50 protein-coding genes and 1 tRNA gene (2 of these 51 only partly in view) are annotated in these 56,664 nt (G+C 70.6%); 37 read left to right on the forward strand and 14 right to left on the reverse strand.

Translation table 11 applies throughout. The features are described 5' to 3' along the window. The 5 genes from AC3ENQ_RS06925 to AC3ENQ_RS06945 all read left to right on the forward strand — a co-directional run. A protein-coding gene (locus AC3ENQ_RS06925) for an ABC transporter ATP-binding protein (RefSeq protein ID WP_431803005.1) crosses the window boundary here: on the forward strand, positions 1 to 1,347 show its 3' portion. 708 nt of this gene lie to the left of the window's left edge; only the last 1,347 of its 2,055 coding nucleotides appear in the window; the start codon falls outside the window, past its left edge; its stop codon occupies positions 1,345 to 1,347. After that, on the forward strand, positions 1,344 to 2,144 hold the full coding sequence (locus tag AC3ENQ_RS06930; RefSeq protein ID WP_431803007.1) for a sulfite exporter TauE/SafE family protein: 801 nt from the start codon (positions 1,344 to 1,346) through the stop codon (positions 2,142 to 2,144). The genes AC3ENQ_RS06925 and AC3ENQ_RS06930 overlap by 4 nt, the downstream gene beginning before the upstream one ends. A gap of 71 nt (positions 2,145 to 2,215) precedes the next feature. Beyond that, the gene (locus AC3ENQ_RS06935; protein ID WP_431803009.1) at positions 2,216 to 2,665 is read left to right on the forward strand and encodes a MaoC family dehydratase N-terminal domain-containing protein; all 450 of its coding nucleotides are present in this window, start codon (positions 2,216 to 2,218) and stop codon (positions 2,663 to 2,665) included. After that, entirely contained in the window at positions 2,662 to 3,096 is a 435-nt protein-coding gene (locus tag AC3ENQ_RS06940) for a MaoC/PaaZ C-terminal domain-containing protein (protein WP_431803011.1), read from the forward strand. Before AC3ENQ_RS06935 ends, AC3ENQ_RS06940 begins: the two co-directional genes overlap by 4 nt. Positions 3,097 to 3,098: 2 nt before the next feature. Then, on the forward strand, positions 3,099 to 4,244 hold the full coding sequence (locus AC3ENQ_RS06945; protein ID WP_431803013.1) for a UDP-N-acetylmuramate dehydrogenase: 1,146 nt from the start codon (positions 3,099 to 3,101) through the stop codon (positions 4,242 to 4,244). A gap of 18 nt (positions 4,245 to 4,262) precedes the next feature. Here AC3ENQ_RS06945 and AC3ENQ_RS06950 read toward each other — a convergent pair whose 3' ends face one another. From AC3ENQ_RS06950 to aceB, 3 genes are all read right to left on the reverse strand, one after another. Next, positions 4,263 to 5,486 (reverse strand): pyridoxal phosphate-dependent aminotransferase, encoded by a 1,224-nt coding sequence (locus AC3ENQ_RS06950; RefSeq protein ID WP_431803015.1) that lies wholly within the window; start codon positions 5,484 to 5,486, stop codon positions 4,263 to 4,265. Between the two features lie 36 nt (positions 5,487 to 5,522). Beyond that, positions 5,523 to 7,295 carry an alkaline phosphatase family protein gene (locus AC3ENQ_RS06955; RefSeq protein WP_431803017.1) on the reverse strand — a complete coding sequence of 591 codons (1,773 nt, stop codon included), beginning with the start codon at positions 7,293 to 7,295 and terminating at the stop codon, positions 5,523 to 5,525. Positions 7,296 to 7,475: 180 nt separating this feature from the next. Beyond that, positions 7,476 to 9,119 carry a malate synthase A gene (aceB, locus tag AC3ENQ_RS06960; RefSeq protein WP_431803019.1) on the reverse strand — a complete coding sequence of 548 codons (1,644 nt, stop codon included), beginning with the start codon at positions 9,117 to 9,119 and terminating at the stop codon, positions 7,476 to 7,478. Between the two features lie 222 nt (positions 9,120 to 9,341). Between aceB and pnuC the strand changes: the two genes are divergently transcribed. The 8 genes from pnuC (at position 9,342) to AC3ENQ_RS07000 (ending at position 18,874) form a co-directional block, all read left to right on the forward strand. Continuing rightward, positions 9,342 to 9,947, forward strand: coding sequence for a nicotinamide riboside transporter PnuC (gene pnuC / locus AC3ENQ_RS06965; protein ID WP_431803020.1), 606 nt, complete (start codon positions 9,342 to 9,344; stop codon positions 9,945 to 9,947). Continuing rightward, positions 9,940 to 11,061: an AAA family ATPase gene (locus AC3ENQ_RS06970; RefSeq protein WP_431803022.1), complete on the forward strand. Its 1,122-nt coding sequence runs from the start codon at positions 9,940 to 9,942 to the stop codon at positions 11,059 to 11,061. Before pnuC ends, AC3ENQ_RS06970 begins: the two co-directional genes overlap by 8 nt. Before the next feature lie 9 nt (positions 11,062 to 11,070). Continuing rightward, positions 11,071 to 12,639: an AAA family ATPase gene (locus AC3ENQ_RS06975; RefSeq protein ID WP_431803023.1), complete on the forward strand. Its 1,569-nt coding sequence runs from the start codon at positions 11,071 to 11,073 to the stop codon at positions 12,637 to 12,639. Positions 12,640 to 12,649: 10 nt separating this feature from the next. Continuing rightward, positions 12,650 to 13,351: a potassium transporter Kef gene (locus tag AC3ENQ_RS06980; RefSeq protein ID WP_431803025.1), complete on the forward strand. Its 702-nt coding sequence runs from the start codon at positions 12,650 to 12,652 to the stop codon at positions 13,349 to 13,351. Further along, the gene (locus tag AC3ENQ_RS06985; RefSeq protein WP_431803026.1) at positions 13,348 to 15,252 is read left to right on the forward strand and encodes a VWA domain-containing protein; all 1,905 of its coding nucleotides are present in this window, start codon (positions 13,348 to 13,350) and stop codon (positions 15,250 to 15,252) included. The genes AC3ENQ_RS06980 and AC3ENQ_RS06985 overlap by 4 nt, the downstream gene beginning before the upstream one ends. Further along, on the forward strand, positions 15,245 to 15,880 hold the full coding sequence (locus AC3ENQ_RS06990; RefSeq protein WP_431803028.1) for a phosphohydrolase: 636 nt from the start codon (positions 15,245 to 15,247) through the stop codon (positions 15,878 to 15,880). Before AC3ENQ_RS06985 ends, AC3ENQ_RS06990 begins: the two co-directional genes overlap by 8 nt. Before the next feature lie 5 nt (positions 15,881 to 15,885). Beyond that, positions 15,886 to 17,247 carry an AMP-binding protein gene (locus tag AC3ENQ_RS06995; RefSeq protein ID WP_431803030.1) on the forward strand — a complete coding sequence of 454 codons (1,362 nt, stop codon included), beginning with the start codon at positions 15,886 to 15,888 and terminating at the stop codon, positions 17,245 to 17,247. A gap of 256 nt (positions 17,248 to 17,503) precedes the next feature. Next, positions 17,504 to 18,874, forward strand: coding sequence for a helix-turn-helix domain-containing protein (locus tag AC3ENQ_RS07000; RefSeq protein WP_431803333.1), 1,371 nt, complete (start codon positions 17,504 to 17,506; stop codon positions 18,872 to 18,874). 19 nt (positions 18,875 to 18,893) lie between these two features. Here AC3ENQ_RS07000 and AC3ENQ_RS07005 read toward each other — a convergent pair whose 3' ends face one another. Then, positions 18,894 to 20,504: a helix-turn-helix domain-containing protein gene (locus tag AC3ENQ_RS07005; protein ID WP_431803032.1), complete on the reverse strand. Its 1,611-nt coding sequence runs from the start codon at positions 20,502 to 20,504 to the stop codon at positions 18,894 to 18,896. Positions 20,505 to 20,620: 116 nt separating this feature from the next. On the opposite strand from AC3ENQ_RS07005, the gene gabT reads away from it, so the two are divergent. The 12 genes from gabT (at position 20,621) to rplA (ending at position 32,456) form a co-directional block, all read left to right on the forward strand. After that, positions 20,621 to 21,982: a 4-aminobutyrate--2-oxoglutarate transaminase gene (gene gabT, locus AC3ENQ_RS07010; protein WP_431803034.1), complete on the forward strand. Its 1,362-nt coding sequence runs from the start codon at positions 20,621 to 20,623 to the stop codon at positions 21,980 to 21,982. A 67-nt stretch (positions 21,983 to 22,049) separates the two neighbouring features. Continuing rightward, the gene (locus AC3ENQ_RS07015; RefSeq protein ID WP_431803035.1) at positions 22,050 to 23,495 is read left to right on the forward strand and encodes a flavin monoamine oxidase family protein; all 1,446 of its coding nucleotides are present in this window, start codon (positions 22,050 to 22,052) and stop codon (positions 23,493 to 23,495) included. Next, complete coding sequence (locus AC3ENQ_RS07020; protein ID WP_431803037.1) at positions 23,492 to 24,403, forward strand: universal stress protein; 912 nt, start codon at positions 23,492 to 23,494, stop codon at positions 24,401 to 24,403. Before AC3ENQ_RS07015 ends, AC3ENQ_RS07020 begins: the two co-directional genes overlap by 4 nt. Then, complete coding sequence (locus AC3ENQ_RS07025) at positions 24,400 to 25,968, forward strand: APC family permease (protein ID WP_431803039.1); 1,569 nt, start codon at positions 24,400 to 24,402, stop codon at positions 25,966 to 25,968. Before AC3ENQ_RS07020 ends, AC3ENQ_RS07025 begins: the two co-directional genes overlap by 4 nt. 59 nt (positions 25,969 to 26,027) lie before the next feature. Then, positions 26,028 to 27,422 (forward strand): NAD-dependent succinate-semialdehyde dehydrogenase, encoded by a 1,395-nt coding sequence (locus AC3ENQ_RS07030; RefSeq protein WP_431803335.1) that lies wholly within the window; start codon positions 26,028 to 26,030, stop codon positions 27,420 to 27,422. A gap of 43 nt (positions 27,423 to 27,465) precedes the next feature. Next, positions 27,466 to 28,830, forward strand: a complete 1,365-nt coding sequence (locus tag AC3ENQ_RS07035; RefSeq protein ID WP_431803041.1) for an NAD-dependent succinate-semialdehyde dehydrogenase — start codon at positions 27,466 to 27,468, stop codon at positions 28,828 to 28,830. A gap of 69 nt (positions 28,831 to 28,899) precedes the next feature. Next, a complete protein-coding gene (locus AC3ENQ_RS07040) occupies positions 28,900 to 29,337 on the forward strand; it encodes a pyridoxamine 5'-phosphate oxidase family protein (protein ID WP_431803043.1) in 438 nt (145 codons plus the stop codon). A 161-nt stretch (positions 29,338 to 29,498) separates the two neighbouring features. Continuing rightward, positions 29,499 to 29,571 (forward strand) — tRNA-Trp (locus AC3ENQ_RS07045). Positions 29,572 to 29,642: 71 nt separating this feature from the next. Beyond that, positions 29,643 to 29,906 (forward strand): preprotein translocase subunit SecE, encoded by a 264-nt coding sequence (secE, locus tag AC3ENQ_RS07050; RefSeq protein ID WP_431803045.1) that lies wholly within the window; start codon positions 29,643 to 29,645, stop codon positions 29,904 to 29,906. A 57-nt stretch (positions 29,907 to 29,963) separates the two neighbouring features. Further along, a complete protein-coding gene (nusG, locus tag AC3ENQ_RS07055) occupies positions 29,964 to 31,055 on the forward strand; it encodes a transcription termination/antitermination protein NusG (RefSeq protein ID WP_431803047.1) in 1,092 nt (363 codons plus the stop codon). A gap of 266 nt (positions 31,056 to 31,321) precedes the next feature. Then, the gene (gene rplK, locus AC3ENQ_RS07060) at positions 31,322 to 31,753 is read left to right on the forward strand and encodes a 50S ribosomal protein L11 (protein WP_431803049.1); all 432 of its coding nucleotides are present in this window, start codon (positions 31,322 to 31,324) and stop codon (positions 31,751 to 31,753) included. Between the two features lie 13 nt (positions 31,754 to 31,766). Beyond that, positions 31,767 to 32,456 carry a 50S ribosomal protein L1 gene (rplA, locus tag AC3ENQ_RS07065; RefSeq protein ID WP_431803051.1) on the forward strand — a complete coding sequence of 230 codons (690 nt, stop codon included), beginning with the start codon at positions 31,767 to 31,769 and terminating at the stop codon, positions 32,454 to 32,456. 64 nt (positions 32,457 to 32,520) lie between these two features. On the opposite strand, the gene AC3ENQ_RS07070 is transcribed toward rplA, so the two are convergent. After that, the gene (locus AC3ENQ_RS07070; protein ID WP_431803052.1) at positions 32,521 to 32,796 is read right to left on the reverse strand and encodes an acylphosphatase; all 276 of its coding nucleotides are present in this window, start codon (positions 32,794 to 32,796) and stop codon (positions 32,521 to 32,523) included. Between the two features lie 45 nt (positions 32,797 to 32,841). Here AC3ENQ_RS07070 and AC3ENQ_RS07075 point away from each other — a divergent pair, with 45 nt between their 5' ends. Continuing rightward, a complete protein-coding gene (locus tag AC3ENQ_RS07075; protein ID WP_431803053.1) occupies positions 32,842 to 33,183 on the forward strand; it encodes an iron chaperone in 342 nt (113 codons plus the stop codon). A gap of 30 nt (positions 33,184 to 33,213) precedes the next feature. On the opposite strand, the gene AC3ENQ_RS07080 is transcribed toward AC3ENQ_RS07075, so the two are convergent. Further along, positions 33,214 to 33,882 (reverse strand): LysE/ArgO family amino acid transporter, encoded by a 669-nt coding sequence (locus tag AC3ENQ_RS07080; RefSeq protein WP_431803055.1) that lies wholly within the window; start codon positions 33,880 to 33,882, stop codon positions 33,214 to 33,216. Positions 33,883 to 33,936: 54 nt separating this feature from the next. Between AC3ENQ_RS07080 and AC3ENQ_RS07085 the strand changes: the two genes are divergently transcribed. Continuing rightward, positions 33,937 to 34,836 carry a LysR family transcriptional regulator ArgP gene (locus AC3ENQ_RS07085; protein WP_431803057.1) on the forward strand — a complete coding sequence of 300 codons (900 nt, stop codon included), beginning with the start codon at positions 33,937 to 33,939 and terminating at the stop codon, positions 34,834 to 34,836. Positions 34,837 to 34,860: 24 nt separating this feature from the next. Here the strand turns inward: AC3ENQ_RS07085 and AC3ENQ_RS07090 are convergent, their stop codons facing one another. From AC3ENQ_RS07090 to AC3ENQ_RS07110, 5 genes are all read right to left on the reverse strand, one after another. Further along, positions 34,861 to 35,892, reverse strand: coding sequence for an NADP-dependent oxidoreductase (locus AC3ENQ_RS07090; protein ID WP_431803058.1), 1,032 nt, complete (start codon positions 35,890 to 35,892; stop codon positions 34,861 to 34,863). Positions 35,893 to 36,051: 159 nt separating this feature from the next. Beyond that, complete coding sequence (locus AC3ENQ_RS07095; RefSeq protein WP_431803060.1) at positions 36,052 to 36,513, reverse strand: MarR family winged helix-turn-helix transcriptional regulator; 462 nt, start codon at positions 36,511 to 36,513, stop codon at positions 36,052 to 36,054. Positions 36,514 to 36,522: 9 nt separating this feature from the next. Beyond that, positions 36,523 to 38,295, reverse strand: coding sequence for an MDR family MFS transporter (locus tag AC3ENQ_RS07100; protein WP_431803062.1), 1,773 nt, complete (start codon positions 38,293 to 38,295; stop codon positions 36,523 to 36,525). A 223-nt stretch (positions 38,296 to 38,518) separates the two neighbouring features. Beyond that, positions 38,519 to 39,235 carry a YqaJ viral recombinase family protein gene (locus tag AC3ENQ_RS07105; RefSeq protein ID WP_431803064.1) on the reverse strand — a complete coding sequence of 239 codons (717 nt, stop codon included), beginning with the start codon at positions 39,233 to 39,235 and terminating at the stop codon, positions 38,519 to 38,521. A gap of 27 nt (positions 39,236 to 39,262) precedes the next feature. Next, positions 39,263 to 39,931, reverse strand: coding sequence for a hypothetical protein (locus AC3ENQ_RS07110; RefSeq protein ID WP_431803066.1), 669 nt, complete (start codon positions 39,929 to 39,931; stop codon positions 39,263 to 39,265). Between the two features lie 439 nt (positions 39,932 to 40,370). On the opposite strand from AC3ENQ_RS07110, the gene rplJ reads away from it, so the two are divergent. Continuing rightward, complete coding sequence (rplJ, locus tag AC3ENQ_RS07115) at positions 40,371 to 40,859, forward strand: 50S ribosomal protein L10 (protein WP_431803068.1); 489 nt, start codon at positions 40,371 to 40,373, stop codon at positions 40,857 to 40,859. Between the two features lie 63 nt (positions 40,860 to 40,922). Beyond that, positions 40,923 to 41,306 (forward strand): 50S ribosomal protein L7/L12, encoded by a 384-nt coding sequence (rplL, locus tag AC3ENQ_RS07120; protein WP_431803070.1) that lies wholly within the window; start codon positions 40,923 to 40,925, stop codon positions 41,304 to 41,306. Positions 41,307 to 41,379: 73 nt separating this feature from the next. On the opposite strand, the gene AC3ENQ_RS07125 is transcribed toward rplL, so the two are convergent. Continuing rightward, complete coding sequence (locus AC3ENQ_RS07125) at positions 41,380 to 42,384, reverse strand: LacI family DNA-binding transcriptional regulator (protein WP_431803072.1); 1,005 nt, start codon at positions 42,382 to 42,384, stop codon at positions 41,380 to 41,382. A gap of 258 nt (positions 42,385 to 42,642) precedes the next feature. On the opposite strand from AC3ENQ_RS07125, the gene AC3ENQ_RS07130 reads away from it, so the two are divergent. The 4 genes from AC3ENQ_RS07130 (at position 42,643) to AC3ENQ_RS07145 (ending at position 49,321) form a co-directional block, all read left to right on the forward strand. After that, positions 42,643 to 43,971, forward strand: coding sequence for an ABC transporter substrate-binding protein (locus AC3ENQ_RS07130; RefSeq protein ID WP_431803073.1), 1,329 nt, complete (start codon positions 42,643 to 42,645; stop codon positions 43,969 to 43,971). 97 nt (positions 43,972 to 44,068) lie between these two features. After that, positions 44,069 to 45,418, forward strand: a complete 1,350-nt coding sequence (locus tag AC3ENQ_RS07135; protein ID WP_431803075.1) for a carbohydrate ABC transporter permease — start codon at positions 44,069 to 44,071, stop codon at positions 45,416 to 45,418. Beyond that, on the forward strand, positions 45,415 to 46,401 hold the full coding sequence (locus AC3ENQ_RS07140; protein ID WP_431803077.1) for a carbohydrate ABC transporter permease: 987 nt from the start codon (positions 45,415 to 45,417) through the stop codon (positions 46,399 to 46,401). The genes AC3ENQ_RS07135 and AC3ENQ_RS07140 overlap by 4 nt, the downstream gene beginning before the upstream one ends. Positions 46,402 to 46,456: 55 nt before the next feature. Continuing rightward, a complete protein-coding gene (locus tag AC3ENQ_RS07145) occupies positions 46,457 to 49,321 on the forward strand; it encodes an HAD-IC family P-type ATPase (protein ID WP_431803079.1) in 2,865 nt (954 codons plus the stop codon). A 24-nt stretch (positions 49,322 to 49,345) separates the two neighbouring features. Here the strand turns inward: AC3ENQ_RS07145 and AC3ENQ_RS07150 are convergent, their stop codons facing one another. Next, positions 49,346 to 50,026, reverse strand: coding sequence for a DUF305 domain-containing protein (locus AC3ENQ_RS07150; protein WP_431803081.1), 681 nt, complete (start codon positions 50,024 to 50,026; stop codon positions 49,346 to 49,348). Then, complete coding sequence (locus AC3ENQ_RS07155; protein WP_431803083.1) at positions 50,023 to 50,736, reverse strand: thioredoxin-like domain-containing protein; 714 nt, start codon at positions 50,734 to 50,736, stop codon at positions 50,023 to 50,025. Before AC3ENQ_RS07155 ends, AC3ENQ_RS07150 begins: the two co-directional genes overlap by 4 nt. 149 nt (positions 50,737 to 50,885) lie before the next feature. Here AC3ENQ_RS07155 and AC3ENQ_RS07160 point away from each other — a divergent pair, with 149 nt between their 5' ends. The 4 genes from AC3ENQ_RS07160 to AC3ENQ_RS07175 all read left to right on the forward strand — a co-directional run. Continuing rightward, positions 50,886 to 52,199, forward strand: a complete 1,314-nt coding sequence (locus tag AC3ENQ_RS07160) for a multidrug effflux MFS transporter (protein WP_431803085.1) — start codon at positions 50,886 to 50,888, stop codon at positions 52,197 to 52,199. Positions 52,200 to 52,230: 31 nt separating this feature from the next. Further along, positions 52,231 to 52,881, forward strand: coding sequence for a phosphatase PAP2 family protein (locus tag AC3ENQ_RS07165; protein ID WP_431803087.1), 651 nt, complete (start codon positions 52,231 to 52,233; stop codon positions 52,879 to 52,881). Then, entirely contained in the window at positions 52,878 to 54,815 is a 1,938-nt protein-coding gene (locus tag AC3ENQ_RS07170) for a helicase HerA-like domain-containing protein (protein ID WP_431803089.1), read from the forward strand. Before AC3ENQ_RS07165 ends, AC3ENQ_RS07170 begins: the two co-directional genes overlap by 4 nt. Before the next feature lie 255 nt (positions 54,816 to 55,070). Continuing rightward, on the forward strand, positions 55,071 to 56,664 hold the 5' portion of the coding sequence (locus AC3ENQ_RS07175) for an SDR family oxidoreductase (RefSeq protein ID WP_431803091.1). The gene runs 74 nt beyond the window's last position; only the first 1,594 of its 1,668 coding nucleotides appear in the window; its start codon is at positions 55,071 to 55,073; the stop codon falls past the right edge of the window.

Genomic DNA, 56,664 nt, shown 5'->3' on the forward strand with positions numbered 1-56,664 from the left:
ATGATGTTCTCGATCTCGTGGCAGCTCGCGATCGTCGCGCTCATCGCGCTCCCGCTCATGGCGGTCGTGTTCGGTGTCATCGGCCCGAAGTCGCAGAAGGCGTTCACGATCCAGTGGCGGAAGGTCGGACGCCTCAACGCACGTGTCGAGGAGTCGTTCTCCGGCCACGCCCTGGTCCGGGTGTACGGGCGCGAGAAGGATGCGCGCGAGAAGTTCCAGGACGAGAACGAAGAGCTCTACCAGGCATCCTTCCGCGCGCAGTTCCTCTCCGGCCTCATGATGCCCGCGATGATGTTCATCGGTTCGCTCAGCTACGTCGGCATCGCCGTGCTCGGCGGGCTCATGGTCGCCTCGGGCCAACTGCGCCTGGGCGATGTGCAGGCGTTCATCCAGTACTCGCAGCAGTTCACGCAGCCGCTGTCGGAGCTCGGCGGCATGGCTGCCGTCGTCCAGTCGGGCACCGCCTCGGCCGAGCGCGTGTTCGAGCTCCTCGACGAAGACGAGCAGGAGCCGGATGCCGACGACGCCCCCGTTCTCGTCGACGGACCGGGCGTGATCGAGTTCGAGCACGTCGCGTTCAGCTACGCGCCCGACAAGCCGCTCATCCGCGACCTGTCGTTCCGGGTCGAGCCCGGTCAGACCGTCGCCATCGTGGGTCCCACGGGCGCCGGCAAGACGACGCTCGTGAACCTCCTCATGCGCTTCTACGAGCTGGACGGCGGGCGCATCCTCCTCGACGGGCAGGACATCGCGGCACTCACACGCGATGATGTGCGCTCACGCACCGGCATGGTGCTGCAGGACCCGTGGCTGTTCGCCGGATCGATCCGCGACAACATCCGCTACGGCAACGAGGCGGCCACCGACGACGAGATCGTCGCCGCCGCCGTCGCGACCCGCGTCGACCGCTTCGTGCACTCGCTGCCCGACGGCTACGACACGATCCTCGAGGAGGACGCCGCCAACGTCTCCGCCGGCGAGCGGCAGCTCATCACGATCGCCCGCGCGTTCGTCGCCCAGCCGAGCGTTCTCATCCTCGACGAGGCCACCAGCTCGGTCGACACCCGCACCGAGCTTCTCCTCCAGCACGCGATGGCGGCCCTGCGCGAAGGGCGCACGTCGTTCGTCATCGCGCACCGGCTCTCGACGATCCGCGACGCCGACCTCATCCTCGTCATGGAGCACGGCGACATCGTCGAGAAGGGCACGCACGACGAGCTCATCGCCGCCGAGGGCGCCTACTGGCGTCTGTACCGCGCGCAGTTCGAGCAGGCGGCCACCGCCGAGGAACCCGCACCCACCGAGCGCGACGCAGCCGCCTCGGACGAGAAGGAGGCCCGCGCGTGAGCGCTCCCGCCGTTCCCCGTCGCCGCGACGCGCGGTTCATCGTCTCCTGCATCGCGATCGGACTCGCCGCGGGGCTCCTCTCGGGCCTCTTCGGCGTCGGCGGCGGCACGGTCATCGTGCCGATGCTCGTGCTCCTCCTGCACTTCGACCAGCGACTCGCGGCCGGCACGTCCCTCGCGGCGATCGTCCCGACCGCGACGGTCGGCGTCATCTCCTACGCGGTCCACGGATCGGTCGCGTGGGTCGCGGCGATCATCCTCGCGGCGTTCGCCGTCATCGGCGCGCAGATCGGCACCTGGCTGCTGGCCCGACTGCCGCAGAACGCCGTGCGCTGGGGCTTCGTCGTCTTCCTCGTGTTCGTCATCGTCATGCTCTTCGTCGTCGTGCCCTCGCGCGACGCGGAACTCGTCCTCACATGGGGGGCGGGAGCGGCGCTCGCGCTGCTGGGGCTCATCACAGGGGTCCTCTCCGGCCTGCTCGGCGTCGGCGGCGGTGTCGTCGTCGTCCCGGCGCTCATGATCTTCTTCGGAACCAGCGATCTTGTGGCGAAGGGCACGTCGCTCCTGATGATGATCCCGACGGCGATCTCCGGCACGATCGGCAACCTCAAGCGCGGCAACGTCGACCTGCTCGCCGCCGTCGTGATCGGCCTCGCCGCCTGCACGACGACCGCGCTCGGTGCATGGTTCGCGACCCTGCTCGATCCTGCTGTGGCCAACATCCTGTTCGCCGTGTTCCTCACCTACATCGGCGTGCAGATGGCGCTCAAGGCGATCCGCACCCGCGGCAAGCGCTGACGCGCGGCAAGCGCTGAGGCGCGGCGACGGGCATCGGGGTCGCGCGGGAGGATCCTCGTTAGGATCGAGGGGTGTCCGTGAACCCTGAGTTGGTCGGCCGGCCGTTCCCGCCGACCGCGTCGTATCTCGTCGGGCGCGAGAAGGTGCGCGAGTTCGCGCGCGCCGTCTTCGCGACCGATCCGCAGCACTCCGACCCCGCCGCCGCACAGGCGCTCGGCTACGCCGACGTCGTCGCCCCGCCCACCTTCCCGATCGTGATCCAGGACCTGACGATGCAGCAGCTGCTCGCGACGCCCGACTCGGGCATCGCGCTCGAGCGCACCGTGCACGCCGAGCAGCGCTTCCGCTACTCGCGACCGATCGTCGCGGGCGACGAGCTCGTCGCGCAGCTGCAGATCACGAACATCCGCCCGTTCGGCAAGGGCGCGATGGTCACGAGCGAGTCGGAGATCACCGATGCCGCAGGCGCGCACGTCGTGACCGCCACCTCCGTCCTCCTCGTGGGAGGTGAGGTCGCGTGAGCGCCGCCCCGCAGATCCCCGCCGCCGCCGATCTCACGGTCGGTGACGTCGTCGCCGAGCGCACCGTGCACCTCACGCGCGATTCCCTCGTCCGGTACGCCGGGGCGTCCGGGGACTTCAACCCGATCCACTACCGCGACGACGTCGCCGCCGAGGTCGGGCTCCCCGGAGTCCTCGCGCACGGCATGCTGACCATGGGCCTCGCGGTCGAGACGATCGTCCCGTGGGTCGGTGATGTCGGCCGGATCCTCGAGTACGGCGTCCGCTTCACGCGCCCCGTCGTCGTCGACGCCGACACGGGCGCTGACCTCGCGATCGTCGCGAAGATCGCCGCCGTCGAGGACGGCGTCGCCCGCATCGATCTGACCGTCACGGCGGGAGACACCTCCGTCCTCGGCAAGGTCCAGGTGCGCGTGCACCTGGACGGCTGACCATGCCCGAGATCGACCCCGTCCCGCTCGCGCGACTCACGACCCTCCGCGCCGGCGGTACTCCCGAGCGCATGATCGAGGCGACGACCCGCGACGAGCTGGTCACGGCGCTGCAGGATGCCTGGGCCGCCGGCGACCCGTGGCTCGTCGTAGGCGGCGGCTCCAACCTCCTCGTCGGCGACGAGCCGCTGGAGGGCACGGTCGTCCTCGTCCGGACGCGCGGCATCGAGCGGCTCCCCACCGCCGCCGACGCCGCCCCCGGCACCGTCCGGCTGCGAGTCGAAGCGGGGCACGACTGGGACGACCTCGTCGCTCACACGGTCGACGCGGGACTCGCCGGCATCGAGGCGATGAGCGGCATCCCGGGTACGGCGGGCGCAGCCCCCATCCAGAACGTCGGCGCCTACGGGCAGGAGATCGTCGAGACGCTCGTCGAGGTGGAGCTCCTCGACGAGGCGACCGGCGAGGTCGAGACCGTCCCCGCCGCCGACCTCGAACTCGGCTTCCGCACGTCGGTCCTCAAGCAGCACTACGGGCACGGCGCGCGTCGCTCGGGCGTCATCGTCTCGATCACCCTCGAGCTCACCGAGGTCGGCGATGGGGCCTTCCCCGTGCGCGGCGCGCAGCTGCGGCAGGCGCTCGGGATGGCCCCCGACGACACCGCGACCCTCCGCGGCATCCGCGAGACCGTCCTCGCGACGCGGGCGCGAAAGGGCATGGTCCTCGACGACGCCGACCCCGACACGCACAGCGCCGGATCGTTCTTCCAGAACGCGATCGTGTCGGCATCCTTCGCCCGCACCCTCCCGTCCGAGTGCCCGCGGTGGCCGCTCGCGCCGGTCGTCGCGCCCGTGACGGTGATCCCGCTCGCGGCGTTCGACGGCGTCGTGGCGCCGCCGGTGTCTGTGCAGCCCGACGTGAAGGTGAGCGCCGCGTGGCTCATCGAGCACGCGGGCCTCGGCAAGGGGTTCCACCTGCCGCGCTCGCGCGCCGCGCTGTCGACGAAGCACGCCCTCGCCGTCACGAACCGCGGCGGGGCGACGGCGGCCGAGCTCGCCGAGCTCGCCCGCTACATCCAGCAGCGCGTGCAGTCGGAGTTCGGGCTCATCCTGCAGCCCGAACCCGTCCTCATCGGCGTCGAACTGTAGCGGCGGCGACGTGCGGCGTCAGGAGAACAGACGCTGCAGGCGCTGGATGCCTTCGACCAGCGCGTCCTCGCCGAGGGCGTAGGACAGACGCAGGTATCCCGACGGACCGAACGCCTCGCCGGGGACGACGGCCACCTCGGCCTCGTCGAGGATCAGGTCGGCGAGTTCGAGCGACGTCTCGATACGCTTCCCGTGCCACTCGCGTCCGAGCAGGCCTGTGACGTCGGGGTAGACGTAGAACGCGCCCTGCGGCACGGGCACCTGCACCCCGGGGATCTTCTGCAGCTCGGCGACGATCAGCTTGCGGCGCCGGTCGAACGCGACGCGCATCTCCTCGGCCTCGGTCTGCGGGCCGGTGAGGGCGGCGAGTGCCGCGCGCTGGGCGATGTTGTTGACGTTGGAGCTCAGGTGCGACTGCAGGTTCGCGGCGAGCTTGATCGCGTCAGCCGGGCCGACCATCCAGCCGACGCGCCAGCCCGTCATCGCGTAGGTCTTGGCGACGCCGTTGACGAGGATCGTCTGGCCGGCGAGCTCGGGGACCGCCTCGACGATCGACACGGCGCGGACCCCGTCGTAGACGAGGTTCTGGTAGATCTCGTCGGTGATGACCCAGATGCCGTGCGCGAGCGCCCACTCGCCGATCGCCGTGGTCTCCTCGGGGGTGTACACGGAGCCCGTGGGGTTCGAGGGCGACACGAAGACGAGCACCGTGGTCTTCTCGCTGCGCGCCGCCTCGAGCTGGTCGACCGTGACCTTGTAGTCCTGGTCGGCGCCGGCGAACACCTCGACGGGCACGCCGTCGGCGAGGGCGATCGCCTCGGGGTACGTCGTCCAGTACGGCGCGGGAAGGAGCACCTCGTCGCCGGGGTTCACGACCGTCTGGAACGCTTGGTAGACCGCCTGCTTGCCGCCGTTGGTGACGACGACCTGGCCCGCGGTGACCTCGAGCCCCGAGTCGCGCAGGGTCTTCGCCGCGACCGCCTCGCGCAGCACGGGCAGGCCCGCGGCGGGCGTGTAGCGGTAGTTCGCGGGGTCGCGGAGGGCCTCGGCGGCAGCCTCGACGATGAACGCGGGCGTCGCGAAGTCGGGCTCGCCCGCGGCGTAGGAGATCACGGGGCGACCGGCCGCCTGAAGAGCCTTCGCCTTGGCATCGACCTTGAGCGTCGCCGACTCGGCGATGGCGGAGAGCTTGCGGGAGAGGGGAGCGCGCTCGGCGGGGGCCGAGCCAGTCGTTTCGGTCACGCTCTCAGCGTAGTCTCGCGGCGGTCGCGCTGCCGCTCAGGATGCCGCAGCCGCGGCATCCGTCGTGCCGAACAGGCCCTGGCCGTGCTTCTGCAGCGCGTCGTACGCCTCGCCGTAGGTCGCGGGCACGGGCGTGCCGGGGTCTTCGCGCTCCAGCAGCAGCCCGAGCAGCCCGCGCGCGGGCGAGGTGAGCGGTCGGGCGCGGTGCGCGTCGACCGTGTCCTCCGAGACGGCTTCGGGGTTCGGCGGGGACCACAGTGCGGTCGGGGTCGGCCACGCGTCGGGCTGGCGTGGCCGCGGAGCGGTGAGGGCGTTGTGGATCGTGGGGGCTCCGTCGTCGCGGGCCGTGAGCGGCGCGAGGCCGTGCTGGCGCGACAGCGTCGCGACGAGCGAGCCGTGGTGCATCTCGTCGCGGACGATCGTTCCCGGCGCGGCGTGGGCGCTGACGACGATCGCGGGGACGCGCAGGCCCAGCCGGTCGAACGTGAAACCCATCTCCCCGGGCCCCGCATCGTCGGGCGGTGTCGCGGCGGGAGGGGCGACGTGGTCGAACAGGCCGCCGTGCTCGTCGAACGTGACGACGAGCGCGGTGTTCAGGGCGTGCGAACCCGAGGCCGTCGCGCTCGTGCGGACCGCATCGTAGACGTCCTGCAGCAGCTTGTCGCCCGCGCGCACGTCGGATACCGCGCTGTCGTCCACCCGGATCGTCGTCCCGTCGTCGAGGGTCAGAGTGCCCTCGCGCAGCTCGCCCCACGGCGGATGCATGTCGTTGTGGTTGAAGATCATCCGCGGCTCGATGAAGGCGTAGGCCGGGAGGTTTCCCGCTGCGGCATCCGCGTAGAACTGCGTCATGTCGCGGAAGTTCGTCTTCCAGTACTTCTCCAGCGCCGGCGCATGGATGAACCCGGTCAGCGAGACGAGTTGCGTCGGATCGTAATACACCCGCCACGACAGGTCGGCTTCTTCGAGTCGGTCGAAGACGGTGGGGGATGCCGGAGCGTTCAGCCACTTCTCGTACGAGCCGTCGGCGTGATTGACGACGAACCCGTGCGACGTCGACGCGTGGAAGAACGACCGGTTGCAGTAGGTCTGGGAGGGGGCGGCCGCGAACCAGTGGTCGTAGACGGCGAACTCACGGGCGAGTGTCGAGAGGACGGGCATCATGTCGGGGGAGAACCCGCCCATCGCCTTGCGGTACTCATCGGGCGCGGGTTCGCGCCGCGTCGAGTTGCGGAAGTTGATGATGTAGTCGTGCACGAACCCGCCGTTGTCGGGCTGCTGTCCCTGCGGCGGGGCGTTGACGGGCGGGGCGACGGTGCCGAACAGCTGCGTGTTGACGTGCGGGTAGGTCTCGCCCGGGTCGGGCTGCGGCTGCTGCATGATCGAGTCGGTCGGCCCGGTGTACACATGCGCGGGAATGCGCTCGCCGTTCGGTGCGACGTTGGCGTAATCGCCCTGCAGGAGGCCGTCGAACTCATCGCGCGTCTTCTCGTCCGCGGTGTAGAGCCGCCCCAGCATGTTGTCGAAGCTGCGGTTTTCGAACATGAGCACGACGAGGTGGTCGAAGGCCGCGTCGGCGCGCTGCGGGAGCGGTGTGAAGGTGGGCGAGACGGACGCCGCGCGGTGCTGCGACGCCGCGATGCCCCACCCGGCCCCGCCCGCGACTGCGAGACCGGCGACCCCCGCGAGGCCGATGCCCGTCCGCCGCAGGAAGTCGCGCCGGCTCGTCCCCTCGTCGGGCTTCGTGCCCTCGTCGGCCTTCGTGCCCGCTGGCGTCGTGTCGCCGGGCTCCCCGTCATCCGCGGTCATCGTCGCAATCTAGGGGCGCGATCGCCGCGTGAGGCGCACAACGGGCACGATCCGCGCCCTCCGGGGCGCGAGGCGACGGAAGCTGCCCGCAACGCGCTGCGAGCCGACACGACGAAGGGGGTCGGATGCCAGGCATCCGACCCCCTTCGTCAGCGGCGCGACGAGCGCGCGCTGCGGGACTCAGCCCTCCAGGTACTCCGCGTACGCCGACAGGGTCAGGAACGTCGGGAAGTCCTCGCCGAGCGCGACGTCCTCGAAGATCTTCGCGGCGTCGTCGAACCGGTCGCCCTCGAAGCGCGTGACCTCCTCGAGCACCTGCGTGATGAGCTTCTCGATGTAGGCGCGGGTGATCTTCGTGCCGTCGGCCGTGGAACGGTCCTGGTGGATCCACTGCCAGATCTGCGAGCGCGAGATCTCGGCGGTCGCGGCGTCCTCCATGAGGTTGTCGATCGCGACGGCGCCCAGGCCCCGCAGCCACGCCTCGATGTAGCGGATCGCCACCGACACGTTCGCGTAGACGCCGTCCGCCGTGATCGGCAGTCCGATGTGCACGTCGATCAGCTGGGACGCCTCCACGTGCACCTCGGGACGCTGACGGTCGACCTGGTTCGGCTTGTCGCCGAGCACCGCGTCGAACTCCGCGCGGGCGACGGGGATCAGGTCGGGGTGGGCCACCCACGTGCCGTCGAAGCCGTCGCCCGCCTCGCGCTTCTTGTCGGCCGACACCTTCTCGAACGCCTGCTGGGTCACCTCGGGGTCGCGGCGGTTCGGGATGAACGCGCTCATGCCGCCGATGGCGAAGGCGCCGCGCTTGTGGCACGTCTGCACGAGCAGCTCGGTGTAGGCCCGCATGAACGGCACCGTCATCGTCACCTGGCTGCGGTCGGGCAGCACGAACCGGGCGCCGCGGCCACGGTAGTTCTTGATCACCGAGAAGATGTAGTCCCAGCGGCCCGCGTTCAGGCCCGCGACGTGGTCGCGCAGCTCGAAGAGGATCTCCTCCATCTCGAACGCGGCCGGCAGCGTCTCGATCAGCACGGTCGCACGGATCGTGCCGTGCGGGATGCCGACGTACTGCTCGCTGAACGTGAACACGTCATCCCACAGCCGCGCCTCTTCGGACGACTCGATCTTCGGCAGGTAGAAGTACGGGCCGACGCCGTTCTCGATGAGCTGCTTCGCGTTGTGGAAGAAGTAGAGGCCGAAGTCGACGAGCGAGCCCGACGCGGCGAGCTGACGGCCCGCGCGGTCGGTGAACTGCACGTGCTTCTCGGTGAGGTGCCAGCCGCGGGGGCGCATCACGATCGTGGGCGTCTCCTGCGCCGTGACCTCGTACACCTTGCCCTCGGGCGACGTGTAGCTCAGCTGCCCGCGGATCGCGTCGAACAGCGACAGCTGACCCTCGATCACGTTCTTCCAGGTGGGGCTCGTGGCGTCCTCCTGGTCGGCGAGCCACACCTTCGCGCCCGAGTTCAGGGCGTTGATCGTCATCTTCGGATCGGTGGGCCCGGTGATCTCGACGCGGCGGTCCTCGAGGCCGGGGCCGGCGCCGGCGACCTGCCACTCGGCATCCTCGCGGATGTGCGCCGTGTCGGAGCGGAACTGCGGGTCGTGGCCGTTGCCGATCTCGAAGCGGCGACGCATGCGGTCGGCGAGGCGGTCGTGGCGACGGCCGGCGAAGCGGGCGTGCAGCTCTGCGAGGAACGCGATCGCGTCGGGCGTGAGGATCTCGTCGTACCGCTCGCGCATAGGGCCGGTGACGACGATAGCCGCCGTCGGGATGGGCCCGGTCGTCGGGCGGGAGGTCGTGGCGGTGGTGGTCATGGCCCTGGCTTTCTGTGCGAGTCGGTCGCGGATGCCTCGGAGAGGTGATCCGTACGGCGGGTGCCGTGAGACCACTCTGGGTGAAGAATCGGCGGCAGACTGACCAAATCGCGTGTGAAGTTCTCTCGATCTTCACGGATTGTGATCCGACGCCGGACATGACGCGACGCGAATCCGCGCCGGGTTCGCCGTGCCCGGCCCCGGCCTGCCTAGGCTGAACCGGTGATCGACTGGATTCTTCAGGAGTGGATGCAGATCCTCGGTTTCGCGACGGGCGCCGCATGCGTGTTCCTCGCCGCGCGGCGGAACGTGTGGACCTACCCCCTCGGCATCGCGAACAACCTCGTCTTCCTCGCGGTGTTCGTGCCGGCGGGTCTCTACGCGGCGGCGGGGCTGCAGGTCGTCTATCTCGTCCTCGGCATCCACGGCTGGATCCACTGGACGCGCGGTGTCGAGCAGGACCGCGAGTACATCGCCCGCACACCGCGCCGGGCGGTCTTCCCCCTCATCGCCGCGGGCCTCGCGGGCGCCGCCGTGCTGACGTGGGTCCTCAGCACCTTCACCGATTCGCAGGTCGCCCTCGCCGACGCGGCGACGACCTCGGCGAGCCTCGTCGCGCAGTACATGCTCAACCGCAAGTGGATCGAGAACTGGTTCGTGTGGATCGGCGTCGACATCGCGTTCGTTGCCCTATCGATCGCGACCGGGCTCTGGATCGTCGCGGCCCTCTACGCCCTGTTCATCGTGCTGTGCGTGTACGGATACCGCGGCTGGCGCGCCACGGCGCGGGCGACGGCGGTCGAGGCGGAGACGCCGGCGCATGCCTGAGCGCCGTTTCGCGCACGGCCTCGTCGTCGGCAAGTTCTATCCGCTGCACGTCGGTCACTCCCACCTCATCCGGAGCGCCGTCCGCGCGTGCGACCGGGTGACGGTCGAGGTCATCGCGTCGTCCGTCGAGACCATCCCGCTCGAGCGGCGTGCCGCGTGGCTGCGCGAAGAGCACCCGACGGTGCGCGTGGTGACGGCGCTCGACGACACCCCCGTCGACTTCGATTCGCCCGACGCGTGGGAGGCGCACACCGCCTTCATCGCGGGGCTCCTCCCGGAGCCGGCCGACGCCGTCTTCACCTCCGACCCGTACGGCGACGAGCTCGCCCGCCGTCTCGGTGCGGCGTGGGTGCAGGTGGATGCCGGTCGCGCGGTCAACCCCGTCTCCGGTACGCGCATCCGCGGCGACCTCGCCGCTCACTGGCATGAACTCGCCCCGGCTGTGCGCGCCGACCTCGCGACCCGCGTCGTGGTGCTCGGCGCCGAGTCGACCGGGTCGACGACGCTCGCCGAAGACCTCGCGGCGGCTCTCGGCACGCTGTGGGTGCCCGAGTACGGGCGCGAGCTCACCCTGACACGAGAGGGCGGGCTGGATGCCCCGTGGCGCAGCGACGAGTTCGAGCTGTGCGTCGACCGCCAGATCGTCCTCGAGGACGACGCGCTCCGCCGCATCCCGGTGCCGGTGCTCGTGTGCGACACCGACGTCCTCGCGACGGCGCTCTGGCACGAGCGCTACGTCGGCACGGCCGCTCCCGGCATCCTCGCCCGCGCGGCGACGCACCGGCCCGACCTGTATCTGCTCACCGGCGACGAGATCCCGTTCGTGCAGGACGGACTGCGCGACGGCGAGCATATCCGCCATGCGATGCAGGAGCGCTTCCGGGAGGTGCTGGCCGCGCAGAGCGTGCCGTGGGTCGAGCTGCACGGCGACCGTGCCGCCCGGGTCGAGGCCGCCCTCCCGCTCGTGCGGCGCGCGATGGCGGCGCGGGCCGCCTTCGCGCCGCCCCTCGAAGGAGACGCGGACGACGTGCAGCGTGCTCGGGCACGGGCGGCGCGCGAGGGGGCGGCGCGCGCGACGTCGTCGCGGGATCAGCCGGCGCCGCACGCCCCCTAGGCTCGACGCATGTCCGATCGCTGGCGCAAGGTCTCGGTGTCGCCCACGTCGTCCGCCCACCTCGACGGCCCGGAGCGGCTGACGACCGACGACCTGTTCGCGGCGCCGGGCGCCCCCGAGGTCCCGCTCGACGAGAAGCTCCGCCAGGCCTACTACTGGATCGTCAATCGGGCGGTCATCTCGCCCTACTACGACCTCGAGTTCTCCGCCCGGCGCCCGCAGACCTTCACGCTCGGCGACGCCTCGGCCTCCCTCACGCTGCCCACCGACGCGTCGTTCTCGTCGAACGTCCTGGTGCCGCTGCTGACGTTCGCCGTCGGCGGCAAGTGCCTCATGATCGGCGGGCCCGGGCGCGGGAAGACCACGGTCGCCGTCCTCATGGGCGTTCTCGCCGGATCGAGCGCCGACGACGTGCGCCGGAGCGTGCAGCAGGGGCAGCCGCAGCTCACGGTCAGCGACCTCGTCGGCATCCCGCTGCCGCGCGACCTCGTCAACGCCGCGAGCCTCGCCGAGATCTCGATCGCCTGGCGGCAGTGGCTGACGCGTCCCGTGAAGATCGTCGACGAGTACAACCGCATTCCGACGAAGACCCAATCGGCCCTGCTCACGATGGTCGCCGAAGGCTACGTCGAGAGCCACGACCAGATGCACAAGACCAACCCCGACCGGGGCGTCGAGAGCTGGTTCTTCACGGCGAACGACGATGCGGGCGGGGGGACGTTCCCCGTCATCCAGGCCCTGCGCGACCGCATGGACGTCACGGTGCAGGCGGCGGGCTTCAACAGCCGCTTCCTCGACGAACTGGTCACCCGCGTCGAGGCGGGCGAGAAGCCCGAAGAGCACGTGCCGGCCGAGCTCGTCTTCACGGCCGACGAGCAGAACGCGATCCGCGCCGCGATCCGGGCCGTGCCCGTGCCGCCCGCGGTCCGCCGGCGCCTGGAGTTCTTCCTCAGCCACTTCGAGTTCGTCCAGCACGGCGGGCGGCGGTTCGAGTACCGCACGAAGGACACGGTGACGACATCCGGCGGCCGGGTCGCCGAGGTGATCGAGGAGAATTCCGGCGCCGATCTCGTCGCCGATCTCGGCGCGCAGACCCTCAACGGCCTCTCGGTACGTGCGCTGCAGACGCTCGTCCTGTATGCGAAGGCGATGGCCTGGTTCCGGGGCGCCTCCGAGGTCACCGTCGCCGACGTCGCCGCGATGCTCCCGTTCGTCCTTCGAGGCAAGCTGCTGCCGAACCTCTCGCACCCCCGCTTCGAGGTCGGCTCAGAGCATGAGCTCGCCAGCGACGTCGTCAGCTGGCTGCAGGATGTCTTCGCGCAGTCGTGCGCCCAGTACGACGCCCTCGGGCGGGACGAGGACGATCCCGTCCGCGCGCTGCTCACCCAGTTCGAAGCGGGCCTGGATGGACTGTCGACGGTGGAGGTCTCGCGCCGCCTCACCAAGATCGAGTCGCGCGTGCGCGCGATCGCCGCGACGCGGAAGCTCTACGGGCGCGACTTCGACGATCTCACCGCGCTGAAGTACCTGCATCAGCGGTACACCGCGTACGCGCAGTGGCTCGCGGAGCGCCGATGATGGTGCGCCGATGATCCGGATGCCGCTGCAGCTCGCCGACCGGGAGGAGCGGCCGGGGGCGTCGGCCCTGCCGCCCGGCACGGTGGTCGACCTCGAGCTCGCGCGCGAGAACGTGGCGCGCCTCGGCGGCGACGCGGCGCGCTTCACCGCGCGCTGCGCCGCCGTCGACGCCGCCGTTGGTGATGGTCCCTTCTCTGGTGACCCCGAGACCGCCCGTGCCCTCGTGACCCTCGCGGCGTGGCGCGCGGGCCTCGTCGCGATGCGCGACGAGGCCCTCCGGCATCTCGAGACCCTCCGCCGCCGCGGCGACGCGGAGCGCGCCGCCGCCGCGGCTGCCCTCGGGCTCGAGGTCGCGCAGCTCGACGTCTTCGCGGAGCGGCAGGCATCCGATCGCTTCTTCTGGCCGGGGCGCGACGCGGCGAACGGCTTCGTGTGCGCCGTCGGCGGCTTCGCGGGGTTCGGCGGCGCGTGGACCGGCATCCCCGACGCGTGGCGCGCTCTGCCCGACGTCCCCGACGGCGGGGCGTTCGCGATCCACGCGGACGATCACTGGTGGCGTCTCGACGCCGACGCGTGGGGCGCGTACCTCACCCGGCTGCCGGACGGCGCCGAACCGCCCCGTGTGCCGCGCGGTCCGGGCGCGGTCCGGGGTGGTGTCGTGCTCCTGCCGGATTCGTATCTGGCGTGGATCCGCGTCGGGGACGACGCATGAGCGAGCACCGCGCCCGCCCCGACGGCGCGCTCGAGGGTGCACACGAGCGCGCGCTCGACGGCGACCTGCGCCGCGCGTGGGAGGACGCCCTCGCGCTGTGGAGCGTCCGCATGCACGATGCGCGCATCCTGCCCGGGGAGGGCGCGCGCGTCGGCGCGCCGGCCTGGTTCAGCTTTCCGCCCGAGATCGCGGTCGACCCCGAGTACGTCGCGCACGTGGGCGGAGCCGGGGAGTTCGAGAGCGTCTTCGCGCACGAGATCGGGCACCACGTGCTCGCTCCGAGCACGCGCATCGACGCGCTCAAGATCCGGCATCAGCTCGCGCGCGCGCTCGTCGACGCGGGGCGCATGCGCGTCCGTGACGACGAGGTGGCACTGCTGTCGAACCTCTGGACCGATCTGCTCGTCAACACCCGCGTCGCGAACCTCCAGCGGCGCCGCGACGGGGCGGGGGAGCCCGGCATCGTGCGCGTGTCGCGCGCGCTCTACCGCTCAGGGCATGACACCACCGACCGGCTCTGGTGGCTGTACCTGCGCGCGTACGAGAGGCTGTGGCACCTTCCGCCGGGAGAGCTCGTCGCCCCCGAACCTCCCGCGCCGCCCGCGCCCGCGCCGCGTGCCGACACCGACGACATGGTGGATCCCGCGAGGGAGCCCGCGCGCCTGCGCGGCAAGGCGCGGGCCCTGCAGGCCGCCCAGCGTGCACGGCGAGAGGCGGAGGAGCGTCTCGCCGCGATCACGCGCACGCACCCCGAGGCGGATGCCGACTCGGTCGCACGCCTCGTGCGCGCCTTCGCGAGTGACCCCGTCTCGGGAGCGTTGCGGTTCGGACTGATCGCCGCACCCTACCTCGTCGACAATCCTGCGCGGGAGGACGAGGGCGGGTCCGCCGGCGGCGGGCCCGACGGTGGGGCTGCTGCAGGCTGCGCCGCCGACACGGCGCCCGCCACCGACGCGGAGATCGGTCAGGTGCTCTCCGACCCTCGCGTGAACGGAGCGGCGGCGAGCGCGGCGGGCGCCGATACCTCCGAGGGCTCCGACGGTGCCGACGGTGCCGACGCTGCGAGCGGCCAGGCACTCGAACTCGCCCACACCCTCGAGCTGTACGGCGACTCCGACGCGGCGGCCGTGATGGCGGCGTGGTACCGCTCGCAGGCGCGGCGGTGGGTGCGCCCGTACACGCATCGCGCCCCGGCGCTCCCGGCGAGCGACCTTCCCGGGCCGATCGCGACGTGGGAGACGGGCGACGACCTCGCCGACATCGACTGGTCGGCGACGTTCCAGAGCGGACCGGTCGTCGTGCCGGGCGTCACGACGCGGCGCCGCACCGTGCTCGACGACGAACCGCTCCCCGCCGAGACCGGCCTCGACCTCGACCTGTACATCGATTCCTCGGGCTCGATGGCCTCGCCCGAGAGCGGATCGCCGGCCGTGCTCGCGGGGACGATCCTCGTGATGTCGGTGCTCCGCGGCGGAGGGCGCGCACGCGTCACGAGCTTCTCGGGCGGCGGGCAGGTCGCGGGCGGCGACCGGTTCTCCCGCGACGAAACCGCGCTGCTGGGCGATCTCGCCTTCTTCTTCGGCGCGGGCACGTCGTTCCCCCTCGATCTGCTCGAGCGGCGCTATTCGCCGCTGCCCGCTCCCGACGACGGGGACCGCCGCCACCTCGTCGTGCTCTCGGACGACGGTCTCACCTCGCTCTTCGGCGACGGCAACCAGCCGTACGCGCACGTGGCGGCGCAGACACGCGCGAAGCTGACGACGGCGACCCTCGTGGTGGCCGCGGGCACCGAGGCGCTCACGCCGCTCGCCGCGGCTGCCGGGTACGACATCATCCCGATCGCGTCGATGGACGATGCGCCCGCGGTGTGCGCGAGACTGGCCGAGGTGCTGCATGGATGACGTCGTGGATGAGATCGACCCGAGGCTGGCCGCGTGGATCGACGCGACCCCCGCCGAGGACCTCCAGTGGGGCGTTCTGCACGCGGGCCCGGCGGTGGATGCCGTCGCGGCGCGCCTCGCGAGCGTCCCCCGCGCCTTCCTCGACGAGGGCGTCTCCCTCGTCGCTCTCGCCTCCGATGCGGGTCTGGCGGGGCTTCTCGCGGTGCGGTTCGCCGCCGACGAGCGCGTGCGCCGCGGGGCGGCGATCGGCATCTGGCTGCACGCCAGCGAGGAGCTCGTCGAACCCTTCTCCCCGCCGCTCACCCGGGACGGCACGCCCTCACCCGTCGACCTCCGCGGCGTCGACGCGCTCGCACTCCGGCTCGCCCCCGTCGTCGACCCGCTCGACTGGTTGTCGGACGACGAGCGGCGCGCCGAGGCATCCCGCCTCTTCCTCCTCTGGTCGGGCCTTCTCCCCGCGGGGGAGGACGCGCAGACCGCCCGCGCGCAGTGGGACGAACGCGACTCGCTGCGCCGCAATGCCGCGCTCGCCGAGGCCTTCGCCGAGCAGCGTCATCGCGCCGAGGTGGCCCGCGCGCTCGCCGCCGCCCGCGCGCGGGAAGCGGCGGCGCGGTACTCCAGTGAGTGATCCCAGTGAGTGATCCCGACGCCCTCGATCCGCTCGCGATCGGCGAATACCGCCCGTTCTCCGCGGCGGTGCTCGACGACGCCGAGAGGTGGCCGACGCTCGACGCCGACGGCGCCGCACGCCTCGCCCGGTGGCGCGACCACCCCGCCGGCCCCGCGTGGACCCACGCGACCGGCGACCGGCTGACGCCGGAGATGATCGCGCGCTCGCGCGACCCGTTGCCGGTGCAGGGGTGGCTCGATGAGCACCTCGACACGGCGCGGCGCCTGCCGTTCTACCGGCGGATGCCGGGACTCGAGCGGCTCGAGGACTTCCCGCTCATCTCTCGCGCCGACCTCGTCGCCGACATCGCCGCCTTCGTCCCGCGCGACGCCGACCTCGCGCGCGTCCTGCACGGCACGAGCTCGGGGTCGACCGGTGCGGCGCTCGTGATCCCCGACGACGTCGAGGAGGTCGCCCGGACGTTCCACCTGCTCGTGCGGCTCGCGGCCTCGGCGGGCGTCGACTGGCGGCCCGACGGCGAACGGCTCGCCCTCGCGCAGGTCGTGCACCAGCGGCAGGCGTTCTCGTACGTCTCCCTCGTCAGCGGGTTCGAGCTGCGCGCCATGACGCGTGTCAACCTGCACCCCGCGTCGTGGCGGCACCCGGGTGATCGCGCCGCGTTCCTCGCCGACGCCGATCCGCAGGTGCTCACGGGCAGTCCCGCGAGCCTCGCCGAGCTGGTGCCCCTGGCCGACGTGCTGCGCCCCCTCGCGGTGTTCTCCGGCGCGACGGCGCTGTCGGTGCCGCTCCGGCGCGACCTGGAGGGCGCGTTCGCGTGCCCGGTCTTCGACGTGTACGGGCTGCACGAGACGCGTCCGATCGCGGTCGCGACCGACACCGGTCCCCACCGCGTGCTGGGTCGGCGTGTGCTGGTCGAGGTCGTCGCGCCCGACGGCGCGCCGGTGGGATACGGGGAGCGCGGCGAGATCGTCGTCACGGCGGGCGAGAACCCGCTGCTGCCGCTCGTGCGCTATCGCACCGGCGACGTCGGGCGCCTCGTGCGTCTCGCGGGCGGCGCCCTCGCGATCGCCGACCTCGAGGGCCGCGAAGACACCCGCTTCGTCACCGCAGGCGGCACCGCCGTCGCGTGTGTCGAACTGACCCAGCAGCTCCAGGCGCACGGTGCCCGCGGGTGGAGTGTGGTGCAGGCGGTCGACGGCTCGGTCGACGTGCGGATCGCGGGCGGAGACGCCGGCGCGATCACGCGGGCGCTGACGGCGCTCCTCGGGCAACCGGTCGCGGTCCGCGACGTCCGGACGCTCGCGGCTCTCGGTGAGGGGAAGCCCCGTCGGTACGTCAGTCACGCAGTGCCCGGGCCGGAGTGATCGACCGGTCGAGCGCGCTTTCTGTGAAGATTTCGGGCGTTGATGCCCGGATGCCGTGAAAAGTCACCCGAACTTCACGATCTGTGACAGACTCGCCCGCATGACCCTCACCCCTCCCGCTGCCCGCATCGACGCGCGCACGGACGGCCGCTTCGATGCCCGCGCGGACAGCCGCCTCGAGCGCGACGACGAGCCGGCCGACGCCGACGCGCTGACGATCGGCCGGCGCATCCGCCAGCTCCGCACGGCGCAGGGCATGACTCTCGACGAACTCGCCGCCGCGGTCGAGCGCGCCCCCAGCCAGCTCTCCATGATCGAGACGGGAAAGCGCGAGCCGAAGCTCACGCTCCTGCGCACGATCGCGAAGGCGCTCGGTGCGACCGTCGACCAGCTGCTCGAAGCCGAGACGCTCGACGAGCGCGCGACCCTCGAGATCGCGCTCGAGCGGGCCATGAAGGGACAGACGTTCCGCGCGCTCGGCATCGAACCGTTCCGCATCGGGCGGAGCGTGCCCGACGACGTGCTACGCGCGATGCTCGCCCTGCAGGGCGAGATCGAACGCCTCGGCGACGAGCGCTCCGCGACCCCCGAAGAGGCGCGGAGGGCCAACGTCGAGCTCCGCCACCTCATGCGCCGTCAGGACAACTACTTCCCCGAGCTCGAAGAGCACGCCCGCGCGATCCTCACCGCCGTCGACCACCCGGGCGGCCCGCTGACCCAGCGCACGGCATCCGACATCGCGGCGCACCTGGGGTTCTCGCTGCACTACGTGTCCGACCTCCCTGCCTCGACCCGCTCGGTCGCCGACCTTCGCCATGGGCGGCTCTACCTCTCGAACGCGGTGCCCGGCAAAGGTGCGCGGACGGCCGTGCTGCAGGCGCTCGCGAGCCGCATCCTCGGGCACTCTGAGCCGCGCTCGTACGCCGACTTCCTCCGCCAGCGCGTCGAGACCAACTACCTCGTCGGCGCCCTCATGATCCCCGAGGAGCACGCGGTGCCGGTGCTCCTCGAGGCCAAGGCGAAGCGCGCCCTGTCGATCGAAGACCTCCGTGACGCGTACTCGGTGTCGTACGAGACCGCCGCGCACCGTTTCACGAACCTCGCGACGCGCCACCTCGACATCCCCGTGCACTTCCTCAAGGTGCACGAGTCGGGCACCATCACGAAGGCGTACGAGAACGACGACGTCAACTTCCCCTCCGACCGTCTCGGGTCGATCGAGGGACAGATGTGCTGCCGCAAGTGGACGAGCCGGGTCGTCTTCGACATCCCCGACAAGTTCAACCCCTACTTCCAGTACACCGACACCGGGAACGGCACCTACTGGTGCACGGCGCGCGTCGAGGCATCCAGCGAGGGGGAGCACTCCGTGAGCGTCGGGGTGCGCTTCGACGACACGAAGTGGTTCGTCGGCCGCGAGACCACCAACCGCGGGGTGTCGCGGCACTCCGTCGAGGTGTGCTGCCGCCGCGCTCCGGCAGAACTCGAGACGCAGTGGCGCGACCAGGCCTGGCCGAACGTGCGGACCCCGCGCACGCTCCTCGCGACGCTTCCGACCGGCGCGTTCCCGGGCGTCGACACGACCGACCTGTACGAGTTTCTCGACCATCACGCGCCGCTCGCCTGAGCGCCGCGCGCCGTCGGCGTCACCCCGCCGCGACGAACGCGGCCCACAGCTCCGCCCGCGCGGGGAACGACGCGAGGTCGAGGCCCAGCACCTGCTGAGCGAGAGCGACCCGCGTGCGGACGGTGTGGCGATGGATGCCGAGAGCCCGCGCCGCCTCGTCGATGCGCGCGTCGTGCTCGAGCCACGTGCGCACGGTGGCGACGAGCGCGGTGCCGTGCGCCGCGTCGTGGGCGCGCAGCGGTGCCAGCCGCGCGGCCGCGAGCGCGCGTGCGGGCGCGCTGTCGAGCGCCGAGAGCACCCCTCCGGTCGCCGCGTCGGCGAACCGCACCGCGGTGCCTGTCGCGGTCGATCCCGGAGCGCCTGCCGTCGCGGAGGGTCCCGCCGCGCGGCGCCCGGCGACGACGGCCTGCTCGTGCGCCGTCGCGAACGTGGCGTAGTCGGTCGGGTCGGACACCCCCGTCGGCGCGTCGAAGAGCGCGGCGAACGCGTCGATCGCGTCCTGTGCGCCCGCCGGCACCACCAGGACGTGACCGGCAGGGCCGCGGCCGTGGAAGAGCGTGCCCCGCGCCTCGGCCGCGCGCACCTCGAGCCAGTCGGTCGCGGCATCGGTGCGCCCCGCCCCGACCTGCGCGACCGCGACGACGACGGGAGCGGTGGGGAGCGGTCCCCACACCTCGCGGCCCACGTGGCGTGCGAGGGCCGCGTCGCCGCCGAGGAGCGCCGAGACGAGCCCGGCACGCAGCGCCGCGCGGCCGCGGGCGAGCCCCATCCCCTGTTCGAGAGCCAGGCCCGTCATCGCGACGACCGAGGTGACGACGCTCCGGGCCTCGAGGTCGAGGTCGGCCCCCGCGACGGCGAGGAGGCCCCGGAGGTGCCCGCCGCGGCCGAGGGTCTGCAGCGTCACGCGGACGCCGTCGACCTCGAACTGCGATGCCGCGCGCGCCCCGCGGCGCAGGACCGCGCCCGCCTCGGCATCCAGCGCCGCGCGCAGCTGCGGGGCGAGGTCGGCGTCGCCGTGCACGAGGGCGCCGGCGGCGTCGTACAGGCCGACCGAGGCGCCCAGCTGACGCGCGAGCTCGGAGACCGTCGCGGCGAGTCCGTCCGGGCGGAGCGCGGCGAGCGAGATCGCCCGCTGCGCCGACAGCGCCCACGTCCGCCGGGCGTAGGCCTGCGCCGCGATCGCCTCGGCGTTGGCGCGCGCGAGCGCGATGAACGGCGTGCGGTACGGCACCTCGAACAGCGGCAGGCGCGCGGCGCGGCAGGCATCCACCAGCCCCGGCGGGATGCCGTCGCGCACCACCTCGGTGCCGAAGCCCAGCCCCCGCACGCCTCGCGCGTGCAGGCGCGCGACATAGCGCTCGTACGCGGCGGGGGAGTCGTCACCGCCGGCCGACGGCACGAACTGGGTGCCGGTCGTCAGGAGCAGCAGGTCGTCGGCGAGGAAGGGCGTGGGATCGGCGAGGTCGGAGGAGTGCACCCACCGCAGCGGCGTGTCGAGCGCCTCGGCGTCGAGGTCGGCCTCGTCGACGGCGAGGCTCAGCGACAGCTCGCGCCGGGCCAGGAGCGCGCGGATGGTGGGTTCGGCCTCAGGCGTGTGCGAGGGGGTGGGCGAGGCGGCGGGTGCGGGCATCGGTCTCCGGTCGGGGCGGCGTCGATGGTGGCGGGTGTACGCGACGTATCCCCGATGCCACAGAATGTACACGGTGGCGGGTGTGGGCACGCGACGTGCGCGCATACGCTCCCCGCATGAGCACTCCCTCCACCACTGTCGGCTCCGCCGTCCTCGGCGGCCCCTCGCTCCCGCAGGAGCGCCGCCTCGTCACCGCGATCCCGGGCCCGCGTTCGCAGGAGCTGCTCGAGCGCAAGGCCGCAGCCGTCGCCTCCGGCGTCGCCCACACCGTCCCGATCGAGGCCGTCGCGGCCGGCGGCGGGGTCGTCGTCGACGTCGACGGTAACTCGCTCATCGACCTCGGCTCGGGCATCGCCGTCACGAGCGTCGGCAACGCGCACCCCGGCGTCGTCGCCGCCGTACAGGATGCCGTGGCGCAGTTCACCCACACGTGCTTCATGATCTCGCCGTACGAGTCGTACGTCGCGGTCGCCGAGGCGCTCAACCGCCTGACGCCGGGAGACCACGCGAAGAAGTCGGCCCTGTTCAACTCCGGCGCCGAAGCGGTGGAGAACGCCGTCAAGATCGCCCGCAAGCACACCGGCCGCTCGGCGGTCGTCGCGTTCGACCACGCCTACCACGGCCGGACGAACCTCACCATGGCCCTCACCGCCAAGTCGATGCCCTACAAGAGCGGGTTCGGCCCCTTCGCCTCCGAGGTCTACCGCGCCCCCGACTCGTACCCGTTCCGAGACGGGCTCTCCGGCGCCGAGGCCGCCGCGAAGGCGATCTCGCTCATCGAGAAGCAGATCGGCGCCGACAACCTCGCGGCCGTCATCATCGAGCCGATCCAGGGCGAGGGCGGATTCATCGTCCCCGCCGACGGGTTCCTGCCCGCGGTCGTCGACTGGTGCCGCGCGAACGGCGTCGTCTTCATCGCCGACGAGGTGCAGACCGGCTTCGCGCGTACCGGCGCGATGTTCGCGAGCGAGCTGTTCGGCATCGTCCCCGACCTCATCACGACCGCGAAGGGCATCGCGGGCGGCATGCCGCTCGCCGCCGTCACGGGCCGCGCCGAGATCATGGACGCGACCCACGGCGGAGGGCTCGGGGGCACCTACGGCGGCAACCCCGTCGCGTGCGCCGCGGCGCTCGCCGCGATCGACGCCTTCGAGAACGAGGGTCTTGTCGGTCGCGCCTCCGAGATCGGCGCCGCGCTCCGCGCCCGGCTCGAGACCCTGCAGGCATCCGACCCCCGCATCGGCGACGTCCGCGGCCATGGTGCGATGATCGCCGCCGAGTTCGTCGACCCGGTCACGAAGGCCCCCGACGCCGCGCTCACGGCGGCCGTCGCGAAGGCCGCGATCGCCGAAGGCGTCATCGTCCTCACCTGCGGCACGTACGGCAACGTCATCCGCTTCCTGCCGCCGCTGAGCATGCCCGACCACTTGCTGCAGGAAGGTCTCGACGTCGTCGCGGCCGCCCTCGCTGCCGCCTGAGCCGCTACCGCACCCGCCGGACCCTGCGGCAGAGAACCCATCCGAGCACCCGACCACCAGGAGTGACATGACCGAGATCACACGAGACGTCGTCATCATCGGAGCGGGGGCCGCCGGCCTCACCGCCGCCAATGAGCTGAAGAAGGCAGGCCTCTCGGTCGCCGTCGTCGAGGCGCGCGACCGCGTCGGCGGGCGCCTGTGGACCGACACGATCGACGGCGCGATGCTCGAGATCGGGGGCCAGTGGATCTCGCCCGACCAGCATGCGCTGATCGAGACGGTCGACGAGCTCGGTCTCGACACGTTCAGCCGCTACCGCGAGGGCGACAGCGTGTACGTCGGCCCCGACGGGGTAGCGCACCGCTTCACGGGGGAGATGTTCCCTGTCGCCCCCGAGACCGAAGCGGCCATCGCGGAGATCACCGAACGCCTCGACGCGATGGTGGCCGAGATCGACCCCGACGAGCCGTGGGCGCACCCGCAGGCCGCCGAGTGGGACCGCATCTCGTGGGAGGCGTGGCTGCGCACGCAGACCGACGACGACGAGGCGGTGCGGAACCTCGCGTTCGCGACGGGGTCGGCGATGCTCACGAAGCCCATCCACACCTTCTCGCTGCTGCAGTCGCTGCTGATGGCGGCATCCGCCGGCAGCTACTCGAACCTGGTCGACGCCGACTTCATCCTCGACAAGCGCGTCGTCGGCGGCCTCCAGCAGGTGCCGCTGCTGCTGGCCGAGCGCCTCGGCGAGGACGTCTTCCTCAGCCAGGCGGCGCGCACGGTCGAATGGTCGGATGCCGGGGTCACGGTGACGACCACGCCGACGACCGGCGTCACGGGCACCACCGTCCCGGGAGCTGCGACCGGCGGCCTCACGGTGCGCGCGCGCCAGGTCGTCCTCGCGCTCGCGCCGATCCTCTACGACCGCATCTCCTTCGTGCCTGCGCTCCCGCGCCGCCAGCACCAGCTGCACCAGCACCTCTCGATGGGCTTCGTCATCAAGGTGCACGCCGTCTACGACCGCCCGTTCTGGCGCGAGCAGGGCCTGTCGGGCACCGCGTTCAGCCCGTACGAGCTCTCGCACGAGGCGTACGACAACTCGAATCACGGCGATGAGCGCGGCACCCTCGTCGGGTTCGTCTCCGACCAGAACGCCGACGACCTCTTCACCCTCTCCGCCGACGAGCGCCGCGAGCGCATCCTCGAATCGCTCTCGCACTACTACGGCCCCGAGGCGAAGAACCCCGTCGTCTACTTCGAGAGCGACTGGGGGAGCGAGGAATGGACGCGGGGGGCCTACGCGGCATCCTTCGACATGGGCGGACTCCACCGCTACGGCGCCGACCTGCGGTCCGCCGTTGGCCCGATCCGCTTCGCGTGCAGCGACATGGCCGGCGCCGGCTACCAGCACGTCGACGGCGCGATCCGCATGGGGCGCCTCGTCGCCGGGAAGATCCGCGAGACCCTGCAGCACGCCGATGTCGACGCGGCGACCCACGAAGGCGTCTCGGCATGAGCCGGCACATCGTCGTCGGGTACACCGCGACCAAGCAGGGGCGTGACGCCGTCGCGTTCGCGGCGCGCCTCGCCCAGGCGATCGGCGCCGTGCTCGACGTCACGATCATCCTCCCGGCCGCCGACCGCAGCGTCATCACGCCGCCGAGCGGCTCGTACGACCGCTACCTGCACGACCAGGCGCAGAAGTGGATCGCCGCCGCGATCGACAAGGTCCCGACCGATGTCGTCGCGCACGCGCAGATCCGCCCGGCGGAGTCGTTCGCGGAGGGGCTGATCGAGATCGCCGATGAGCTGGATGCCGTGTGCATCGTCGTCGGGCCCGCCGACAGCGCTCCCCGCGGCCGCCACAGCCTCGGGTCGACGACCACCGAGCTCCTGCACTCGTCCGACGTCCCCGTGGCCGTCGTGCCGCGCGGCGCGCGGAAGGTCGCGGCCTCGACGGGCATCACGCGCATCACGGTCGCGATCGGCACGCGCCCCGGCGCCGACGCCCTCGTCGAGGCGACCGCCGCCCTCGCGCAGGCGGCGGACGTGCCCGTGCGCCTTCTCTCGCTTCTTCCCGTTGACCTCCCCGCGACGGCCGACACCGCCGCGATCCGGACGGCCGGCTCGACCGAGGCCGAGCACGTGCTCGCCGAGGCCCAGGCGGAGCTTCCCGACGGCATCCGCATCGACGTGACCGTCGCCGAAGGCGACTCGATCGAAGACGCCGTGTCGCACCTCGACTGGGAGGGCGGCGAGATCGCGATGGTCGGCTCCAGCCGCCTCGCCCAGCCCAAGCGCCTCTTCCTCGGCTCCACCGCAGCGAAGATGCTCAAGGAGATCACCGTCCCGGTGATCGTCGTCCCCCGCACCACCTCCGAACCCATCACGAGCTCCACCGACCCCGAGGAGACCGAGCGATGAGCGCACCCGAAGCCGCCTCGCCCGCCGAAACCCGCAGCGAGAACTCCGGAGGCCTCTCCAACAAGGGGCTCTCCGCCGGGACGATCGGCCTCATCGGCGCCGTCGTCATCGGCATCTCCTGCATCGCGCCGGCGTACACCTTCACCGCGGCCGTCGGCCCCACGGCATCCGTCGTCGGCGCGCAGATCCCCGCGATCATCCTCGTCGGCTTCATCCCGATGCTGCTCGTCGCCTTCGGCTACCGGGAGCTGAACAACCGCATGCCGGATGCCGGCACGTCCTTCACCTGGGCCAGCCGCGCCTTCGGGCCGTGGGTCGGGTGGATGGCGGGATGGGGCCTCGTCGTCGCGACGATCCTCGTGCTCTCGAACCTCGCCGGCGTCGCCGTCGACTTCCTGTTCCTGCTGATCGCCCAGATCACCGGCAACGAGGCCATCGCCGACCTGTCGAGCAACGTCGCGATCAACGTCCTCGTGTGCCTCGCGTTCATGCTGGTGGCGACGATCATCTCCTACCGCGACATGCAGACGACGCAGAAGCTGCAGTACTTCCTCGTCACCTTCCAGGTGCTCGTCCTCGTCTTCTTCGCCGTTGCGGCGATCGTCGAGGCGGTCTCGGGCGACGGGTTCGACTATCAGCCGTTCGACCTCGCGTGGTTCAACCCGTTCGCCGTGACGTCGTTCTCCGCCTTCGCGGCGGGTCTGTCGCTGTCGATCTTCATCTTCTGGGGGTGGGATGTCACCCTCACGATGAACGAGGAGACGAAGGACCCCGAGAAGACGCCGGGCCGCGCGGCGACCCTCACGGTCGTCACGATCGTGACCCTGTACCTCCTCCTCGCCGTCGCGATGATCATGTACGCCGGCGTCGGCACGGGAGAGCTGGGCCTCGGCAACGAGGACATCCAGGAGAACGTCTTCTTCCACCTGTCGGGTCCGATCCTCGGGCCGCTCGCCTTCCTCGTGTCGCTCGCGGTGCTGACGTCGTCGGCATCCTCCCTGCAGTCCACCTTCGTCGGGCCCGCCCGTACGCTCCTCGCGATGGGGCACTACGGGGCGCTTCCGGCGAACTTCGCGAAGGTCAGCCCGCGCTTCTTCACGCCCGGCTACGCGACGATCGTCTCGGCGGTCGTGGCCTCGGCGTTCTACGTCGTCATGCGCATCGTCAGCGAGAACACCCTGTGGGACACGATCCTCACCCTCGGCATGATGATCTGCTTCTACTACGGCATCACGGCGTTCGCGTGCGTGTGGTACTTCCGTCACCAGTGGTTCGACTCGGTGCGGAACGTCTTCTTCACGTTCCTCTTCCCGCTCGTGGGCGGCGTGATCCTGGCGATCCTGTTCTTCACGACGCTCATCGACTCGATGGACCCGGCCTACGGATCGGGCGCGAACGTCGGCGGCGTCGGGATCGTGTTCATCCTCGGCATGCTCATCATCGTGGGCGGCATCGCGATCATGATCTGGCAGTCGGTGAAGCGCCCCGCCTTCTTCAAGGGTGAGACGCTGGGTATGGACGCTCCCGCGAGCACGCGGCGGCGCAAGATGGAGGCGACACGGTGATCAGCGAAGACGCACTGCTCGAGAAAGTCCCCACGGGCCTGTACATCGCGGGGGAGTGGATGCCGGGAGGTGCCGGCACCTTCCCGGTGTACGACCCCGCGACCGGTGACGTGCTGGTCGAGATCGCCGACGCGACCCCCGAAGACGGGATCCGTGCGCTGGATGCGGCCGTCGCCGCACAGGCCGAGTGGGCGGCGACGCCGCCGCGCAAGCGCAGCGACATCCTCCGCCGGGCATTCGACCTGCTGCAGGAGCGCGCCGACGAGTTCGCCCTGCTCATGACCCTCGAGATGGGAAAGCCCCTCGCCGAGGCGCGCGGCGAGGTGACCTACGGGGGCGAGTTCCTCCGCTGGTTCAGCGAGGAGGCGGTGCGCATCGCGGGCCGCTACGGCTCGAACCCCGAGGGCACCGGCCGCATGCTCATCAGCCAGCTGCCCGTCGGCCCGTGCTTCTTCATCACGCCGTGGAACTTCCCGCTCGCGATGGCGACGCGAAAGATCGCCCCGGCGCTCGCCGCCGGGTGCACGGTGGTCGTCAAGCCCGCCGAGCTCACGCCGCTCACGACGCTCGCGTTCGTGCAGCTGCTGGAGGATGCCGGGCTCCCCGCCGGTGTCGTCAACGTCATCACGACGACGCACTCGCAGTCGGTGTCGGCGCCGATCATCGCCGACCCGCGGCTGCGGAAGCTCTCGTTCACCGGCTCGACGCCGGTCGGCAAGAAGCTCATCGCCCAGGCGGCCGAAGGGGTCCTCCGCGTCTCGATGGAACTCGGTGGCAACGCCCCGTTCGTCGTCTTCGACGACGCCGATCTCGACAAGGCGGTCGACGGCGCGATGGCCGCGAAGTTCCGGAACATCGGGCAGGCGTGCACGGCCGCGAACCGCTTCATCGTGCACGAGGCGGTCGCGGAGGACTTCGCGGCGCGCATCGCCGAGCGGGTGAAGTCGATGAAGGTCGGCCGCGGCACCGAGGACGGCGTCCAGATCGGTCCGCTCATCGACGAGAAGGCCGTGTCGAACACGACGGCCCTCGTCGACGACGCCGTCGAGCGCGGCGCGAGCGTCCTCGCGGGCGGCGCGGCGATCGAGGGCCCCGGCACGTTCTTCGAACCGACGGTGATCTCGGGTGTCGCCCCGGGTAGCGACATCCTCAGCCAGGAGATCTTCGCCCCCGTCCTCGCGATCGCGACCTTCGCCGACGAGGACGAGGCGGTCCGCCTCGCGAACGACACCGAGTACGGCCTGGTCTCCTACGTCTTCACCGAGGGCCTCGAGCGGGGCCTCCGCATGGTCGAGCGGCTCGAGACCGGGATGATGGGCCTCAACGTCGGCGTCGTCTCGAACGCGGCGGCACCCTTCGGCGGCGTCAAGCAGTCGGGCGTCGGGCGCGAGGGCGGCCTCGAAGGCATCCACGAGTACCTGTCCACGAAGTACACGCTGATCCCGGCATCCTGATCCCGGCATCCTGAGCACGAGAGCGACGACAAGGAGCACGCACATGGACTACGCAGTCGTGAACCCGGCCACCGGCGAGACCCTCGCCACGTACCCCACGGCGACGGATGCCGAGGTCGAGACGGCGATCGCGGGCGCCGACGCGGCGTTCCGCTCGTGGGGTCGCACGTCGACGCCCGCCGAGCGGGCGACCCTCCTCCGGAAGGTCGCGGGGCTGCACCGCGAGCGCCGCGACGAGCTCGCCGCGATCATCGTGCGCGAGATGGGCAAGCCCCTCGCCGCCGCCGAGGGCGAGGTCGACTTCGCCGCCGACATCACGGAGTTCTACGCCGACCACATCGACGAGATCACCCGCGACCTCCCCATCGACATCCTGGGGGAGGGGACGGCCGTCATCCGCCGCTCGCCGCTGGGCGTGCTCCTCGGGATCATGCCGTGGAACTTCCCGTACTACCAGGTCGCGCGCTTCGCGGCGCCGAACCTCGCGCTCGGCAACACGATCCTCCTCAAGCACGCCCCGCAGTGCCCCGAGTCGGCCGCCGCGATCGCGACGATTTACCACGACGCCGGCTTCCCCGACGGGGCCTACACCGACGTCCGCCTGACGAACGATCAGGCGGCGACCGTCATCGCCGACCCGCGCGTGCAGGGCGTCTCGGTGACCGGCTCCGAGCGCGCGGGCGCGGCGGTCGCCGAGATCGCCGGCCGCAACCTCAAGAAGGTCGCGCTCGAGCTCGGTGGCTCCGACCCCTTCATCCTGCTGTCGACCGACGACCTCGACGCCACCGTGCAGGCCGCCGTCGAGGCGCGCCTCGACAACAACGGCCAGTCGTGCAACGCCGCCAAGCGTTTCATCGTCGCCGACGACCTCTACGACGCCTTCGTCGAGAAGTTCAGCGCCGCGATGGCCGACGCGACCGTGGGCGACCCGTTCGCGGAAGACACGGTCCTCGGTCCGCTGTCGTCGCTGACGGCGGCGGAGCGTCTCGCCGAGCAGGTCGACCGCGCCGTCGCGCAGGGCGCCACGGTCGTCACGGGCGGCGTCCGCGACGAGGCCTATTACCCGGGCACGGTGCTCACGGGCGTGACGCCCGAGATGGATGCCTTCCGCGAGGAGTTCTTCGGACCCGTCGGCGTCGTCTACCGCGCCCGCTCGGAGGACGAGGCGGTCGAGATCGCCAACGGCACCCCGTTCGGTCTCGGTTCGTATGTCTTCACGACCGACGAGGCACAGGCCGAGCGCATCGCCGACAAGATCGAGGCCGGGATGGTCTACGTCAACCTCGTGCTCGCCGACTCGCCCGAGCTTCCCTTCGGCGGCGTCAAGCGCAGCGGCACGGGGCGTGAGATGGGCCTGCTGGCCGCCGACGAGTTCGTCAACAAGAAGCTCATCCGCACGGGGCCCTGACCCTGCAGCGTCGATACTCCCGGCAACCGCGCCTACCGCCGCCGCTCTCGGCGGAGCAAGATGGGGGGCATGGACAATGCGCCCGACCCCATCACCCGCCTCACCGACCGTGAATGCTGGGACCGCCTGTCCGAGCAGGAGCTCGGGCGGCTCGTCACGCACGTCGGCGACGTCCTCGACATCTTCCCGGTGAACTACGTCGTCGACAATGGGACGCTCCTGTTCCGCACGGCGGAGGGCAGCAAGCTCACCGAGCTGACGATCAACGACGAGGTGCTCTTCGAGGTCGACGAGCATACCGACACGGATGCCTGGAGCGTCGTCGTCCGCGGCACCGCGCGCCGGCTCCTGACCGCCGACGAAGTCTCCGAGGCCGACGCCCTGCCGCTGAAGCCCTGGATCCCCACGGTGAAGTACAACTATGTCCGCATCGTCCCGACGTCGGTGTCTGGCCGGGACTTCGAGCGGGGCGAGGAGCCCGACCGGTACGGCATCCAGCAGTACTGACGGTGACCCGGTGGCAGAGCAGGTGCGCGTTCGCGCCCCTGACGGCCATGACGTACACTGGTCAGTGCAGTCGAAATCTGCATTCTTTCGCCGTGCCCGCACAGTGGTGCGCTGCGGTGGAGGGGCGGATTTCCCCCTGTGATCCCGGGCCTCCGAGATCTAGGGCGGTAGCTCAATTGGCAGAGCAGCGGTCTCCAAAACCGCAGGTTGCAGGTTCGATTCCTGTCCGCCCTGCGCGCGTCAGCACACGCTGGCACGGAAGCAAGTCCGAGCAATTCGCACGAGCAAGTCACATGGGTGGGTACATGGTCCAGGAAGAGGCGCACGGCGACGTCGTCGCAGCAGGCGGCGCGTCGCGGGAGAAGCAGCTGAACTTCTTCCAGCGGATCGCACTCTTCATGCGTCAGGTGTTCGCTGAACTCCGCAAGGTCGTCACCCCGACCCGGCAGGAGCTCATCAAGTACACCGGCGTGGTCCTGGGCTTCGTGATCGTGATGATGGCGATCGTGTACGGCCTCGACTGGGTTTCGACCCTGATCGTGGATGTCGTCTTCGGCATCCCGAGCTGAGCGACGGAATCCGAGCGGCCACACGCCTGGCCCCACTCCTGAGGGAAGAGAACACACGTGTCTGAAAAGTATGTCGACGACGCCGACTGGGCGACCGCCGCGGAGCAGTCCAGCGAGGACGACGAAGCCCAGGAGGGCAACGTCCTCGCCGAAGAGGAGTACGCCTCCTCCGCCGCCGAGACCGTCGCGATCCACGTCGTGGACGAAGACGGCGACGACGAGGATCTCGACGACATCGACATCGACGACCCGGAGGCAGACGCCATCGTGAACGACGCACTCGAGATCGACCAGGCCGCCGAGGCGGAAGCCGCCGCGGAGGTTCTCAACGACTCGCTCGCCGAGGAGGCCGCCGAGCAGGCCGCCGCCGCGGCCGATGACGTCACCCCGTACGACGGCCCCGACGTGAACGGCGAGCCCGACGCGCCCGTCCTCGACCCCGAGGCGGTCGCCGAGGTCTCGGCCGTCTCCGACGCCATCGACGAGGTCGAGGCGGACGTCGACGCCGACATCGAGGCCGATGAGACCCCCGAAGACCCCTACGAGGCGTTCCGCGCCGAACTGCGGTCGCTCCCCGGCAAGTGGTACGTCATCCACTCGTACGCCGGCTTCGAGCGCAAGGTGAAGGCCAACATCGAGCAGCGCAAGAACACGCTCGAGGTCGAAGAGGACATCTACCAGGTCGAGGTCCCGATGGAGGACGTCGTCGAGATCAAGAACGGCCAGCGCAAGATGGTCACGCGCGTCCGGATCCCCGGCTACGTGCTCGTGCGCATGGAGCTCAACGAGGACACCTGGTCGGTCGTCCGCCACACCCCCGGCGTCACGGGATTCGTCGGCAACGCCCACAACCCGACGCCGCTGCGCTTCGAAGAGGCCTTCAACATGCTGAAGTCCCTCGTGCAGGTCGCCGAGGTCGCCCCCGCGAAGGGCGCCGCCAAGGGCTCGTCGACGCAGGCGCGCTCGGTCATCACCGAGGTCGACTTCGAGGTCGGCGAGACGATCACCATCAAGGAGGGGTCGTTCGCGGGCCTTCCCGGCACGATCAGCGAGATCGACGCGCAGCGCGGCAAGCTCACCGTCCTCGTCTCGCTCTTCGAGCGCGAGACCCCCGTCGAGCTCTCGTTCGACCAGGTCACCAAGCAGTAAGGCATCCCCGCGCCGACGCACGCACATCGCCGGCGTAGGAGATCTCACCGAGACAGGACGTTCCCCGCGGGGAGCGTCCTGTTCTCGTGAGATCTCCTGTCTCCCTGATGGGAGCAAGAGACGGCTGGATGCCGGAATCCAGCCGATCGGGTAGAATTAAGAGGTTGCGCACGCGTTGCGCGGCATCCACCACCACCTCCAGGGTTCGCCTGGTGCGTGGAAGCGCGCCCCGGCATCCGCCGCGGCGCTCGACAGAAGGAAGAAGAATGGCACCGAAGAAGAAGGTGACCGGCCTGATCAAGCTTCAGATCAACGCCGGTGCCGCCAACCCGGCGCCGCCGATCGGCCCCGCGCTCGGTCAGCATGGCGTCAACATCATGGAGTTCTGCAAGGCGTACAACGCCGCGACCGAGTCGCAGCGCGGCAACGTCATCCCCGTGGAGATCACCGTCTACGAGGACCGCAGCTTCACGTTCATCCTGAAGACCCCGCCCGCGGCGGAGCTCATCAAGAAGGCTGCCGGCGTTCCCAAGGGCGCCGCCAACCCGCTGACCACCAAGGTCGGCAAGCTCTCCAAGGATCAGGTCCGCCAGATCGCCGAGACGAAGATGCCCGACCTGAACGCGAACGACATCGAGGCCGCCTCGCTGATCATCGCCGGCACCGCCCGCTCCATGGGCATCACGGTCGAGGACTGAGGGGGGAACGACAATGGCTAAGTCCAAGGTTTACGAAGCAGCCGCGGCGAAGATCGACCGCGACAAGTTCTACACGTCCACCGAGGCCGTCGGTCTCGCCAAGGAGACCGGGTCGAAGAACACCGACTCCACCGTCGAGGTCGCCCTGAAGCTCGCGGTCGACCCGCGCAAGGCCGACCAGATGGTCCGCGGCACGGTCATCCTGCCCCACGGCACGGGTAAGACCGCGCGCGTCATCGTCTTCGCGACGGGCCCGGCCGCCGAGGCCGCCATCGCCGCGGGCGCCGACGAGGTCGGCGGCGCCGAGCTCATCGAGAAGGTCGCCGGCGGCTGGACCGCGTTCGACGCGGCCGTCTCGACGCCCGAGCTCATGGGCCAGGTCGGTCGCCTCGGTAAGGTCCTCGGTCCCCGTGGCCTCATGCCGAACCCCAAGACCGGCACCGTGACCCCCAACCCGGCCAAGGCCGTCGAGGAGATCAAGGGCGGCAAGATCGAGTTCCGCGTCGACAAGCACGCCAACGTGCACTTCGTCGTCGGCAAGGCCTCGTTCACGGCCGAGCAGCTGGACGAGAACTTCAAGGCCGCGCTCGAAGAGATCGTGCGCCTCAAGCCCTCCAGCGCGAAGGGCCGCTACATCCAGAAGGGCGCCGTGTCGACCACGTTCGGCCCCGGCATCCCGCTGGACGTCAACACCCTCGCCTGATCACCCGGTGGTCACGAAAGGGGCTCCACCTTCGGGTGGGGCCCCTTTCTCGTCCGCGCGGCGTTCACCCGTCGCGGCGGACCTCGAAGCGGTTCCCGCCCGACACCGGCAGGTCGCGGACGTCGACGGCATCCACGCTCCCCGCGGGCGGGCCGACGGATGCCCAGGACAGCACGTCGGCGACAGCGGCGTCCTCGCCTTCGATCTCCGCCTCGACGCGGCCGTCACGGAGGTTCCGCACCCAGCCGCTCACCCCGGCTCGCTCGGCCGCCTGCTGCATGGTGTAGCGGAAGCCGACGCCTTGGACCTCTCCGCTCACGAGTACGTGCACGCGTCTCATTCCCCCATCTTGTCCCGATGGCCGTCGAACGGGAAGGATGCCGCTATGGGAACCATCGACGACTATCTCGCGACGCTCGAGCCGGGGGATGCCGCGATCATCGCCCATACCTACGACATCGCCCGTCAGGTCGCCCCCGATGCGGAGCAGGGGCTCGGCTACGGCATGCCGGCGCTCGTCTACCGCGGGTCGCCGTTGCTGTCGGTCATGCGGGCGAAGAAGCACTTCGGCATCTATCCGTTCAGTCCCGCCGCGATCAACGAGATCGCGCCGCTGCTGGACGGCGTCGATCATGCGAAGGGCACGATCCGCTTCACCGAGCCGCTTCCCGACGACACCGTCCGTGCGCTCGTGCAGGCGCGGAAGACGCAGATCGAGGGTAGCTGATCGTGCAGGGTCGGCCGCGTCAGCGCCCCCTCAGTGCGGGAGGACGAGACTCACGGCGATCGCCAGCATGACGACGGCGATGACGCCGTCGAGGATGCGCCACGCGCGCGGCGTCGAGAGCCAGCGCCCCAGGTAGCGTGCTCCGAGCGCGAGCGAGAAGAACCACACGACGGATGCCGTCATCGCCCCCACCGCGAACCACCACCGGTCCTCCCCGTGCGTGTTCGCGACCGAACCGAGCAGGAACACCGTGTCGAGATAGACGTGCGGGTTCAGCCACGTCAGCGCGAGACAGGTGGCGAGCGCCGGCGCGAGGCGTGCGGCGGTCGCGGTCGCACGCGGCGCCCCGGTCGCAACGACGGCAGGAGCGCTCGCGCCGGCGCCGCCCGCCTCATCGACCGCGAGCGCGACGCCGCTCGGCCGCAGCGCCCGTCGTGCCGCGAGAGCCGCGTATCCCAGCAGGAAGGCGGCGCCGGCCCACCGCACGGCGTCGATCAGCCAGGGTGCGGCCTGGAGGATCGCGCCGAGCCCCGAGACGCCGACCGCGATCAGCACGGCATCCGACAGCGCGCACACTGCGGCGACGGCGAGCGCGTGCTCGCGGCGGATGCCCTGCCGCAGCACGAACAGGTTCTGCGCGCCGATCGCCACGATGAGCGAGAGACCGAGCCCGAGACCGGCGACGAGGGAGGGGAGCACTCTTCGACGGTAGGCGGGCGCACTGATACAGTCCAGTTCAGGATTCTTACGTCCATGAAGGTGAGCTTCATCATGCGGATTCCCGCCCTCGGCGCGGCGACGCTCGCAGCCGTGCTCGACGCGGGGAGCATGGAGGCTGCCGCAGCGACCCTCCACATCACTCCCTCGGCGGTCAGTCAACGCATCCGCGCGCTCGAGGACGAGGTCGGTCGGGTGCTGCTCGTCCGCGCGAAGCCGCTGCGAGCGACCCCCGCCGCGCACGCGATCGTGCGGTTCGCGCGCCAGGTCGCGCTTCTCGAGTCCGACGCCGCCGCCGAGATGGGCGACGCGTCCGCGCGCGTGAGCGTCGCGCTCGCGGTGAACGCCGACTCTCTCGCGACCTGGTTCCTCTCACCGCTTGCGCGCCTGAGCGCACGGTATCCCGTCGTGTTCGACCTGCACCGCGACGATCAGGACTTCACTGCCGGCATGCTCGAAGACGGCACCGTGACCGGGGCCGTCACCTCGCGCGCCGAGCCCGTCGGCGGCTGCCGTGCCGAGCCGCTCGGGGTGCTGCGCTACGAGGCGGTCGCGACCCCCGCCTTCGTGGCGACCTGGCTGCCGGAGGGACCGACGACCGAGGCCCTCGCCGCCGCGCCGCTCATCGACTTCGACCGACGCGACGACCTCCAGTCGCGATGGCTGGCCGCGCGCGGCGTCGACCCCGCCGCGCCGCCCCGGCACCGAGTGCCCGCGTCTCACGATTTCGCGACCGCGACGGCGCTCGGGCTCGGCTGGGCGCTCCTGCCGCGTCTGCAGTCGGCCGAGGCGCTCGCGGCGGGCGCGCTCGTTCCGCTGGGCGGAGCGCCGATCGACGTCCCGCTCCACTGGCAGCAGTGGAACCTCCGCTCGGCGTTGCTGGATGCCGTCGCCCGCGAGGTCGTCGCGGAAGGGCGGCGGGTGCTCGCGGTCTGACCTGCGAACGAGGGAGAGGGGAACTCAGAGCTCGGTGACGGCGAGCACGATCTTGCCGCGCGTGTGGCCCTTCTCCAGCTCGGCGTGCGCTGCGGCCGCCTCGGCGAGGGGGAAGACGTGGTCGACGTACACCTGGATGGCACCGGATTCGAGCAGCCGGCCGACCGTCGCGAGCACCCCGCCGTCGGGGGCCACCTTGTACGACGTCGCGCGTACGCCGGCGTCGGCCGCGGCGTCGGCATAGCCCGACCATGAACCCGTCGGAACGAGGATGTACAGCCCGCCCGGTCGGAGCACCCGCAACGAGCGGGTGCCGGTGTCGTCGTAGACGTTGCCGACCAGGTCGATCACGACGTCTACCTCACCGGCGACCTCGTCGAAGCGCATCGTGGTGTGATCGATGACGACGGATGCCCCGAGCTCGCGCAACCAGCCGAGATTGCCCCCGGATCCTGTCGCGGTCACGTGGGCACCGAAGTAGGCGGCGAGCTGGACGGCGAAGTGGCCCACGCCGCCCGAGCCCGCGTGGATGAGGATGCGCTGCCCCTCGTGGGCGTGAGCAGTCTCGACGACGAGCCCCCACGCGGTGAGGGCGGCCAGCGGCACGCCCGCCGCCTCGACGTGCGACAGTGAGGCGGGTTTGCGTGCGACCGACAGCGTCGGGACAACCGTGTACTCGGAGTAGGTCCCGCACGACCGGGGGAAGGGGACCATGCCGAACACCTCGGTGCCGACCGGCAGAGGGTGCGCCTCGTACGGGGTCTGTACGACCACCCCGCTGAAGTCGAAGCCGAGTGTCGAAGGGTATTCATCGATCGATCCGCTGACGCCGCCGCCCGCGCGCGTCTTCGCGTCGATCGGATTCACCCCCGCCGCGGCCACCCGCACGAGCAGCTCGCTCAGCACCGGCGCGGGCGTGGGGATCGTCGTCGCGCGCAGCACGTCGGGCACGCCCGGGGCATCCATGACGATCGCGCGCATCTCCTCGGGGATTTCGGGAGCCTCGTCCTGGACGGCGCCCTGCGTGGACGATGCCCGCAACGGTCGGAATCTCATGGTCGTGTCCTTCCGCCCGTGTCCACGTCGCCGCCGAGTGTCGGTGATGACCCCATCCAACCCCGGGATTGTCACGATTGCGTTACGCCGGTGCTACCGCACCGAGAAGGCCGGTGCTCGAGGACTGACAAGCGGGCGGCGGCGCGGCGGCGGAGGGCGTCAGAGGTGCGGAAGGACGCCGGCCGTCAGGGCGTGCAGGAGCCGCGTGAGGGTGTCGATGTCCTCGAGCGGCCACTCTTCGAGGGCGCCGACGAGTGTGTCCTCCTGCGGACGGCGGGCCGCCTCCAGACGCTCCAGGCCGTAGGGCGTGGCGGACAGGATGCTCGCCCGTCCGTCCTCGGGGTCGGGCTCGCGCTGGATCAGACCCAACTGCTCGAGCTCGCGGACCGACCGGCTGAGCTGCCCCTTGTCGACGACGAGGAGGTCGGCGAGCGCCGACTGCGAGATCCGCTCCCGGCGCGCGATCGTCGTGAAGATCTTGTAGGCGCCGGGGAGCATTCCGGGGCTCACCCGCTGCGCGTTCTCCATGAGGATGCCGCGCATGCGGTTGATCAACTCGCCGAACTCCGCCTCCAGAGCCCGCACGGCGGCGGTGCGGGCTCTGAGTTCGTCCTCCGTCACGGCAGGAGCCTAACGGGAGGGGCGGTCGCCGCCGCGGCCGGCGCGGGTGTCGTCGCGGTCGGCGGCGGTGTCGGCATCCGCACCGCTGTCGGTGGACACCGACGGGACCGCGCCCGTCGCGCCGAGGGTCGCCATCGCCTCGGGAACCGAGACGGTCGCAACGTCTGCTTCGCTCGCCTCGAGGCGCTCGGTCGTCGTCATCGTGGTGAGCGGCTTGTTCGGCAGGAACACGATCGCCACGAGCGACAGCACCGCGAACGGGACGCCGATGAGGAACGCGTGTGAGATGCCGGTGCCGTAGATGCTCTCGAAGACGGTGCGCAGCGCCTCGGGCATGGCCGAGACCTTCGGCAGCGAGCCGGACTGGAGCTGCTCGGCCCAGTATTGCGCCTTGTCGCCGAGGCTCATGATCGCGGCCTGGATGTCCTCCTTGCGCTCGCCGACGAGCTGGGTGACCTTCGCGGCGAGGGCCGCGCCCATCACCGAGACGCCGACCGTGCCGCCGAGGCTCCGGAAGAACGTGACGCCCGAGCTCGCGACGCCGATCTCTTCGGGTCGGGTGGTGTTCTGGACCACCAGGACGAGGTTCTGCATCGTCATGCCGACGCCCGCGCCGAGCAGGAACATGTAGACCGAGACGAGGAAGAAGTTCGTGTCGTAATGGATCGTCGACAGCAGGTACGAACCGGCGACGAGGAGCACCGATCCGACGATGAGGTAGGGCTTCCACGTGCCGAACTTGGTCACGAGTGCGCCGACGCCGATCGAGGAGATCAGCAGACCGCCGATCATCGGGATCGTCATGAGGCCCGCCTCGGTGGGCGTCGCGCCGCGGGCGAGCTGCATGTACTGGCTGAGGAACACCGACGCGCCGAACATCGCGATGCCGGTCGCGATCGAGGCGATCACCGAGAGCGTGAAGGTGCGGTTGCGGAACAGCGAGAGCGGGATGAGCGGCTCGGCCGAGCGCAGCTCCACGATGACGAACAGGATCGCGCAGACGAGCGCGCCGCCGACCATGAGGACGCTCGTGAGGCTCCACCAGTCGTTGTTGTTCGCGAGGTCTTCCCAGGCGCCGGTCGTGGTGGTGCCGGCGTTGGTCACCCAGATGAGCAGAAGGCTCACGGCGACCGAGAGGAGGACGATCCCGGCGATGTCGATCGTGGTCTTCTTCCTCGGCCGCGCGGGCACGTGCAGGGTGGTCTGCACCAGGATCAGCGCCACGACGGCGACAGGGAGCGCGACGAAGAAGTTCCAGCGCCAGCCCCAGGCATCCGTGATGACACCGCCCAGCAGCGGCCCGCCGATCGTGGCGAGGGCCATGACGCCGCCGAACAGGCCCATGTACCGGCCGCGCTCGCGCGGCGAGATGATGTCGGCCATCAGCACCTGGCTGAGGGCGGCGAGACCGCCGGCGCCGATGCCCTGCACGGCGCGGCAGGCGATGAGCATCTCGGGGCTCTGGGAGAAGCCCGCGGCGGCGGTCGCGACGACGAAGATCACGATCGCGAGCTGGTAGAGCACCTTGCGGTTCGTGAGGTCGGCGAGCTTGCCCCAGATCGGAGTCGAGATCGCGGTCGTGAGCAGGGTCGCGGTGACGACCCACGTGAAGGCGGCCTGGTCGCCGTCGAGGTCGTGGATGATCACCGGAAGCGAGGTGGAGACGACGGTCGAGGCGAGCATCGACACGAACATGCCGAGGAGGAGCCCGGAGAGGGCCTCGAGCACCTGACGGTGCGACATGCGCGGCGGCGCGGCCGCATCGGTGGAAGTGGCGGACATACGTGTTCCTTCGAATCCTGGAGAGGGGTGGCGCAGAGCGCGGGTGGCACGCGACGATGGATGCCTGAAGGTTGAGCTGAGTCAACCGTTGAGAGACGTCAACTATATGACCGTCGTTGACCCACGTCAACCATCCCGCGTCGAGGCGCCGGGTGTTACGCGAGAGCCCCGGTCGCCCCGCGAGCGCAGCGAGTCGAAACGCCCCGCGCTTCCTCGTTCGAGATCAGTCCGACAGCGCGAGCGCCCGATACGGCTCGCGCGGCCTCATCGTCGGGCGGGTCTGCGGCATCCCCTCGCCCGGCTGCGCCTGCGCCGCCTGTCCTGTGCGCCGCAGGGTCGTCCGCCGGTAGAGCTCGTCGATCAGCTCGGTCGCGAGACGGACGAGCTGGGCGATCTCTCGCTCGTCGCGGTCGACCCACGCGCACCGCGGCTCGTCGCCGACGGGGACGAACCCGTCGTGCTCCTCCCAGACGACGAGCGTCCGCTCCGCACCCAGCACGTGCTGCTGCCACCAGACCTGGCGGAGGTAGGTGCGCGGGATCGAGCGCCACGTCTTGTTGGTCGTCTTGATCTCCGCGAGAGTGACGCGGCCGTCGGCATCCACCGTGATGCCGTCGGGGGTCGCGAGATGCCGCTTCTCGACGACCGCGTGGAACAGCGCGGAGGAGGGGTGGATGCCGTGGGTCGCGGCGACCCAGGCGGCGATCTCGGGCTCGCGGCGCCGGCCGTGGTCGGTGTAGGCATTCCCTGAGAACCCGCTGCCGCCGCCGAGCTTCGCGTCCGCCGCGCGGGCGATGGCCGTGTGGCTCGTGAGCTGGGCGACGTCGGTCGCGGTGATCCCGCGGGAGCGGGCGCGCATCCAGCCGACGCGGTCGCGCGAATCGGCGACGATGCGGGAGGCGAGATCCGGGGCGATGCGTGCGATGGCCTCCGGAGTCATGTCTTCGAGGCTAACCCCGAGATCGGGTCAGCGACGATTGCGGCGCGCGAAGGTCCACGGATCGCGCGCGGTGTGCCCGTTCTGGATTCGCTGGACGCCGCCGAACTGGCCCACGCAGACGGCCGTGAACAGCACGCCCCACGCGAGCCACAAGACGACCTCCCACGCGGGGGCGCCCGTCGCGATCGCACGGACGGCCCCGACGAGCGTGAAGATCGCGGCGAGTCCCGCGAGGACCGAGCTGATGAGTCTCAACAGCAGGTCGGACGAGAAGCCGAGGAATCGCACCGCGAACCAGTCTCCGCGACGCGGCGCGCGCCGGCCCAGCCGGTAAGGCAGGGCGGCCCAGTAACCCGCCGCGCGCGAGAGGCGCCGGCCTGACCGGTGCAGGGCCACGAGCAGCCAGACGGAGGGGATGCCGATGGCGAGGGCGACCGCGACGAAGATCGCACCGAACACCAGGTCTCCGGCGTCGTCGCCCGACCCCACGAGAGAGAGCGGGAAGGCGGCGAGGAGTGTCGCGAGTGCGGCTCCTGCTGTGCCGAGAAGGCCCAGGGCCCAGCGCGAGACGCGCCCGTAGTCGCCGCGGGTGCTTGCGGCGGCGGCATCGGCGTCGACCGGGCGGGCCTGCGCCCCGGCGTCCGTCTCGGCGGCCACGACGTCGGGCAGCGTCTCGGCGAGGATCATCTGGAACACCGAGGCTCATCCTACTCGTCGGTCGCGAACGGCACGATCCAGCGTAGGCCCCCGGCATCCCCGCCCCGCTCGCGAATCACCACCCCTTTCGCGAATCACCGCCGAACTCGCGCGTATCGGGCGGTGACTCGCGAATCCGGAGGTGATTCGCGAGCCTGAAGGGCGAGGGAGGGGCGCGATTTGGGGGAGGGGCGGGGACGGCGTAGACTGCAGGTAGCCAAAGACCGCTGGTCTCGGTGGATGCCGCAAGGTGAACACCGACGAAGCTCTGCATCGCAGGGGCCTGCGCAGGTGTCACAGGATTCCCGGGAAACCGTATCGAAGCTCCGTGCGCTTGCGCCGGAGCTTTTTCGCGTATGCGGGGTGTGTCTCGCAAGAGAGCGGACGGAGGCGGCGCCCCGCCATCGTGGGGCGTCACGTACACATCCAAGGAGTGACCATGGCGCAGAAGGACGCATCGGTTGCCGAGCTCACGAAGAACTTCGAGGACTCGAACGCCGTTCTGCTGACCGAGTACCGCGGTCTGACGGTCGCCCAGCTCAAGGAGCTGCGCAACAGCATCCGTCAGGACGCCTCGTACGCCGTGGTGAAGAACACGCTGACCAAGATCGCCGCGAACAACGTGGGGATCACTGCTCTGGACGAGGACCTCAAGGGTCCCTCGGCCGTCGCTTTCGTGCACGGTGACTTCGTCGCCACTGCCAAGGCTCTGCGTGACTTCGCCAAGGCCAACCCGCTTCTGGTGATCAAGGGCGGCATCTTCGAGGGCAACGCCCTCACGGCCGACGAGGTCAACAAGTACGCCTCGCTCGAGAGCCGCGAGGTTCTGCTGGCGAAGGCTGCGGGCATGATGAAGGCGACGATGGGCAAGGCCGCGGCCACCATCGACGCGCTTCGCGAAAAGCTGGAGACCGCCGAAGCCGCGTGAGCGGGGGCGTCTTCTTTCCACACACCACACGGGCAGATCGCCCATTCCATTAGGAGAAACATCATGGCAAAGCTCACCACTGAGGAGCTGCTGGACCAGTTCGCGGGCCTGACCCTCGTCGAGCTGAACGACTTCGTGAAGGCGTTCGAGGAGAAGTTCGAGGTCACCGCCGCCGCTCCCGTCGCCGTGGCCGGTGCCGCCGGTGGCGCGGGCGCCGCTGAGGCCGAGGAGGAGAAGGACTCGTTCGACGTCATCCTCGAGGCTGCCGGCGACAAGAAGATCCAGGTCATCAAGGTCGTCCGCGAGCTCACCTCGCTCGGCCTCGGCGAGGCCAAGGCCGTCGTCGACGGTGCCCCCAAGGCCGTCCTCGAGGGCGCCAACAAGGAGACCGCCGAGAAGGCCAAGGCTTCCCTCGAAGAGGCCGGCGCGACCGTCACCCTCAAGTAATTCCACGCTCCACGCGTACCGCGAAGGCCCCGGGCAACCGGGGCCTTCGTCGTTCCTCGACGAGCTGTGCGCGTCACTCCGCCGGCGCCGCGGTGGAGTTCCGCACGATCAGGCGGGAGGGGATGCGCAGCGTCGTCCGCTCGCGGAGCGGGTCGGCGATCTCACCGAGGAGCACGTCGACCGCCGCGGCACCCTGGTCGCGCGGCACCTGCTGCAGCGTCGTCAGCGCGAACATGTCGGCGAACTCGTGGTCGTCGATGCCCACGACGCTGAGCATGGACGGCACTTGGATGCCGAGGCGCCGCGCGGCGATGATCGCCCCGATCGCCACTTCGTCGCAGACGCCGACGAGCGCCGTCGGGCGGCTGCGCGCATCGCCGAGCAGGTCGGCGGCGGCCGCGTAGCCGCCGGGCATCGTGACCTCCGAGGCGATGTGCCGCACGTGCGCCGACAGCCCCGCCTCGCGCATCGCGTGCCGATAGCCCGCGAGCCGCTCCTGGTCGACGTGGGCCCAGTGCGCTCCCGTCGCCCCGCCGATGAAGGCGATGTCGCGGTGCCCCAGGCCGATGAGGTGCTCGGTGGCGCGCCGCGCGGCGTAGTCGTCGTCGACGGCGACGACGCTCGTCTGCTCGCCCGACCCGACGATGCTGACGATCGGCCGGCCGATGCGGGTGAGGTGCTCGAGCTCGTGGTCGACGGGTTCGAGCCCCACGGCGATCAGTCCGTCGAACCTGCCGCGGGCGAGGAAGTCGTCGAAGATGCGCGCGCGTCCGTCGGTCCCCGGCTTCGCGTCGTACAGGGTGAGGTCGAGTCCGGCGGTGAGGAGTGAACGCTGGATGCCTTCGAGCACCTCGGCGAAGAACCACCGGTTGACGTAGGGCATGACGACGCCGATGTTGCGGGTGCGGCCCGTGGCGAGGCTCACGGCGTTGGTCGAGGGGACATAGCCGAGCTCGGCGGCGGCGGCCCGCACCCGGTCGCGCGTCGCCTCGGAGACGTACCCGGCGCCGGACAGGGCGCGACTGGCGGTCGCCTTGGACACCCCGGCGCGCGCGGCCACCTCCGCGATCCCCCGCATGGCAACTCTCCTTCGAGTCTGAGAGAACGAGTCTGCGAGAACCTTACCGATCCGAGCCGTTCAATGGAACCGGTTGCGTATCCGTGGGTGCGCTCCCACGCGGCATCCACGGCCGTTATCGGCTCGTGACATGCCGCATATTGCGCTTCGCGGCCAGCGACAATAGCGTGGTATGGAATCGGTTCCCTACGGGGAACCCTGTGCATCACGATCACCTGAGCATCAGGATCATCCGAGCACTCAACGAGGAGGAATCACATGGGGATGTCACGGCGGCGCTGGATGGCGCCTCTCGCACTGGCCGGTGTCGCGACGCTGGCCCTCGCAGGCTGCGCCGAAGGCGGCGGCGGATCGGGCGGAGAGAGCGGTGACGCGGGCGGTACGGTCCGCATCTCGGGCGGCATCACGGGCTCCGAGGCCGACGCGCTGCAGAAGGTCTTCGACGACTGGAGCGCCGACAGCGGCATCAAGGTCACCTATTCGGGAGACAAGAGCTTCGAGGGCAACATCGTGACCAAGGTCACCGGCGGCGACGCTCCCGACATCGCGATCGTCCCGCAGCCGGGTCTGCTGAAGACGCTCGTCGACACGGGCGACGTGAAGGCGGCGCCCGAGGCGGTCGAGAAGAACGTGGATGCCAACTGGTCGCCCGACTGGAAGAAGTACGGCACCTTCGACGACACGTTCTACGCGGCGCCGATGCTCGCGAACATCAAGGGCTATGTCTGGTACTCGCCGGCGAAGTTCAAGGAGTGGGGCCTCGAGGTTCCGAAGACCTGGGACGAGCTGCTCGCGATGACCAAGACCATCCAGGAGACGACCGGCTCGGCGCCCTGGTGCGCCGGCTTCGAGTCGGGCGACGCGTCGGGCTGGCCCGGCACCGACTGGATCGAGGACCTCGTCCTCCGGCAGTCCGGCGCCGACGTCTACGACCAGTGGGTCGACGGGGACGTCAAGTTCACCGACAAGCCGATCGCTGATGCGTTCACGGCGGTGGGCGAGATCCTGCTGAACCCGGACTACGTCAACGCCGGCTTCGGTGACGTCAAGAGCATCAACGACACCGCCTTCGGCGACGTCGCGGCGAAGGTCGCCGACGGGTCGTGCGCCCTGACGCACCAGGCGTCGTTCCTCACGGCGAACTTCCTGACGGTGCAGACCGCCGACGGCAAGACGCCCGAGGTCGGCCCCGACGGTGACGTCTACGCGTTCGTCCTCCCGGGCTATGAAGAGGGCTCGGCGACGATCGAGGTCGGCGGCGAGTTCGTCGCGGGCTTCTCCGACAACGAGGCCACGCAGAAGGTCCTCGAGTTCATGTCGAGCCCCGAGTTCGCCGACGCCCGCGTCAGCGAGGGCGGCGCGATCTCGGCCAACCTGAACGCCGACCCGTCGAAGGCATCCAGCCCGTTCCTCACCGAGGCGATGGAGCTGCTGCAGGACCCGAACACCACGGTCCGCTTCGACGCGTCCGACCTCATGCCCGCCACGGTCGGGTCGGGCTCGTTCTGGAAGGGCATGGTCGACTGGATCGACGGCAAGGACCAGGCCACGGTCCTCGAAGACATCCAGGCCGGCTACAACAACTGATCACGCCTGCGGGCGGGATGCCGGTGCGCCCGGCATCCCGCCCGCAGTACGCTCACCTCACATCACCCGCGTCCGTCGCCGTACCCGGAGAGCTTCGATGACCGATACCACCACCGCGCCGCCCTCGCGTCGGACCGACGCGACGCCACCGTCATCCTCTGCGCCGCGCCGTCGCTTCACGACACGCACGACGATCGTCGTCGCGACCGTGATGCTCGCGCTCATGCTGGCGCTTCTCGTCCTCCTCATCCTGAGCGCGCCGATGGAGGATCCGGCGAAGATCGTCATCCCCGGCTTCTCGCTGACCGCGCTGTTCCAGTGGCTCGGCGCGATGAACCCGCTCGTGCAGATCCCGATCATCCTCGTGATCTTCGGCGCGGTCGTGATGCTGATCCTCGTGCTCATCGAGTTCGCGCCGCGGCCGGGCAAGGTCTACTTCTGGATCCGGCTGGTCGCGTGCTTCGCGATCCCGATCCTCGCCCTCATGCTGCTGCGTCCGTACCAGAACGCGTTCATCTACGTCTTCGGCATCGCCGTCCTCTCCGGAGCGCTGCTGTTCTGGCTCGACTATCGCTCGCGTCAGGGTGCGGGCTACCTCTTCCAGCTCGTGCTGTTCGCCGCACCCGCCGTGACGCTGCTCCTCATCGGCCTCATCTACCCGTTCATCGCGACCTTCTTCCAGTCGTTCTTCGACAAGACCGGCGACCAGTTCGTCGGCATGGAGAACTACGTGTGGGTGTTCACCCAGCCCGAGGGCGTGTGGTCGGTCGTCAACACCCTCATCTGGGTGCTCGTCTGCCCGACGGTCGCCACGATCGCGGGCCTCGCCTACGCCGCCTTCATCGACCGGGCTCGTGGCGAGAGGTTCCTCAAGGTCCTCATCTTCATGCCGTTCGCCATCTCGTTCGTCGGCGCCGGCATCATCTGGAAGTTCGTCTACGACTACCGGCAGGGCAACCAGCTCGGCATCCTGAACGCGATCGTGACCGCCTTCGGCGGTGAGCCGGTGCCGTGGCTCAGCGTCACCCCGCTCGTGAACAGCCTGCTGCTCATGGTCGTCTTCATCTGGAGCCAGACGGGACTCGCGATGGTGATCCTCTCCGCGGCGATCAAGGCGGTGCCGCCTGAGCAGATCGAGGCGGCCTCGCTCGACGGCGCGAACGCGTGGGAGCGGTTCAGGAACGTGACGGTCCCCGGCATCCGCTCGTCGATCATCGTCGCCTTCACCACGATCGCCATCGCGTCGCTGAAGATCTACGACATCGTCGCCGTCATGACCGGCGGCCGCGCGAACACCTCGGTGCTCGCCTTCGAGATGGTCAACCAGCAGCAGCGGTTCCAGAGCTACGGACACTCGGCGGCGCTCGCGGTCGTGCTGTTCATCTTCGTGACGCCGCTGATCGCCTTCAACATCATCCAGATCCGCAAGCAGAGGGAGATCCGATGAGCACCGGCGTCGATGTCATCGAAGCACCCGGGCCGGTAGGCGACGGACGCTCCGCCAAGCAGGTCGCGCGCGACACCCGCAAGCACGAGGCGATGGCGCGCAAGCGCCTGACCTCCAAGGGCGCGACCATCGCGGCCCTCATCATCGCGTTCTTCTGGACGATCCCGACGTTCGGCCTGTTCGTCACCTCGTTCCGCCCCGGGTCCGACGTGCAGAGCACGGGCTGGTGGACGGTCTTCGTGAACCCCTCGTTCACGCTCGACAACTACCAGAAGGCGCTCACCTCGGGCGGCACGGCCCTCACCCTCGGCGAATCGTTCATCAACTCGCTCGCCATCACGATCCCGGTCGTCTTCTTCGCCCTCGCGATCGCGTCGATGCTCGCCTACGCGTTCGCGTGGATCGACTTCCCCGGTCGCAACATCGCGTTCATCGCCGTCTTCGCACTGCAGATCGTGCCGCTGCAGATGGCCCTCGTGCCGCTGCTCAGCCTCTTCTCGCGAGGCCTGTCGATCGGCGACGTGACCGTCTTCCCGCCGCTGGAGCTCCGGGGCCTCGAGCACAGCTTCGCGACGGTGTGGATCGCGCACGTGATCTTCGCGCTGCCGCTCGCGGTGTTCCTCCTGCACAACTTCATCGCCGAGATCCCGAGCGAGCTCATCGAGGCGGCCCGCGTCGACGGCGCCGGACACGGGCAGATCTTCCTCCGGATGATCCTCCCGCTCGCGGCCCCCGCGCTCGCGTCGTTCGCGGTGCTGGAGTTCATCTGGGTGTGGAACGACCTGCTCGTGGCGACGATCTTCGCTCCGTCGACGTCTCTGCCGATCACCCAATCGCTCAACTCCCTCTCGGGCACGTGGGGCGACCAGTGGTTCCTGCAGGCGGCGGGTACCTTCATCTCGATCCTCGTGCCGCTGATCGTGTTCTTCCTGCTGCAGCGCTTCTTCGTGCGCGGCCTGCTCGCCGGCGCGACGAAGGGCTGACACCCGGCACGAGGACGATCTCCCGTTCGTGCGGCGACGGATCTAGGGTGAAGCCATGTCCGAACCCGCGACGGCCGGTCTCGATGAGACGGTGGACGTCGCGCGCGGGCTGAGCGCCGCCGAGGTCGCCGAGCGCACCGCGGCGGGGGAATCGAACGCCTACTACGCGGAGACGAGCCGGAGCGCGGCGAGCATCATCCGGGCGAACGTTTTCACGCTGTTCAACGGGATCGTCTTCGCGTGCTTCGGCATCCTCTTCCTCGTGGGGCGCTGGCAAGATGCCCTGTTCGGCTTCGCGGCGATCGCGAACGCGATCATCGGCTCGGTGCAGGAGTTCCGTGCGAAGGCGGCCCTCGACAGACTCGCGGTCATGAACGCCGCGCAGGCACGCGTCCGCCGCGACGGGACGGAGCAGGAGATCGCGCCGAGCGAGGTCGTCCGCGGCGACATCCTCGTCCTCCGCGCCGGCGACCAGGTGCCCGCCGACGCGCAGGTGCTGCACACGCGGGGCCTGCAGATCGACGAGTCGCTGCTGACGGGCGAGGCGGATGCCGTCGACAAGGCGCCGGGCGACGACGCCCTCTCGGGCTCGCTCGTCGTGGGCGGCGAGGGCGACGCGCAGGTCGTGCGGGTCGGGGCCGAGGCCTACGCCAACGCGTTCGCCGGGGAGGCGCGGCGGTTCTCGCTCGTCGGGTCGGAGTTGCGCGACTCGATCAACCGCGTGCTCGCGTGGGTCGCCTGGGGGATCGGTCCGATCGGCCTGCTGGTGCTGAACGCGCAGATGCAGGTGGTCGGCGGGTGGGAGCGCGCGTGGGACACCGGGGCGTGGGTCGACGCGCTCACCGGGGCGATCGCCTCTGTCATCGCGATGATCCCGCTCGGCCTCGTCCTCATGACCTCGATCGCCTTCGCCGTCGGCGCGGCCCGGCTCGCGTCGAAGCAGGTGCTCACCAACGAGCTCGCCGCGGTGGAGGGCCTCGCGCGCGTCGACATCATCTGCCTCGACAAGACCGGAACGCTCACCGAGGGCGAGATCGTCTACGGCGATGCGTACGTGCTGCCCAGCGCAGGGGATGCCGGGAGCACGGATGCCTGGCGGCGCGCGCTCGGCTGGTACGGCGCCGCCCCCGACGCGAACGCGACGGCCCGGACCCTGCGCGAGCCGTTCGGCGACGCCGCTCCGGTCACCGAAAGCCGGATGATCCCGTTCTCGTCGGCGCGCAAGTGGAGCGCGGCATCCTTCGCCGAGATCCCGGGCACGTGGGTGCTCGGCGCCCCCGAGCTCGTCTTCGGTGCGGCAGCATCCGATGGCGCCGACCCCCTGGGCGCCGCCGTGCTCGAGCGCGCCGAGGCCGGGCGGCGCACCCTCGTGCTCGGCTTCTCTCCCGCCGCCCTCGCCGACGACGACGCCGGGGCGGAGCGGCTGCCGCGCGATCTGCGCCCCGTGGCCGTGCTCACCTTCCGCGAGAAGGTGCGCGACGATGCCGCCCAGACGCTCCGGTACTTCTCCGAGCAGGGCGTGCAGGTGCGGGTCATCTCGGGCGACAACCCGCGGACGGTCGCCGCGATCGCCCGCGAGGTCGGGCTCGACGCGCCGACCGGCTTCGATGCGCGCGAGCTCCCCACCGACCCGGTCGCCCTCGGCGAGGTGCTCGAGCGGAACCTCCTCTTCGGGCGCGTGACGCCCGCGCAGAAGAAGGGGATGGTCGAGGCGCTGCAGGCCCGCGGACACACGGTCGCGATGACGGGCGACGGCGTCAACGACGCCCTCGCGATCAAGACGGCCGACATCGGCATCGCGATGAACTCCGGCGCCGCCGCGACGAAGGCGGTCGCGCGGCTCGTACTGCTCGACGGCCGCTTCTCGCACCTCCCGGACGTGGTCGCCGAAGGCCGTCAGGTCATCGCGAACATCGAGCGGGTCTCGATGCTCTTCCTCACGAAGACCGTCTACGCGACGCTCCTCGCGATCCTCTTCGGCATCCTCGTCCTGGAGTTCCCCTTCCTCCCGCGGCAGCTGTCGATCACCGACGGGCTGACGATCGGCATCCCCGCCTTCTTCCTCGCGCTCATGCCGAACGCGCGCCGCTACATCCCCGGGTTCCTCCGCCGATCGCTCAGCTTCGCGATCCCCGCCGGGATCGTCGTCGCGCTGACCCTCACCGGCTACACGCTTCTCACCCGCTCGCTCGACACGGATGCCGATGAGCTCCGCACCGGCGCGACGATCATCCTCGCGGTGGTCGGCATCTGGATCCTCGCGGTGCTCGCCCGTCCGCTCACCCGCTTCAAGGGGCTCATCGTCGGGGCGATGTTCGTCGCGCTCATCGTCATCTTCTCGGTGCCGCCGGCACGGCAGTTCTTCGTGCTCGTCGACCCCGGGTTCGACACGGCCGTCGTCGTCGCGCTGTGCTGCATCGTCGCGATCGTCCTCATCGAGGTGATCCGCTTCTTCCAGAAGCGCTACGTCGCGCGCACGGTCGCCGCCGGCGGCACGCACGCCCTCGCCGCGCATCCCTCCGAGGCGGCGGCGCGCCCGTGGCCCGTGTCGGTGGCCGTCGTGCTCGTGTACCTCGGCGGGCTCGCGAGCGCACTGTTCGGCATCCTCTACCTGCTCAGCCGCTACGACGTGACCGACGATCTCGTGGTCGAGGTGACCCTCATCGGCGCGGGCATCATCCTGTTCGGCTTCCTGTCGATGGCCGCCGCGGCAGGACTCTCGCGGGGCAGCGGACTCTCACGCGTGTTCGTCACGGTGCTCGCCGCCGTCCTCATCGGGCTGCAGCTGTGGAGTCTCGTCGTCCACCAGGACTGGAGCGTCTGGACCTTCGCGCAGATCGCGCTGCACGTCGGGGTCGTCGTGGCGCTCTGGGCGAAGCCCGCGTGGCGGTTCTTCCGTCCGGTCCGCCAGTCGGTGTGAACCCCGAGCGGTGCAGATCGTGCGTCAGCCGGTGCAAGAGAGTCGCTGCTGCAGCGAGGTCATGAGGTCGATCTCGGCCGACTGCGTCGCCACGACGCCGCGCGCGACCTGCAGCGCGCGCGGCTCCGAGCCGAGCTCGAGAAGCGCCTGTGCCATCGGCAGTGCGCCCTGATGGTGCCGAATCATGAGCGCGAGGTACGTGCAGTCGGCTTCGGTACCGGTCTGCGAGCGCATCCGCTCGAGCTCGGCCTCGCTCGCCATCCCCATCTCGGTCAGCAGGTCCGCCTCGGAGGCCCCTGCGGCTGCGGTGTGATCATGGCCGGTGTCGGCCGCGGTCATCCAGGCCATCAGGGGCTGATCGCCGCGCTGGGGGAGGTGCCACTTCACGAGCCAGTCGTAGAACTCGCCGCGCTGCGACGACTGAGCCGTCGCGATGTCGTAGGCGAGGACGCGCACGTCGTCGTTCGCGGTGGTGCGGTAGATGTCCATCGACATCTCGACCGCCTGCGCGTGGTGGATCTGCATGTCGCGGGCGAACCCGGCCTCCGGCGACTCATTGCCCGGCGCGGCACCCGCACCGGAGGCGCCGAACGTCGAGAAGCGTCCGATGGCGAACGCGAGGCCCGCGACCGCGAGTGCGACGAGCAGCACCGCCCACCACGGCGGGAGGGTTCGACCCGTGCGCGTCCCGCGCACGTCGCTCACGACTGCTTGCCCTCGCCGTCGAGCGCGCCGGTGCAGGAGGCGCCCGGCTCGGGCACGTTCTGGTTGCGCCAGTACTCCTCGAAGAACGCCGGGATGCGCTCGTCATCGGCATCCTGCAGTTGGAGCTGCGTGTTCCAGGCGCTCAGCACGATCGGCGACGGCAGGCCTTCGTAGGGGGAGAGGATGACGTAGGTCGAGGGGAGCTGGGCCTTCAGCGCCGCGAGGTCGTCGTCGCTCAGGGCGTCGGCGTCGTACGTGACCCAGACGGCGCCGTGCTCGAGCGAGTGGACGGCATTCTCGTTCGGCTGCGGGCGGTCGTAGATGCCGCAGTTGAGCCAGATGTTGTTGTGCGGGCCGCCCGCCGGAGGGTTCTGCGGGTAGTCGACGGTGCCCTCGACGTGGCGCGTCTCGTTGGTGAAGGTCTCGACGCCCGCGATCTCGGCGCCCTCACCGCCCGCGGTGTAGGTCGGGGCGCCGGGCGGGGCGAAGATGACGGATGCCGCGATGAGCGCGACGACGGCGAGGCCCGCCGTGCCGCCGACGATCCACCAGGTGAGCTTCGAGCGGCGGCGCTTGGCGAGCTGCCTCTGGTATTCGGCGAGCTTCTCCTGCTTCTGCTGCTCGCGCTGCTGCTTGATGGTGAGGTCGATCTTCGCCTGCGTCGCGGGGTTGCCGCTCTGGCGCTTCTTGGGGGAGGAGGTCGGCGTCATGGTCCTCCGATTTTATGCGGCCGAATGGGGTCTCGGCCCGGGAGCGGGCCGTTCCGATCCTGGGAAAGGGCTATCATTGTGGCTTCCCGAATCGTTTCGGCTCGGGTCGCCCTCTCCGCCACCTCCCCTTCAGACTCCGACGGGACGCCGTGCTCGACACCGCCTCGACCCCCACCGTTGCGTCCGCCCCCGCCACGGAGCGGCCGGCGGCGGCGCCCGCGACGGGTATGGTCGTCCTCCACCCCGGCGACGCCCTCTCGACTCCGCGTCGGGTGGTGTACATCATCCTGCTCGGCGCCCTCACGGCGCTGGGCCCCTTCACGATCGACCTGTACCTGCCCGCCTTCCCGGTGCTGCAGCAGGACTTCCAGACCACTGCGGCGGCGATCCAGCTGACCCTGACGGGAACGATGATCGGCTTCGCGCTCGGTCAGCTCATCGTCGGCCCCCTGAGCGACAAGGTCGGGCGGCGCGTGCCGCTCCTCGCGGTCACAGCGCTGCACGTGTTCGCGAGCATCGGCGCCGCGTTCGCTCCGAACCTCGCCCTGCTGAGCGTGGCGCGCGTGCTGATGGGCATCGGCGCCGCGGCGGGCGGCGTCGTCGCGATGGCGATCGTCCGCGACCTCTTCGGCGGCAGGCGCCTCGTCGTCATGTTGAGCCGGCTCGCGCTCGTGTCGGGCGTCGCGCCCGTCGTCGCGCCGCTCATCGGATCGGCGCTCCTCGCCGTCATGCCCTGGCGAGGCCTGTTCATCGCGCTCGCGATCTACGGCCTCGTCATGCTCGTGTCGGCCATCGTCCTCATCCCCGAGACCCTCCCGAAGGCTCGCCGCCACGAGCGCGGCACGACGACCGTCCTCGAGCGGTACAAGAGCGTGTTCAGTGACCGTGTCTTCATCGGCGTCCTCATCATCGGCGGCATGACCTTCAGCGGACTCTTCTCCTACCTCTCGTCGTCGTCCTTCCTGTTCCAGGAGGGGTACGGATTCAACGCGCAGCAGTACGGTATCCTCTTCGCCGTCAACTCCCTCGGCGTCGTGCTCGGCGTCCAGACGGCCTCGCGGCTCGCCGCCCGCTTCGGCCCGCAGTGGGTCCTCGCCTTCTCGACGAGCGCGCTCGTGCTGGCCTCGGCATCCATCATCGTCATCGACCAGCTGGGCCTCGGGCTGTGGCCGACCATGGTCGCGCTCTTCCTGTTCATGACGGCGTGCGGGTTCACGTTCCCGTGCGTACAGGTGCTCGCCCTGGACCGGCACGGCAAGGCCGCGGGAACCGCGGCATCCATCATCGGGGCCTGCAACTTCGGCGTCGCCGGGCTCATCTCGCCACTCGTCGGCTGGGTCTCGCGCGACGCGGGCATCACGGCGACGACGATGGCGGCGGTCATGGTCGTGTGCGCCGTGATCGGATGCCTGTCGCTGTGGCTCGTCGTGCGCCCGCGCACCGTCGCGCGTCTGTCCTCCTGACGCCCTCGCAGTCATCGGGCACAATGGGGCGATGACGCCGCCCGTGAACGACCAGGTCACCACCGTCGCCCTGCAACGCCTCGTGATCGGCGTGGTGCTCGTGCTCCTCGCGGTGGGGCTCGGTATCCTCGTGACGGTCGAGGCCGACATCGACCTCGACGACTGGTGGAACAGGTTCGTCGGCTTCTTCGGTGCCTCTCAGGACGTCGCCCTCGCGCTGAACTTCCTCGGCGGCGGCTGGTTCGCGACCTTCGTCATCCCGCTCGCGGGCGTGGGGCTCATGCTGGCGCTCCGGAGGCCGTGGGGCGCCCTGTTCGTCGTCCTCGCCTCGGCGGGGAGCGCCCTCGGCGTGCAGATCCTGAAGGCGATCTTCGGGCGCGCGCGCCCGGAGGACATGATCGTCGTGTCCGACCACGGCTCATTCCCCTCGGGGCATACGGCGAACGCCGCGACCGTGGCGACGATCGCCGTCGTGCTGTTCCCGCGGGTCTGGGTCGCGATCGTCGGCGCGGCATGGGTGTTCGCGATGGCGTTCAGCCGCACGCAGGTGCACGCGCATTGGTTGAGCGACACCGTCGGCGGCACCCTTGTGGGCGTCGGCGCGGCCCTCATCGTCGCGGCCGCGATGACCTCCCGATTGACTGCCGAAGCGGCGCGGCCCGTCGCTAGGCTGACGGCATGACCGCACCCGACGACGCAGAGATCGCCCGCCTCCAGGCGGAAGCCGAGGCCGCGGAAGCCGCCCTCAAGCTCGCGCAGGCGAAGGCAGCGCTCGCCGCCGCGCAGGCTGAGGCCGCGAAGGCGGGCCGTGGTGCGGCGGATGCCTCGGATGCGGATGCCTCGGATGCGGCGGCCCCGGCTACGGAGTCGGAGGCCCCCGCTGCGGAGGCCCCCGCCGCGGAGGCCCCCGCCGCGGAGGTCCCTGTTGCGGAGGCGGCGGTTGCGGAGGCCCCGGCATCCACCGCCCCCACGGACGCTCCCGCCGGTCCGCTCGATGCCGACGAGGTCGCCGCGATCACGAAGGGCTACACGTTCGCGGACGCGACGCTCGACCTCGGCGCGCTCATGAACGGCGAACCGGTGCCGTCCGCGCAGATCCGCATTCCGCTGCAGATGATGAACCGGCACGGGCTCGTCGCCGGCGCCACCGGCACGGGAAAGACGCGCACCCTGCAGGGGCTCGCCGAGCAGCTCGCCGACAAGGGCGTACCCGTCTTCGCCGCCGACATGAAGGGCGACCTGTCGGGCATGGCGACGCCGGGTGAGTCGAACGAGAAGCTGCTCGCGCGGACGCAGGCGATCGGTCAGGACTGGAAGCCCGAGGCATCCGCTCTCGAGTTCTTCGCCCTCGGCGGCGTCGGCAAGGGCGTGCCCGTCCGCGCCACGGTGAGCGCCTTCGGCCCGCTGCTGCTGAGCAAGGTGCTCGGCCTCAACGAGACGCAGGAGTCGAGCCTCGGCCTCGTCTTCCACTACGCCGACGAGAACGGCCTTGCCCTCGTCGACCTCTCCGACCTCCGCGCCGTGCTGACCTGGCTCACGAGCGACGACGGCAAGACGGAGCTCAAGGAGCTCGGCGGGCTGTCGGCGGCGACCGCCGGGGTGATCCTCCGCGAGCTCATCACCTTCGCCGACGACGGCGCCGACGTGTTCTTCGGCGAGCCCGAGTTCGACGTCAAGGACTTCCTGCGGATGGCACCGGACGGCCGGGGCGTGATCTCGCTCCTCGAGGTCCCGGGCGTCGCCGACAAGCCGGCCCTGTTCTCGACGTTCCTCATGTACCTGCTCGCCGAGCTGTACGAGATCCTTCCCGAGGTGGGCGACCCCGAGAAGCCCGTGCTCGTCTTCTTCTTCGACGAGGCGCACCTCCTCTTCACGGACGCCTCGAAGGCGTTCCTCTCGCAGATCGTGCAGACCGTGCGCCTGATCCGCTCGAAAGGCGTCGGGGTCTTCTTCGTGACCCAGACGCCGAAGGATGTTCCGAGCGACGTGCTGGGGCAGCTCGGCTCGCGCGTGCAGCACGCCCTCCGCGCGTTCACGCCCGACGACGCGAAGTCGCTGCGCGCGACCGTCGGCACCTACCCGAAGAGCGGGTACGACCTCGAGCGCGTGCTGCAGGAACTCGGCACCGGCGAGGCGATCGTCACCGTCATGAGCGAGAAGGGCGCGCCGACCCCCGTCGCGTGGACGCGCCTGCGCGCGCCGCAGGGCCTCATGTCGCCGACGCCGGACGCGCAGATCGACGCGGCCGTCGCGGCATCCCCTCTGCTCGCCCGCTACGGCACGTCGGTCGACCCCGAGTCGGCGCGCGAGATCCTGACGGCGAAGATGAACGCCGCCGCCGAGCAGGAGGCCGCCGCGGCCGCCGCGAAGCAGAAGGCGGATGCCGACAAGGAGCTCGCCAAGCAGCAGGCCGCGCAGGCCAAGGCCGACGCGGCCGCTGAGAAGGAGCGCCAGCGCGAGTACGACCGTCTCATCAAGGCGACGGGCGGCTCGACCCGCACTCGCACGAGCCGGAAGAAGGAGACCTCGCCGCTCGAGCAGGTGCTGAACTCGCGGACGACGCAGACGATCTTGAACTCGGTGATCCGCGGGGTGTTCGGCACCGGACGGCGCTGACGGCGCTGACGGCGCTGACGTCGGGGCGCGGGCTGCGGCTCGCGGGCGGCGTGCGTTCATCGGAGATCGGGCGTTCTTCGGAAGGATGAGGGCCGAAACCTCCGACGAAGCACGGATCTCCGGAGAACGGCGGCTGCTCGCGGGTCAGGGGGTCGCGGCTCAGGCGAGGGGCGCGGGGGATGCCGGTGACTACCGCGCCGGCGCGCGGTGCGCAAGCCACTCACCCGGCGGGGAGGGCGTGGCTAGCGTGGGTCCATGACCGATTCCCCGAGCGCCGAGTCCCCGAGCGGCGAGTCCCCGAGCGCCGAGTTCCCGAGCGTCGAGTTGTCGAGCCCGACCGGGCGTGAAGAAGCTCTATGCGCCGTGCCGCGCGCGGACGGATCCGCGCCGCGGGCCCTCGTCCTCGGATCCACGGGGTACATCGGCGGCCGGCTCGTGCCGCGCCTGCTCGCCGCGGGCTACCGCGTGCGGGTGCTCGTGCGCGACCCGGCGCGGCTCGCGGCGTTCGACTGGGGCGACGACGTCGACGTGGTCGCGGGGTCGGCGACCGACGCAGGCGCCGTCGCGGAGGCCTGCGTCGACGTCGACGTGCTGTACTACCTCATCCATTCGATGGGGCAGGGGAAGGGATTCGAAGACGCCGACCTCGAGGCCGCGCAGACGGTGGCGAAGGCGGCGGCCGAGGCATCCGTCGGTCGGATCGTGTACCTGGGCGGCCTCCACCCGGAGGGGGTGGAGCTCAGCCCGCACCTGCGCTCGCGGGTCGCGGTGGGGGAGGTGTTCCTGCGCAGCGGCACGCCGACCCTCGAGCTGCAGGCGGGCGTCGTCATCGGATCGGGCTCGGCGTCGTTCGAGATGATCCGCCATCTCACCGAGGTGCTGCCGTACATGCCGGCGCCGCGCTGGGTACGAAATTTCATCCAGCCGATCGCCGTCCGCGACGTGCTCTACTACCTGCTCGGCGCGGCGCGCGTCGCGCCCGACGTAAACCGTGCCGTCGACATCGGCGGCCCCGACGTCCTGCGCTACGGGCAGATGATGAACGGGTACGCGGTCGAGGCGGGCCTCCCGCAGCGGCCGATCGCATCGCTTCCTGTCTTCACCCCGGGCCTCGCGTCGCACTGGGTCAACGTCGTCACCCCCGTGCCGCGCTCGATCGCCCGGCCCCTCATCGCGTCGCTGCAACACGAGTGCGTCATGGACGACCACGACATCGACACCCTCATCCCGCAGCCCGAGGGCGGCCTGACGCCGTACCGCCGTGCGGTCGCGCTCGCGCTGGGACGGGTCGAGGCCGACACCGTGGAGACGAGCTGGCAGGATGCCGATGTCACCGGCATCCCCTCGGATCCGCTCCCCTCCGACCCCGACTGGGCCGGCCGCACCGTCTACACCGATGTACGGACGGCGCACACGGATGCGCCCGTGGACGACCTCTGGTCGGTCATCGAGGGCATCGGCGGCGAGAACGGGTGGTACTCGGCGCCGCTCCTGTGGGCCGTGCGGGGCTGGATGGACCGCGTCGTCGGCGGCGTCGGCCTCGCGCGCGGACGCCGCAGCCGGTCGCGCGTCGCGGTCGGCGACGTGATCGACTTCTGGCGCGTCGAGAAGGTCGAGCAAGGGCACCTGCTGCGCCTGCGGGCCGAGATGAAGGTGCCCGGCCTCGCGTGGCTCGACCTCGCGTGCGAACCCGACTCCGCCGGCGGCTCGACCTACCGGCAGAGGGCGGTGTTCTTCCCGTCGGGGCTCGCAGGGCGGCTGTACTGGCTGTCGGTGCTGCCGTTCCACGGCTTCATCTTCCGCGGGATGGCGCAGCGCATCACGGCGGCCGCCGAGGCGGAGGCGGAGG

This window comes from Microbacterium sp. bgisy203 (assembly GCF_057706945.1).

Excerpts from the sequence above, each read along its gene's own strand:
- AC3ENQ_RS07165 (WP_431803087.1), top strand. The coding sequence starts at position 52,231 with ATGACGCCGCCCGTGAACGACCAGGTCACCACCGTCGCCCTGCAACGC.
- AC3ENQ_RS06955 (WP_431803017.1), bottom strand. The coding sequence starts at position 7,295 with ATGACCGCGGATGACGGGGAGCCCGGCGACACGACGCCAGCGGGCACG.
- AC3ENQ_RS07075 (WP_431803053.1), top strand. The coding sequence starts at position 32,842 with ATGGGAACCATCGACGACTATCTCGCGACGCTCGAGCCGGGGGATGCC.
- AC3ENQ_RS07015 (WP_431803035.1), top strand. The coding sequence starts at position 22,050 with ATGACCGAGATCACACGAGACGTCGTCATCATCGGAGCGGGGGCCGCC.
- AC3ENQ_RS07130 (WP_431803073.1), top strand. The coding sequence starts at position 42,643 with ATGGGGATGTCACGGCGGCGCTGGATGGCGCCTCTCGCACTGGCCGGT.
- AC3ENQ_RS07025 (WP_431803039.1), top strand. The coding sequence starts at position 24,400 with ATGAGCGCACCCGAAGCCGCCTCGCCCGCCGAAACCCGCAGCGAGAAC.
- AC3ENQ_RS07145 (WP_431803079.1), top strand. The coding sequence starts at position 46,457 with ATGTCCGAACCCGCGACGGCCGGTCTCGATGAGACGGTGGACGTCGCG.
- AC3ENQ_RS07035 (WP_431803041.1), top strand. The coding sequence starts at position 27,466 with ATGGACTACGCAGTCGTGAACCCGGCCACCGGCGAGACCCTCGCCACG.
- AC3ENQ_RS07085 (WP_431803057.1), top strand. The coding sequence starts at position 33,937 with ATGAAGGTGAGCTTCATCATGCGGATTCCCGCCCTCGGCGCGGCGACG.
- rplJ (WP_431803068.1), top strand. The coding sequence starts at position 40,371 with ATGGCGCAGAAGGACGCATCGGTTGCCGAGCTCACGAAGAACTTCGAG.
- AC3ENQ_RS07020 (WP_431803037.1), top strand. The coding sequence starts at position 23,492 with ATGAGCCGGCACATCGTCGTCGGGTACACCGCGACCAAGCAGGGGCGT.
- AC3ENQ_RS07135 (WP_431803075.1), top strand. The coding sequence starts at position 44,069 with ATGACCGATACCACCACCGCGCCGCCCTCGCGTCGGACCGACGCGACG.
- aceB (WP_431803019.1), bottom strand. The coding sequence starts at position 9,119 with ATGACCACCACCGCCACGACCTCCCGCCCGACGACCGGGCCCATCCCG.
- AC3ENQ_RS07170 (WP_431803089.1), top strand. The coding sequence starts at position 52,878 with ATGACCGCACCCGACGACGCAGAGATCGCCCGCCTCCAGGCGGAAGCC.
- AC3ENQ_RS06970 (WP_431803022.1), top strand. The coding sequence starts at position 9,940 with ATGCCTGAGCGCCGTTTCGCGCACGGCCTCGTCGTCGGCAAGTTCTAT.
- AC3ENQ_RS06980 (WP_431803025.1), top strand. The coding sequence starts at position 12,650 with ATGATCCGGATGCCGCTGCAGCTCGCCGACCGGGAGGAGCGGCCGGGG.
- rplK (WP_431803049.1), top strand. The coding sequence starts at position 31,322 with ATGGCACCGAAGAAGAAGGTGACCGGCCTGATCAAGCTTCAGATCAAC.
- AC3ENQ_RS07090 (WP_431803058.1), bottom strand. The coding sequence starts at position 35,892 with ATGAGATTCCGACCGTTGCGGGCATCGTCCACGCAGGGCGCCGTCCAG.
- rplA (WP_431803051.1), top strand. The coding sequence starts at position 31,767 with ATGGCTAAGTCCAAGGTTTACGAAGCAGCCGCGGCGAAGATCGACCGC.
- AC3ENQ_RS07000 (WP_431803333.1), top strand. The coding sequence starts at position 17,504 with ATGACTCTCGACGAACTCGCCGCCGCGGTCGAGCGCGCCCCCAGCCAG.
- AC3ENQ_RS07040 (WP_431803043.1), top strand. The coding sequence starts at position 28,900 with ATGGACAATGCGCCCGACCCCATCACCCGCCTCACCGACCGTGAATGC.
- AC3ENQ_RS07100 (WP_431803062.1), bottom strand. The coding sequence starts at position 38,295 with ATGTCCGCCACTTCCACCGATGCGGCCGCGCCGCCGCGCATGTCGCAC.
- AC3ENQ_RS07125 (WP_431803072.1), bottom strand. The coding sequence starts at position 42,384 with ATGCGGGGGATCGCGGAGGTGGCCGCGCGCGCCGGGGTGTCCAAGGCG.
- AC3ENQ_RS06945 (WP_431803013.1), top strand. The coding sequence starts at position 3,099 with ATGCCCGAGATCGACCCCGTCCCGCTCGCGCGACTCACGACCCTCCGC.
- AC3ENQ_RS07030 (WP_431803335.1), top strand. The coding sequence starts at position 26,028 with ATGCCGGGAGGTGCCGGCACCTTCCCGGTGTACGACCCCGCGACCGGT.
- AC3ENQ_RS07005 (WP_431803032.1), bottom strand. The coding sequence starts at position 20,504 with ATGCCCGCACCCGCCGCCTCGCCCACCCCCTCGCACACGCCTGAGGCC.
- secE (WP_431803045.1), top strand. The coding sequence starts at position 29,643 with ATGGTCCAGGAAGAGGCGCACGGCGACGTCGTCGCAGCAGGCGGCGCG.
- AC3ENQ_RS07155 (WP_431803083.1), bottom strand. The coding sequence starts at position 50,736 with ATGACGCCGACCTCCTCCCCCAAGAAGCGCCAGAGCGGCAACCCCGCG.
- AC3ENQ_RS07070 (WP_431803052.1), bottom strand. The coding sequence starts at position 32,796 with ATGAGACGCGTGCACGTACTCGTGAGCGGAGAGGTCCAAGGCGTCGGC.
- gabT (WP_431803034.1), top strand. The coding sequence starts at position 20,621 with ATGAGCACTCCCTCCACCACTGTCGGCTCCGCCGTCCTCGGCGGCCCC.
- AC3ENQ_RS07140 (WP_431803077.1), top strand. The coding sequence starts at position 45,415 with ATGAGCACCGGCGTCGATGTCATCGAAGCACCCGGGCCGGTAGGCGAC.
- AC3ENQ_RS06975 (WP_431803023.1), top strand. The coding sequence starts at position 11,071 with ATGTCCGATCGCTGGCGCAAGGTCTCGGTGTCGCCCACGTCGTCCGCC.
- AC3ENQ_RS07105 (WP_431803064.1), bottom strand. The coding sequence starts at position 39,235 with ATGACTCCGGAGGCCATCGCACGCATCGCCCCGGATCTCGCCTCCCGC.
- AC3ENQ_RS06990 (WP_431803028.1), top strand. The coding sequence starts at position 15,245 with ATGGATGACGTCGTGGATGAGATCGACCCGAGGCTGGCCGCGTGGATC.
- rplL (WP_431803070.1), top strand. The coding sequence starts at position 40,923 with ATGGCAAAGCTCACCACTGAGGAGCTGCTGGACCAGTTCGCGGGCCTG.
- AC3ENQ_RS06985 (WP_431803026.1), top strand. The coding sequence starts at position 13,348 with ATGAGCGAGCACCGCGCCCGCCCCGACGGCGCGCTCGAGGGTGCACAC.